This is a genomic window from Streptomyces sp. CA-288835 (assembly GCF_050936385.1).
Taxonomy (GTDB): domain Bacteria; phylum Actinomycetota; class Actinomycetes; order Streptomycetales; family Streptomycetaceae; genus Streptomyces.
In genome coordinates this window covers 4556864-4612036 of the sequence record NZ_JBNJMW010000001.1, presented here as the reverse complement: position 1 = coordinate 4612036, position 55173 = coordinate 4556864, and the positions used below count along the sequence as shown (strand labels likewise).

Here is a 55173-nt window from a genome sequence, read left to right as displayed (position 1 = left end):
GAGCGGGCAGAGTGGGCACCGGGCGAAGTCCAAGTCGCGGCGAGTCATGATCGGGGCCGGAGTGCTCGCCTCGGTGGGGGCGGTGACGGCGGCGGTGTCCGTGGCCAACGCCGGGCAGTACGCCCGCACCACGTCGGCCGGAGCCGATCAGGCCGTGTTCGTGCAGGGCAACGAGCTGAACGGGAACATGATCCATGTGTTCGCGCGGGCTGACGACGGAAAGCTGTCGCCGGCAGGGGAGTTCGCGACCGGCGGCAAGGGCGGCGACCAGGTCGACGCACCCACCGACTCGCTCGCCTCCCAGGGCTCGCTCGTCTACGACGACGCCTCCGGCATGCTCCTCGCCGTCAACGCGGGCAGCGGCACGGTGACCTCGTTCCGGGTCGAGGGGACCGAGCTGAAGGCCCCGAAGCAGGTGGACTCGGGCGGGGAGTTCCCGGCGAGCATCGCGGTGCGCGGGAAGGTGGCGTACGTGATGAATGCGGGCGGAGCGGGCAGCGTCCAGGGCTTCACGATCACCAAGAAGGGGCTCAAGCCGCTGAAGGGCTCGCATCGTTCGCTGGGGCTGGACAACGAGAATGTGCCGCGCTTCGACACCTCGCCCGGCGAGGTCGAGTTCACTCCGGATGGCCGCAACCTGGTGGTCACCACCAAGGCCGCCAACACGGTCGAGGTGTTCCCGATGAAGCGGAACGGGCTGCCCGCCGTCGACGAGCCGGTCGTCAACAAGTCCGCGGGCGGCGTCCCGTTCGCGATCAGCTTCGACAAGTCGGGGAAGCGGATGCTGGTCGCGGAGGCCGAAAAGTCGACGGTGACGGCATATCAGGTGAAGCGCAACGGCAAGCTGAAGGTCCTGCAGAAGCCGCTGGCCAACGGTCAGGAGACGCTGTGCTGGCTGGTGCGTGCCGGTAACTACTTCTACGGCGGCAACACCGGGAACTCGACGGTCAGCGGCTACCGCATGGCCAAGAGCGGCAAGCTCGCCCTCACCAACGACGTGGGCATCGCCACCCCGCCCTCCGCCAACTCCCAGGGCGTGATCGACCTCGCCGTGACCGAGGACGAGAAGTTCGTCTACGTGCAGAACGCGGTCTCCGGCACCGTCGACGGCTTCCGCGTCGAGAAGAACGGCGCCCTCACGAAGGTCACGACCGCCGAGGACCTGCCGGTCTTCGAGGAGGCGGGCATGGAGGGCATCGCAGCGAAGTGACGTCAAGTGACGTTAGGGGATGGGCCGTTGACGAACAGGTCACCGTCAGCTGTCAGCCGTTGACCTGGGCCCTTCTTCCACGGCTGTCGAGCTCGGGCACCTCCAGCCCCGCCGCCCGCGCGATCACGCGGGCGGTTCGCAGTCCCTCCTCGTACGGAATGCCGCCATGGACGGGCCGGCAGCGCCCCAACTCCGGGGCGTACTCGGCCATGACCGCGCCCGCGTGGTCCGTGGTCAGTTCGGTGAGCGGAGCCGGTCGGCCGCAGTCGGCGAGGACCGACTGGAACTCGAGGGCGTTGTTGAAGTCGCAGACCCTGTCGGCCGTTCCGTGGACCAGGTGGATCGGCAGCGGCGGCGCGCTGGCGCAGACGGCCATGGGGGAGGGGAGGCCGAGGAGGGGTTCGGGCTGGTTGTAGCGGGCGGCGATGCCAACGACCGCGGCCGGGCGCCATCCTTCCGGCGGGTCCGGCCGAAGTGCGGTGGCCATCGCCGCCCGGCCGCCGAGGGACCAGCCGACGAGCACGACACGGGCGGGATCCGGTACGTAATCCCAGGTGAAGCGGAGGGACGCCGCGAGGTGGGGCCGTCCCCCGTCCTCGGCGTCGGGCCGCCAGTCGGGAACGATCACGGTGGCGCCGAGCCGGGCGACAGTACCGGCGAGGGCGCCGAGGACGTCGCGTTCGGCGGGACCGCGTCCGTGCCAGAGCAGGACGGTCGGCGCGTCCGGGTCGGTGCCCTGGTGGATGTCGAGGAGCTGACCGTCGGCGGTGTACCGGATGGTGTCGACGATGCGGGTGTCCATGTCCATGTGTGTTGCCCCCTGCCTCAGCGACCTGCGACCCGGTCGGCGATACGTGCCAGCCGGGACGACTGCGCGGCCTGCGTGCCCCGTTCACGGCGATCGGCGGCTCGATACGTCGCGTACATGCCGTGTACCCCGATCCAGCGCAACGGCTCCGGTTCCCACTTGCGGACCTTGTGACCGACCCAGGGCAGGGCGATCAGCTCCGTCGCACCGGACTGCCCGGAATCCTGCTGGATCAGATCGCACAGCGTACGGGCGGCGAGGTTGGTGGCGGCGACTCCGGAGCCGACATAGCCACCGGCCCAGCCGAGGCCGGTGGAACGGTCGAGGGTGACGGTCGCGCACCAGTCGCGGGGCACGCCGAGGACGCCGGACCATGCGTGGGCCACTTCCACCCCGGTGAGCTGCGGAAAGAGACGGAAAAGCAGCTCCCGTAGCGCCTCGACGGTCGCCGGCTGCGTACGACCGTCGTTGTCCGTGCGCGATCCGAAGCGGTACGGGACGCCGCGGCCTCCGAGCGCGATACGGCCGTCGGCGGTGCGCTGGGCGTACATGTACGCGTGCGCCATGTCGCCAAGGGTTTCGCGGCCCTCCCAGCCCACCGACTCCCACTGCTCGGGGGTGAGCTGCTCGGTGGCGATCATCGACGAGTTCATGGGGAGCCAGGTGCGTCTCTGTCCCTTCAGCGAGGCGGTGAAGCCCTCGGTGCAGCGCAGGACGTAGGGCGCGCGGACGGTGCCGTACGGAGTGACCGCGTGCTTCGGCCGGATCTCGGTGACGGGCGTCGACTCGTGGATGGTGACGCCGAGCGCTTCGACGGCCTGCGCGAGTCCCTGGACGAGCTTGACGGGGTTCAGGCGGGCCCCGTGCGGCGTCCAGGTGGAGCCGACAGCGTCGGCGACGCGGACGCGCTCGGCGGTCTCACGGGCGCCGTACAACTCGCGGTCCTTCTCACCGAACGACAGCTCCGCCTCATGGAAGGCCCTCAGGCGCGCCAACTGAGCGGGCGTACAGGCGACTTCGAGTACGCCACCCTGATGGATGTCCGCGTCGATGCCCTCCGCCTCGGCGACCCGGACGACCTCCGCAACCGTCTCGTTCATCGCCCTCTGGAGGCGTACGGCGGCCTCGTGGCCATGCACGCGCGCGTGCCGGTCGCGTCCGGCGATGCCGTTGTAGAGCCAGCCGCCGTTGCGGCCGGAGGCGCCGTAGCCGCAGAACTTCTGCTCAAGGACGGTGATACGGAGGAAAGGGGCGGCCTTCTTCAGGTAGTACGCGGTCCACAGTCCGGTGAAGCCGCCGCCGACGATGACGACATCCGCGGCGGCGTCCGAGGGGAGGGGCTCGCGGGGCGCGGGGAGGCCCTGTTGTACGTACCAGAACGATATGCCGCCGTTGATGACGGTACGGGTGGTGTGTCCGGCTGTGCTGCCCGTGTGCTCCGTGCCGCCCACGCTCTCCGTGCTGCTCATGCGCGGGACGTTAGCTTCTGAGGGCCGTGGGTGTCTCCTCCGGAGACCGAAAGTGGGATCGGTTACTTCACGGCTCCAGGACCACCTTGCCGATCGTCCCCCGGTTCTCCAGGGCCCGGTGCGCGGCTGCCGCCTCGGCGAGGGGGAAACGCTGGACGGCCGGGGTGAGGCGGCCGGCGGCGGCCTCCGTGAGAGCGCGGAGTTCCAGAGTGCGTACGGGATTGGGGCCGCCCGCCTTCTGCATCATCACCGGCCCGAGGACCTGCTCGGACACGCCCTCGACGATGAGTGGACTGCCGTCGTGCAGGCCCTCGCCGGACCAGCCGAAGACGATGTGCTTGCCGCCGGGTCCGAGGAAGTCGACGGTGGTACGGGCCACTTCGCCTCCTACGCCGTCGAAGACGACCGTGGCCTTCCGGCCCCACAGGAAGTACTTGACCTCGTCGGGCCAGGCCGGGTCCGTGTAGTCGACGGCGAGATCGGCACCGTTCTTCGCCACGCGGGCCACCTTCTCCGGGCCGCCCGCGAGGCCGATCACGGTGGCGCCGGCGTGCTTGGCGTACTGCACGAGAAGGGTGCCGATACCGCCCGCGGCGGCCGGGATCACGGCCACGGAGCCGGGGCCGAGCTCGGCGAACTGGAGGATCCCCATCGTCGTACGTCCCGTGCCGATCATGGCAACGGCCTGCGCGAAGTCCAGGTTCTCAGGGATGTCGTGGAAGCGGTCGGCGTCGGTGACGGCCATCTCGGCGTACCCGCCCGGGGCGAAGCCCAGATGGGCCACGACCCGCTTGCCGAGCCAGAGTTGGGCGACTCCCTCGCCGAGGGACTCGACGGTGCCGGCGACTTCGCGGCCGGGAATGGTGGGCAGGGCGGGCAACTCGGGGAGCGGTCCCTGCACGCCCTCACGGATCGCGGTGTCGAGGAGGTGGACGCCGGCCGCGGCGACGGCGATACGAACCTGACCCGGGCCTGGCTCCGGGTCCTCGACCTGCTCGTACGTGAGATTCTCGGCCGGGCCGAAGGCGTGCAGGCGGATGGCGTGCATGAAGGGCTCCTCGTGTTCGTGAGCGTCGTGCTCGTGCCCTCACCCTCGTACCTCAAGCTTGCTTGAGGTCAAGTCCTGCCCTGCGCGGAATGTCGAAGGCGAGGGAAACGGCCGTCAGAGCGCTGTTGAAGGACACCTCGGAGAGCACGCCGGGCGCCGCGACCTGGTCGCCCGCGAGGTAGACGCCGTCGCCGCGGTCGACGGCGGGCCGGTCGCGCCAACTGGTGCCGGGGTAGTCCACGGCGCCGGTACGCCCGTCGGCGGTGGCCTCGCTGCGCCAGGTCACGCGCTCGCGCCAGCCCGGGAAGGCGAGGTCGAGCAGTTCCTCGGCGCGGGCGATGCCGACGGCCCGCGACTCGTGGGGCGCGATCGGGATCTGCCCCTGGATGAGCTGCTCGCCGGCCGGGGCGAGCGTACGGTCCTGGGCGGTGAACCGTTCGATCCAGCCCGGCGCATCCAGGTCGGACACGGCGAACGCGTCGCCCCGGCGGGTCCGTACGGCCAGATCGATCAGGGCCGTACGACCACTCGTCCAGGTCAGCGAGTCGTCGCGCAGGAGCCGGCGGGCGGCGGCGAGGGAGGTGGCGACGATGACGGGCCCGCGCCTGCCGTGCTCGTCAAGGCTGTCGAGGCTGTCGACCCGGGCGAGCGTCTCCATACGGACGCCCAGGTTCCAGGCGCGGGCCGCCATCCGGTCGATGACGCTCGCCCAGCCGCCGCGCGGGTAGTGCGCCTCCGGGGGCAACTTCGTGGCGCGCCGCAGCCGTTCCTGCACGAAGGCGGCGGAGAGGGCACCCGGGTCGTGATGGAAGAGGGCGACGGCGGAGTAGTATGCGGCCGCCTTCGCGCCCTCTTCCCCGGCGATGTCTGTGGCCCACGTCCTGAAGTCGATGTCCACGGGCGCCTGTTGGGCCGTACGGCGGAGAAGCTTGAGCATCGCGAAGGGCGGGGTGCGGCGGAGGGCGCCCTTGTGGCGGAGGCGCAGTCGGGCCGCTTCGAGGGGTGGGAGCGGGGCGAGTTCGCCGATCAGCCCGCGTTGTTTGAGCCAGGTCCAGTGGGGGCCGCCCTTGTAGAGGGCGTGCGGGCCTTCGTTCGTCTTGTACGGCCCCTCCGCGGTGCGGGCGCGCCCGCCGAGGGTGTGATGGGCCTCGTAGATGGTGACCTTGGCGCCCGCCTCGGCAGCGGTGATAGCCGCGGTCAGTCCGGCAAAGCCGCCGCCGACGACGGTGATGCGGTGCATGGCTGGGGGTCTCCCTCTGGTCTGGTGCGTGCGTGTGGTGCGTGCGCGTGGGTGGGTGCGCGGGTGTGCGTGACTCGTAGGTATGACTCTGTGAGGGGTCAGGAATGTGACATCGCGGGTGTTTGTGCAGGTCAGGGGGTTTGTCAGTGGTGGGGTGGAGGATGGGGGCATGGTGAGGAGAGCGGCGGGCCGCGCGGGCGGTGGTACGGGTGCGAGCGGTGGTACGGGTGTGAGTGGTGCTGGTGCGGGCGTGAAGGCGGCGCGGCGACCGGAGGTGCGACTGCCGCCACTGGAGCCGCACGGGGGCGGCGAGTTGGAACCCGACGGGGACTATGACGGCCTGGAGTTCCGGGACGCGGACTTCGCCGGCCAGGACGGCGCGGGCGCCCGCTTTATGGACTGCGCACTGACGAACTCCGCACTGGACGAGACCCGCCTGCGCCACGCCCGCGTAATGGACTCCGTCCTCACGGGGATACGGGGCGTAGGCACCGACCTGGCCGAGGTCACCCTCCGCGACGTAGAGCTGGTGGACGCGAGACTGGGCGGCGTCCAACTCCACGGCGCCGTACTGGAACGCGTCCTGATCCGCGGCGGCAAGATCGACTACCTGAACCTTCGCAAGGCCCGGCTCCGAGACGTCGTCTTCGAAGGCTGCGTACTGGTGGAGCCGGACTTCGGAGGCGCGCGGTTGGAACGGGTGGAGTTCGTCGACTGCGCCCTGAAGGGGGCGGACTTCAGCGCGGCCACACTGACGGACGTGGACCTTCGGAAGGCGGCCGAGGTAGACATCGCGCGAGGGGTGGACCGCTTGGCGGGGGCGGTGATCAGCCCGGCACAACTGCTGGATCTGGCGGCGGTGTTGGCGGCGGAGATGGGGGTTCGGGTGATCGCCGAAGACTGAGCGGGTGGGTTCGTCGTCGGCTGCGGCGCCGTTGTGGCTGGTCGCGCCCACGCGGCGGAGCCGCAAATTGACACGGCCCCGCGGGGTGCCTCCGGCGGTTGGGCGGGTGCGGGTTGAGTGTGGTTGCTCGCGCAGTTCCCCGCGCCCCTGGGTTCGCTGGGGTGCGGGCAGTCGCAGGCTGTTTAGGGGCGCGGGGAACTGCGCGACCAGCCACAACGCACCCGCAGCCGCGACACGACTGTCACCCCCACCCCAGTAGGCACCCACCCACCCGCGGGCAGGCGCCCACCCGCCGGAGGCAGCGGGGCCTGGGGGCGCAGCCCCCGGTTTCGGGAAAGGGCGGGGCTGGGGATAGGGGTGATCCGAGGGCTCAAGCCTCGTACCAGCCCCCGGCACCGGCTGCTTCGGGTGAGTCGTAGGACTGGTGCAGTCCGATGAGGGCTGTGGCCAGACGAGGATCAACGTCCCGCGTCAACACCTGGTAGTCCTCGTCCACCGCGCGGAAGACGATGTGGGCTCGGCGCGAAGGGTCCCGCCAGATGACCCGTCGAGGGGGACGGAGCCCACCGTCGCCGTCGCCCAGTATGGACGTGATCAGCCACAGCAGAGCGACGGGCAGGCCGAAGGGCCACCACAGCGCCCACCACACGAGACGGCCTTCATAGCCGTGGAGAACCGGTCTGGCGACCGGTTCCACCGTCCACCGCGTCCGGCCGATCCGGAACGCCCGGCGCCGCCGCCAGGTGATCCGCCCCAGCGGCGCGCCGAAGGGATCCAGGACGTGGTACACGGCAGGGCGTCCGCTCAGGCGCGACCCCAAGGGCTGCTCTGTGACCACGCGGGCAACCGGTGACCGGTCCTCGGCGAGGACATGGAAGGCGCGGAGCGAGCGGTACTGGTCCGGCGTGGGGGCGTCGGCGTCGCGGGAGAGCCGGACGACCATGTCCCCCTGTTGTGGTTCGCCGCCGCCGACGATGGCCGGCGGAGACACCCTGTAGTCCAACGTGTAGGTCACGCGCCCCCGGGTCACGCTCTCCCTCTCTCTCCGTGGCAGGTCACTTCAGGGGCGATGCTCTCACCGTGGTGATCGGGAGCCGTTACGGGACCCTGGGGAATCGGGCTTGGAGACTCCAGATAGCCGGATTCTCCGCCAGCTCGTCATGCAGATCGCACAGGTCAGCGATCAGATCGTGCAAGAAGTCTCGCGCCTCACGCCGAAGTTCGGCATGCGAGAAGGTCAGCGCAGGCTCCTCCACGGGCATCCAGTCGGCTTCGATGTCCACCCACCCGAAGCGCCGCTCGAAGAGCATCCGGTCGGTCGACTCGGTGAAGTCAAGCTCGGCCCGCTGCGGGCGTGAGGCCCGGGACCCCGCCGGATCCCGGTCGATCCGCTCCACGATGTCGCACAGCGCCCACGCGAAGTCGAGTACCGGCACCCATCCCCAGGCTGTGGACAGCTCCCGGTCCGCCTTGGTGTCGGCGAGATAGACGTCGCCGCAGAACAGGTCGTGCCGCAGAGCGCGGACGTCCGCCCGCCGGTAGTCGGTCTGCGGAGGATCCGGGAAGCGGGAGGAGAGGGCGTAGCCGATATCGAGCACGTACGTGATGGTGTCACGCTCGCGAGGGGCCCTGACGTGCCCCGATCCACCTAGTATCGCGAACGTGCCCCGCCGCGCCCGCCCCGTACTGGCCATCGCCTCCGCCCTGGCCCTCACCCTCACCGCGTGCGACGGCAGCAGCAGGCAGGACGCGACCGGCGCCCCGGGCACAAACGACCCGTACTTCCCGAAGGCGGGCAACGGCGGCTACGACGTAACCCACTACGCCCTCACCCTGACCTACGACCCCAACTCCCGCCGCCTGACAGGCACAGCGCAGATCGAGGCACGCGCGAAGCAGGACCTGAGCACCTTCAACCTCGACCTCAAGGGCCTGAAGGTAACCGCGGCCGAAGTGAACAACGCCCCCGCCCGCTTCCACCCCAACAGCGACCACGAACTGACCATCAGCCCGCCCAACCCCCTCAACAGAAACACCACCTTCCGCACCACCGTCCGTTACTCCGGCACCCCCGACCCGATCACCGACCCGGACGGTTCAGACGAGGGCTGGCTGAGGACCGCGGACGGCGCCCTCGCCCTCGGCGAGCCCACCGGCTCGATGGCCTGGTTCCCCGGCAACCACCACCCGAGCGACAAGGCCACGTACGACATCACGATCACCGTCCCCGAGGGCCTCAAGGCCGTGTCGAACGGCGAGTTGAGACGCGAGGAATCGAAGCGAGGCCGCACAACCTTCGCCTGGCACGTCGGCGAGCCGATGGCGTCGTACGTGACGACAGTGGCGATCGGCGAGTACGACGTACGCCGCTCGAAGACCGCGACCGGCCTGCCGCTGTACGTGGCCGTCGACCCCAACGAGTCGAAGGCAAGCGCCCAGGTCGTCGCCCGTATCCCCGAGATCATCCGCTGGGCGGAGCAGAACTTCGGCCCGTACCCCTTCTCCTCAACCGGCGCCATCGTCGACCGCGCGAACGACGCGGCCTACGCCCTGGAAACCCAGAACCGCCCCGTCTTCCCCGGCACCCCCGACACCGCCCTCCTCGTCCACGAACTGGCCCACCAGTGGTACGGCAACTCCGTCACCCCCGCGACTTGGCGCGACATGTGGCTCAACGAAGGCTTCGCGACATACGCGGAGTGGCTCTGGCAAGAGGACCACGGCGGCGACACGGCACAGGAGACCTTCGACGAGCTGTACGACCACGGAGAGGAAACCTACGAGGACCTGTGGTCCTTCCCACCCGCAAGCCCGACCAGCGCCGCGCACATCTCCGGCGCCCCCGTCTACCAACGCGGCGCCATGGTCCTCCACAAGATCCGCGAAACAACCGGCGACGCCACCTTCCGAGCCATCCTCCGAGGCTGGCCAACCACCCACCGCCACGGCAACGCGAACACCTCCGACTTCACGGCGTACGTGGAACAACAGGCACCGGACGAGGACTTCACCACGATCTGGGACGACTGGCTGTACGGGAACGGAAAGCCGGACCACGCCTGACCGCACCCGCGTCAGGGCTCGCCCCCTGCACCACCGTGCGTCATGCCTCACGCCCATCCAGCTCCGTGAGCAGCCACGGCAGTTCAGGCGGCCACACGGACTGCGCCGCGTCGGCCAACTCCTTCCGGGTCCACCACTTCCAGCCCAGCATGCCCTCCTCGCTGTGCAGGGCGCGGAGGTGGTCGCCGCCGCTCGGCTCGCGGCGCGGCCCGTACGCCACGTAGATGTGCTCGTGCTGGCGGACAGGGATGTCCATGCGCGTGAAGTCGTGCTCCCAGGTGCACAGGAGGGGCCCGGGGGTGAGGTCGGTCCAGCCGGTCTCCTCGCGGAGTTCGCGCAGGGCGCCTTCGCGTGGGCTCTCGCCGGGTTCGAGACCGCCGCCGGGCATGGCCCAGTGGATGCCGACCTCGTCGTTGTCGTACCGGAAGAGGAAGACCGCTCCCTCCGGGTCGAGTACGGCGATACGGGCGGCCGGGCGCGGGGTGCGCGGTTCGAGAGACATGTCCGCAGGCTAGGACCTGTCCGGGGCGATGGCGTCCGGGTAATTTCGTTGCTTCGGCCACGCCGTCCGGGATGGCATAGGCAGGTGAAGAACGCATCCCAACCTGACCTGCTGCGCTGGCAGTTCGAGCTGACCTGGTCGCTTTTCGAGTACCACCTGGAGCGACTGGAGCCCGAGGACTTCCTGTGGGAGCCCACGCCTTACTGCTGGACGGTGCGCCCGAACGAAGACGGCACATGGGTGCCGGACTGGGCGGAAACCGAGCCCGACCCCGTCCCGGTCCCCACCATCGGCTGGCTGAGCTGGCATATCGGCTGGTGGTGGAGCGTGACCATCGATCACGCGCAGGGACGTACGCCTCGGGAGCGCACCGAGATCACCTGGCCGGGCGACGGTACGGCGACCATCGAGTGGCTGCGCGGCCTCCGCACCGACTGGCTGGCGGTACTGGACCGCCTCCCCGACACCGACCTGGACGCCACAGCCCCCTTCCCCTGGCCGAACGACCCCGACCACACCCTCGCCCACATGCTCGCCTGGGTGAACGCAGAACTGATGAAGAACGCCACCGAAATCGGCCAACTCCGGCTGCTGCGCGCCGCGTCCGCGGCATGAGCCGCGAGCCGTCATCCGTCTAGCGGTACCCGTGGAGTGCCCCCTGGCCGCGTTAGCGGGAGGCGCACTCCACGGAGCGAGTCGTGCTGGGGCCCCTGCTGGGCCGGTGCTTGCTCCTCGCGACTACTTCTCCGCCGCGGGTGCACAACGGCTCCCAGGGCTGGGGAGGTTGAGTTCCGCCAGGTAGTCGTCCACGGCGTAGCGTGTGCAGTCGCTGCGGCCGTAGACGCTGTGTCCCGCGCCTTCGTACGGCAGCAGGACGGTCGTCTCGCGGGTCTGCCGGTGGATGTTGGTCGCCCAGGCGTAGTTGTTCGCCGGGTCGTGCAGTGAATGCAGCATGAGGATCTTGGGTGCGTCGGTGATGCGGAGACGGTGCTGTGGGTTGTTCACCTCCTCCGGCCAGCCGACGCAGCCGGCCACTGCAGCGTGTACGCGTGGGGTGCCTCGCATATGGGGTGCGGCCTGGAATTCGGCATCGGTGAGGGCGGCGTATTGCCGGTAGTCCTTCGGCCGGAATCGCCAGTCCTGGCAGAACACCGCGTGGAAGGGTTCCGCGGTTGTGGGCTGCTGCGCTCCCGGTGATGTGGCTGGCCGGGGTTGCTCGCCGCCGGTCTGCTGGGATTGCCGGGATTCCGCCAGTTCCTGGGCGTCCAGCTTTGCCAGGTAGGTGGCCAGCTCGTCCCAGTCCGGGCCGTAGAACGCCTTGAAGGCGAACAGGGTGATGTCGTTCGCGGTGAGAGTCTGATCCGGGCTCTCGGGGTCGCGTATCTCCCCTCGGTCCGCGCGGGCGAGGAGTCCGTCCCATACTGCCGTGACGTCCCGGCCGTGCAATGCGGAGGAGCTGGTGGACTCGCACCACTTCACGAACTGGTGGAAGGAGTCCTCCGCGGTGGCCGCCGAGGAGGTGATGAACTCCCGGGTGCCGAGGCTGTGGTCGATGTTCGCGGTGAGGGCCATCGCCCGGATGCGGTTACCGTACTCCTCCGCGTACTGCTGGCCGATCAGTGTGCCGTAGGAGTGGCCGAAGTAGTTGATCTTCTTCTCGCCCAGAGATCTGCGGAGGGCATCCATGTCCCGGACGACGCTCAAGGTGTCGGCGTGGTCGAAGACCGGGCCGGTGTGCCGACGGCAGTCCTCGCGTAACGTGCGGTTGTACTCGGCGAGTTGATCGAAGTCCGCCTGGTTGCGGGGGTATGCCGACGGGCGCTTGTCCAGCAACTCAGTCGAACACTTCACCGGCTGACTGCCGCCGACACCCCTCGGGTCGAACCCGACGATGTCGAACTTGGCCCGGGTGCCCGCGCTGAAGTGGGACGTGGCGCGCCGTACGGCGAAGTCCACACCCGAGTCGCCCGGCCCGCCCGGGTTGACCAGCAGCACGCCGACTCGGCGATCCGGATCGGTGGCCTTGCGGCGGGCCACCGCGAGATCGAACGTCTCCCCGGAGGGGCGAGCCCAGTCGACGGGCAGGCGCAGAGTCCCGCATTCCGCTGCGGCGTCCTGCGCACACGGCCGCCATTCGATGGCATCTGGCACCGCCGAGCCTCCGATGGGACGGCCGGCGTCTTTTGCTTCCACACCCGACGCTGATGCCCCGGCAGCTAACACACCGGCAGTGAGCGCTCCAGCCGCGAGCACTCCGGTGAGTGCTCTGAAGAGCCGTTGCATGAAGTTCCCTTCGACGGTCTTGCCGATTGACCACGGGGCGGAGCGCCCTTGATCGACCGTGGCAGCGCACCAATCGGGGCACAACCGTGTGGGACCGGAATCAGGGAAGAGGCAGGGAACATGATCGGGGTGGCCATCAGGGTGGTATCTAGGGGATTCCACCTGCGGCCCTGACAGCCCGCGGACTTGCGGGGGCGGTCATCGCTGCATGGAAGTCGACTGCACTCATCCACGCCGACAAGGATCTGCACCGCGAGCTCACCACTCCGGCAGGCGAGGATCTCGGTCCAGTTGAGCCTCCGGAGGTTCCCGGCGAGTGAGCCCGAAGAAGGGGGACCCGGTCGCACCGCGGCCAGGCAAGGACGAATACGAGATCCGGTACGGAGAGAATGACGAGAGAGGACAGCCCGTCCTCAGTTCACTGACCGCCTATGACCACTAACCCTTGGGACCGATCATCTAGTTGGACGGTGCCAGGGTGCGCATGACGTCGAACTCGTTGCCCTCCGGGTCGGTCATGACCACCCAACTCCGGCCGAGGCCCTGGCCCACGTCCACCTTGGCGGCGCCGAGGCCGAGCAGCCTGGCCACCTCGTCGTCGGTACTGCGGTCGATCGGGCTGACGTCCAGGTGGAGCCGGTTCTTCACGGTCTTGCCCTCGGGCACCCGGATGAACATCAGGGTGGGCGGCATCTGGCCGGCCCGGACCTCCTCGACGGTCGGCTCCCAGGAGCCGATCTCAACCTTGCCCTCGCTCCGGTCGATCACCTTGAAGTCCAGGACCTCGCACCAGAAGGCTGCGAGCCGCTCCGGATCGTGGCAGTCGACAACCAACTCGGTGAACCTACTGGTCATGGCTACCCCAGACAGTGCGGACGGAGGCTCAGTCTATGGAGCCGTGCCGCCCGTTCGGCAAGTCCGGGATCGCTACGACCACTAGCCCTTGGAATCGACCAATCTAGGGGACTCCACTTGGGGCCGCGACTGTCCGCGGACTTGCAGGGGGCCACGCGCAAGCCGTCATCCCTCCAGCGGCACGCTCGGGCTTTGAAGCTCGAACCAGACGTGTTTGCCGTTCCGGCCGGCGTTGTATCCCGGGCCAACGCCCCATGTGTGCGCGAGGGCTTCCACGAGCAGTAACCCGCGCCCGCTTTCGCTGTCCTGCGCGGCTTCGGATGGAAGCAACAGCCCCGCGGGCCCGTCGTCGTACACGGCCACGCGTACGCCGTCGGCCAGAACCGCCGTCTCCAGCTTGATGGTTGGCGTACCGGTGTGCCGTACGGCATTGGTGACGACCTCGGAGACGAGGGTGCGGGCGGTGTCGGCGAGGTGCGGGGCGTGGCCGTTCGCGGCGAGGAGTATGGCGACGGTGTCTCGGCAGATCTTCGGGCTGAGGGGTGAGTTGGGAGTGGTGAGGTGGTACGTCGGCGGGTCCGTGTTGGCGTTCATGGGTTTCAACACTCCGTTCGTGTAGAGGGGTTGCGCGGCGGGGCCACCGTGGCTCGGGCACTGGTAGGGGCCGGTGACTGCACTGCGGGTTTACTGGCGTGCCGCGCTGACGGGTTCGAAGGTAGGGGCAACCTTGCAGTGGAGCAAGATTGCCCCGGAAGGTTCACTCGAGTGAGTGGACCCTGCTCGTCGTGACACGGCAGACTCGGACGCCGAGAGGAACGGAACCCATGCCACTGAGAGAAAACCCCTCCGCTCGCCAGGTCCGACTGGGCACGGAACTGCGGAAGTTGAGGGAGTCCGCAGGCAGAACGGCCCGCGAAGCCGCAGGCCTGCTCTCGACCGATCAGGCCAAGATCAGCCACATCGAAGCGGGTCGGCTGGGCATCAGCGAGGAGCGGATCCGACGGCTGGCGGTGTTCTATGCGTGCGATGACGCCGAACTCGTCAACGCGTTGTGCGCGATCGCCCGGGAGTCTCGCGGGCAGGGCTGGTGGGATGCGTACCGCGGGATCCTCGCCCCGGGCTTCCTGGACATGGCTGAACTGGAGCACCACGCAACGTACTTGCGCGCCCTCCAGCCGATGACGCTCCCCGGCGCCTTCCAGACGGAGGACTACGCGCGGGCGATCTACGGCGGCAACATCCCGCCCCTCCCTCCCGAGGAGGTGGACGTCCGCGTGGAGTTCAGGCTGAAGCGCCGCCAGATCTTCGAGCGCGACGCTCCGCCGCCCTTCACCGTAGTGATCCACGAGGCGGCCCTGCGGATGCGTATCGGCGGGCGCAAGGTCGCGCAGGCGCAACTCGGCCACCTACTGGAGGTCTCGGAGTGGCCGACCGTCACGCTGAAGGTCATCCCCTTCACGAATGAAGAGTTCGTCGAGGCCACCCAGCCGGTCTTCTACGCCGGGGGAGTCGTCCCCCAACTGGACACGGTCCAGGTGGACAGCGCCGTGGGCGGCGTCTTCCTCAGCATCGCCACCCAGCTCAAGAAGTACGGCACCCTGCTCGACCTCGCGGAGCGAGCAGCGCTCGACGCCAAGCGCTCCAGACGGTTCGTCCATGACATCGCGCGAGAATTGTGAGAGCCCACACCATGCCTGTGAACTGGCAGAAGTCGTCCTTCTCCGGAGCCGGCGGCGAGAACTGCATCGAACTCGCCCACACCGCCCCCCACGCCCTCCTCCGCGAAAGCGACACCCCCGCCGACGTACTCGCCCTGCCCCCAAAAGGCTTGCTGGCCCTGATACGCAGCTTGAAGGGCGGCCCGTTCATGCCGGAACGGCAATAGCCCGAATCCGGGACCGACGCGACCGAGGTCGCCGGAGCGTGTCCTCAACGAGGACGGCGCGACGAGACCGTCAGTGCGTCTCCCGCAGCCGTCGCCGGCGCATCGCCACCGTGCCCAAGAGGAACGCGGCGGACAAGCAAGTGGCGGCCAGGTTTGAGCGGTTGGTCTCCATCCACTCGACCAGGTCGTCGCGTCGCCACACCATCAGGACCATCCCCCAGCCTCCGCAGACCATCCACAGCAGCGGGACCAGTTGGCTGTCGCGACTCGCCGCCAGCTCCGCGAGGAACAACAGTCCTCCCAAGAGCAACGCCATGGCGGCGAGAAGGATCTCGCCCTCCATGCCACCGACGAGCATCGCCTCACCGAGGAGCAGGGAGACGGTGGCCAGGAACGCCTTCAGCCCAGCCCGGCCGTCGGCGGGGAGGATCAGCACGGCCGTCGTCTGCGCCCCCATGACGACAGCGACCGCCCATGTGGCGTCCATGTCTTGTCCCCCTCGTTCGTGCGACGGCCAAACGGCCAAACGGCCAGGCACACAGCATCGGCGGAGGCGCCCGGGACGGGTCCCGGAGTGGCGCCCCGCCCACCCCGGACCCCGGGTTCGGCTCGTCAGGAAGCCGCGCGTAAAAGGGCGGAGCCCCCGGTCACCGAGTGACCGAGGGCTCCGAAAAAACAGGCGTGCCGAACCTCAGACGTTCACGCCGAAGTCCTGGGCGATGCCCACGAGGCCCGAGGCGTAGCCCTGGCCCACCGCGCGGAACTTCCACTCGGCGCCGTTGCGGTACAGCTCGCCGAAGACCATCGCCGTCTCGGTGGCGGCGTCCTCGGACAGGTCGTAGCGGGCGATCTCCGTGCCGCCGGCCTGGTTGACGATGCGGATGTAGGCGTTGCGGACCTGGCCGAAGTTCTGGGAGCGGGTCTCGGCGTCATAGATGGAGACCGGGAAGACGATCTTGTCGATGTCGGCGGGCAGGCCCGCGAGGTTGACGTTGATCGCCTCGTCGTCGCCCGCGCCCTCACCCGTGCGGTTGTCGCCGGTGTGGACGATGGTCTGGTCCGGGGTCTGCTTGTTGTTGAAGAAGATGAAGTGACCGTCCGAGTAGACCTTGCCCTCAGGGTTGACCGCGATGGCCGAGGCGTCCAGGTCGAAGTCGGTCCCCGTGGTGCTGCGGACGTCCCAGCCGAGGCCCACGGTGACAGCGGTCAGGCCCGGAGCCTCCTTGGTGAGCGAGACGTTGCCACCCTTGGACAGGCTTACAGCCATTGTTGGGAGTCCTTCCATCGTTGACGTACGTGCGACAAGTGCGGTGCGTTGAACTCAGTGCTTCGTACGGGGACGAAGCTACCGTCACCCCTATGAACGCCGCGGGGGGTCCCCCAGGTTCCGCTCGCTTTACTTTCTTTACCCGAGAGGCCCAGGGCCCTGGAAAAGCGCGTGACGTGGACCGGACATACACGCGACCATGGAGCCATGTCTGGTCCCTACGTCATCCGCGGCTCCGTCTCGCTTCCCGAGGCCGAGCTGGTGTGGCGTTTCTCGCGCTCCTCGGGGCCCGGTGGCCAGCATGTCAACACGAGCGACACCCAGGTGGAGGTCCGGTTCGACCTCGCGAAGACGGAAGCCCTGCCCGAGGTGTGGAAGGCCCGCGCCCTCGAACGGCTCGCCCCGAAGCTCGTCGACGGAGTCATCAGCGTACGAGCCTCCGAGCACCGTTCTCAGTGGCGCAACCGCGAGACCGCCGCCGTACGCCTCGCCGCCCTGCTCGCCGAAGCCACCGCCCCGCCGCCCAAGCCCCGCCGGGCCACCCGCATCCCCCGCGGTATCAACGAACGCCGGCTGAGGCAGAAGAAGCAGCGGTCCGAGACCAAGCGCGGGCGCTCCGGGCGCGATTGGTGACGACCGGCCCGTAAGCGTCGGCTTCCCGCTCGCCGCCCATCAGAGGGGCGGCCTACCCCAACTGCCGGTACCGCCCCTTGAAGTACGTCAGCGGCCCCCCGTCCGCACTCGGCACCGAAGCCGTCAGCACCCGCCCTATCACCAGCGTGTGATCACCCGCGGGCACCCGCTGCTCGGTCCTGCACTCCAGGGTCGCCAGGGCGCCGCGCACGAGCAGAGCCCCGGAGGCCTCTCCGCGTACGTACGGAATGTCCTCGAAGAGGAGGCGGTCGGAGATACGGCCCTTCATGGCGAAGCGGCCCGCGATGTGGCGCTGGCTCTCGGAGAGGACCGAGACCGCCCACAGGGGCTGCTCGTCGAGCAGGTCGTCCATGCGGGAGCCCTCGCGCAGGCTGACCAGGACCAGGGGCGGGTCCAGGGACACGGACATGAAGGCGGTCGCCGTCATCCCGACGTCCTCACCGCCCGGCCCCTCGGGATCCAGCGCGGCCTCATGCGCGGTCACCAGCACCACGCCCGCGGCCAGCCGGGACATGGCGGCGCGGAACTCGTCGTCACTCACCCCATCAGCATGCCCGTCAGCGGTGGGGTTGAGGGGCGCGCGTGGGGCAGGAGGAGTCGTCAGCACGTACCGGACGGTAGTCTCCCCGCTCCGGTCCGCGCATCGGACCAGCGCCCGAGACGGGTCCTAGGACCGACGCCCGACCCACCGTCCGGCCAGCGCGTCCGTCCCCGTCCGGCCAGCGTGTCCGTCCCCGTCCGGTCACCGGCGTCCGGCCGGCGATCGCCCTGTGTCCGGTAACCTCACAGGCTCCACATATTCGCGTTCAGTAAACGCACGGTGAAAACGCAGAAACTCCACTCAACTGCTCATCTTTAGCTGTGACTTGAGTCACAAGGGCCATATTTTGTTGACCCTGTGTACCGAGTGGGGAGCGCGCTGTGATTCAGTGGCGGGGAACGCTGCAATCGATAGGCGATCCAGAGCAGATCCGGGGATCGGCCCGCCGATCAGTAAGCGACCAGTCCACAATCGGTAGTCGATCAGTACAGAACGAGCAGACAGGCGAGAAGCCCGGACAACTCTGGAGTTGCTGTCGAGGTCTCGGGGAGAGCGAGCATGGAGACCGAGTCGGAGCCGTACGTCCGTCTTGCGACCCTGCGGCAGCTGCATCAGGTCATGGCCGACATGAACACGGCACGCAGCCTTGCTGACACGCTGCAGACCGTCGCCGACGGAGTCGTGACGGGTCTGGGTTACGAAATCGCCGCCGTGAATCTCGTACGCCCCGACGGGGACCTCGTCGTCGCCGCCTTCGCCGGGAACTCCGCCGCCGAGGCGCTCATCACCGGCCGCGTCGGCTCCCGCGCCTCCTGGGAACGCCGGCTCAGCATGGGCGAGGCCTGGGGCGACTTGCGTTTCATACCCCACACCGAGGGCTGGGTCCTCGACGAAGACGATGTCCCGCAGTGGTACACCGACGGCCCCCCGCCCCGCTTCGAGGACGAGTGGCACCCCTCCGACCGCCTCTTCGCGCCCATGTACACGCCGGGCGTGCCCGGCGGCGCCTGCGGTGAGCTGATCGGCGTGCTCTCCGTCGACCGCCCGCGCAACGGGCGGATTCCCGGCGCCTGGGGGCGCGAGGCCCTGCAGATGTACGCGTTCCAGGCGGCCATCGCGATCAGCAACGCCCGGCTCCGGGCCAACATGCAGCGCGCCCTCGTCCGCCTGGAGCGGGAGCAGCAGGCCCTGCGCGCCAGCGAGGAAAGCTTCCGCCAGGCCTTCGAGTACGCCCCCTCCGGCATGGCCATCGCCGAGATGGGCGGCGACCAGCACGGACGCATCCTGCGGACCAACGACGCGCTGTGCCGCCTGCTCGGCCGCCCCGCCTCCGCGATGCGCCGCTACTCCTTCTCCGACCTGGTCCACCCCGAGGACATCGGCACCCTGCTGCGTACGTCCGCGGAAGGCGGGCGCGCCGAACTGCGACTTGGGCGCCGGGACGGGACGTACGTCTGGGTCTCCCTGCGCAACAGCGTGGTCGCGGACGCCGCCGACGGGCCGCGCTTCCTGCTCACCCACGTCGAGGACATCGAGGAGCGCAAGCGCCGCGAGCTCCAGCTCGCCCACCGCGCCTCGCACGACTCGCTCACCGGACTGCCGAACTCCGCCGAACTCCGCGCCCGGCTGTCCGCCCGGCTGTGCAGCCGCCCCGCAGCCGTGGCACCGGGGCCGGTGGACACGCTGGACGCGGCCTATGCGCAGCACGGCGAGTACGGCGGGGATCAAGGGGAGCACGGCGGGGCGCCCGCGTACGACGCGGACGGGCACGGTTTCGACTTCCGGCCGGCCCTCGAGGCCTTCGACGCGTACGACCACCATGTGCACACCGTTGCGCCGCAGGGCGAGACGGACGACGGTACGAAGGGGCTCGCGGTGCTCTTCTGCGACCTCGACGGCTTCAAGTCGATCAACGACCGTTTCGGGCACAACTCCGGTGACGCCGTGCTGATCGAGGTCGCGCGCCGGCTGAGCAGCGGCGTACGGGACGGGGACACGGTCGCGCGGCTCGGCGGCGACGAGTTCGTGGTCCTCGCCGACGGGCTCGGCCGGGCCGATGCGCAGGACCTCGCGGTCCGGCTGCGCAACGAGATCATCCAGCCGATACGGGTCGACGGCCGCGCGATGCGGGTCGGCGCGAGCTTCGGCATCGGATGGGCACATTGCGGCATGACTGCGGACGAAGTGTTGAAGTCCGCTGACGAGCGGATGTACGTAGAGAAACGGTCTCGTCCCAAAGCACATCGCCGTGCGGGCTGAAGCGCAGGTCAGAGGTGTTGTGCGAGCTGAGTCACCCGTTTGGGGCCTGTGGACCGGGTAGGCTCGCCCCTCTACCCACCCATCGCATCTGCACCAAACCCGCTTAGGAGACCTAGGGATGACGCCCGGCAACAACGGCGCGAGCACGCCCGAGGACGACGACCCCTTCGGCTATCTCTACGCCGACGGTCAGGCCGCCGGAGCCACGCCGCCAGACGGAGGCGTGGGCTACGGCTACCCCGGTTCGGTCAACCGGGTGCGGGCGGTCGGCGAGCGCCAGTACGGCCAGCAGGCCCAGCAGGCTTCCCAGACGGCCCCGACCGCGCAGTACGCGCAGGCTCCGGCGCCGCAGGGGCAGGACACGTACGGGCAGTCGCACTACCAGGCCCCGGAGACGTTCGGCGGTGGCACGCCCACGACGCGCACGCCCCTGCCGGGCAGCGGTATGGGCGGCGGCGGTGGCGGCCGTGGCCGTGGTCCCAACACCAAGGGTCTCCTGATCGGCGCGATCGCCGTGGTCGCGGCCGTCGTGATCGGCATCGGGGTCGCGATGATGGGCGGCGACGAAGATCCCGGGGGCAACGAGGCGGGGGGTTCGACGCCGCCGGCGGGGCAGAACACCGAGCCGAGCGCGCCGGCTTCGAAGCCGGCGAAGGACGAGGCGGAGCTGCCGAAGATCGATGCGAAGACCCTGCGTCTGGAGGGCGGCACGACCGTCGACACCCAGTTCAAGGGCGCCGAGGCGGGCGGCGGTGTCTATGTGACGGGCTTCAACAAGGTCGGCGCCAAGGTCGTGTGGGCCGTCAAGGGCATCGAGAAGGCCGGCACCTACCGGCTGGACGTCCGCTATGGCATCCCCGGTGTCGACGCCAACGCGACGGTCGTGGTCAACGGCAAGCCGAACACCTCACCGCTGAACATGGAGAACTTCATCGGTGAGAAGCGGGCCCCGAAGGGCGACTGGGAGAAGGGCTGGCAGACGACCTGGGCCCCGGTCAACCTGACCAAGGGCTCCAACGTCATCGAGATCGCCTGCGCCGAGGGCAACCAGTGTGACGCGGTGCTCGACCAGCTGTCGCTGAGCAAGGGCTAGCAGCAGGCTCGAGGGCTTCTCAGACCGCGCTGGACTCGCCCGTCACCGTTACCTGCCCCAGCAGATCCTCGTACGCCCGCCCGTCGAACTCGCCCGCCGCAGGCGCCAGTACCGTCGCCGTCGACAACGCCACCGCGCGGGCCAGCCTCTCCGGCCAAGGCAACTCCTCCACCAGTCCCGACAGCAGCCCCGCGACCACCGAGTCGCCCGCCCCCGTCGGGTTGCCCTCCACCGGGGCCGGCGGGGTCGCTCGCCAGCGCCCCTCCGCGTTCAGGGCCAGGAGGCCCTCCGGGCCCAGGGAAGCGACCACCGCGTGGGCGCCGCGGCGGCGGGCGTCCCGCGTGGCCTGCAACGGCTCGTGGGAGCCGGTGAGTTCGGCCAGTTCGTCGGTGTTCGGTTTGACGAGGTCGGGGCGGGCGGCTACGCCTCGGCGGAGGGGTTCGCCGCTGGTGTCGAGGAGGACCGGGACCGACGCGGAGCGGGCCGTGCGGACGAGTTGGGCGTACGCGCCTACCGGGACGCCGGGTGGGAGGCTGCCGCACAGGGCCACCGCGGAGGCGGCGGGCAGCAGGTCCTCGTATGCGTCCTGGAACGCCCGCCACTCGGCGGGGGAGACGAGCGGGCCCGGCTCGTTGAGCTGAGTCGTGTCACCGGTCGTCGTGTCGACGACCGCGATCGTGCGGCGGGTCGGACCCGCCACCGGGACCAGTGCGTCCACGACGCCCGCTGTGGAAGCGAGTTGGTCCTGGAGGGCGCGCCCGGTCGCCCCGCCCACGAAACCCGTCACCGTCACCTCGTGGCCGAGCGCCGCCAGCACCCGGGCCACGTTCAGGCCCTTGCCGCCAGGGCGTTCGCTGACCTCCGTCACGCGGTGCGAGGCGTGCGGGCGTAAGGACGGTACGTGGTACGTGATGTCGAGAGCGGTGTTCAGCGTGACCGTGAGGATCATCCGGGCCGACCTCCCCCGAGTGCGCGCTTACCTTGTCCGGCCTTGTCCGGATGACCGATCATGCCAGCCGGACGGCGGTCGGCCCAGTTCCGCAGGCCAGCGGCCCGGCTCAACAAACGGCAGAATCAGCCCAGTTGGGGCTCAACCACCCATTCTCCGCGGCGCATCACGCCCTTCAGGGCGAAGTCGGCGTCCAGGATCACCAGGTCCGCGTCCTTGCCCGGTTCCAGCGAGCCCACCCGGTCGTACAGGCCCAGCAGCCTGGCCGGGGTGGCAGAGATGGCGGCGACCACGTCCTCGACGGCCAGCCCGTCCACGGTGACGGCCCGCTTGAAAGCACGGTCGAGCGTCAGCGTCGAGCCCGCGATGGAGCCGCCCTCCACCAGCCGCGCCACGCCCTCGCTGACCTCGACCTCCAGCGGGCCGAGCATGTAACGGCCGTCGCCGAAGCCCGCCGCGTCCATCGCGTCCGTGATGAACGCCACCCGCCTTGCGCCTGCGTGACGGAACGCCAGCTGAAGCGACGCCGGATGCAGATGCGTACCGTCGTTGATCAACTCGACCGTGATCCGCTCGTCCTCCAGGAGCGCGGCGATCGGGCCGGGAGCGCGGTGACCGAGGACGGGCATCGCGTTGTAGAGGTGCGTGGCCACGGTGGCGCCCGCCTCGATGGCCTCCACCGTCTGCTCGTACGTCGCGTCCGTGTGCCCGATCGCCGCGATCACCCCGTGCTCCGCGAGGAGGCGTACGGAGTCGATGCCGCCCGGCAGTTCCGTGGCGAGCGTCACCATCGTGGCCTGGCCGCGCGCCGCGTCGATCAGCTTGCGTACCTCGGCCGGGTCCGGGTGGCGCAGCAGTTCCTCGGAGTGCGCGCCTTTGCGGCACGGCGAGATGAACGGTCCCTCGAAGTGGATGCCCACGATGTCGCCCTGCTCGGCCAGTTCGGAGAGCAGGCCGGCGCGTTGGGCGAGCGCGTCCATGTCGCCGGTGACGGTCGACGCGACGGTCGTCGTGGTGCCGTGCAGGCGGTGCGTGTGGACGCCCTTGAGGATGTCCTCGACCGTGCCGGAGGTGAAGGAGGCGCCTCCGCCGCCGTGGTTGTGGACATCGACGAAGCCGGGCACCAGCCAGTGGCCTCGCAGGTCGATCATGCGCGCATCATCGGGTGCGCTCCCGGTGATCCGGGTGCCCTCTACGATTACGCGGCCACCTTCCACGATCCCAGTGGGCAGCACCACATGAGCGCCGGACAGGACGATGGGCGCTTTGCCGGTTGCGGGCTGCGGGCCGTATGTGGCTGGTCGCGCAGTTCCCCGCGCCCCTAGGTGGGGTGCCGTCACCGTAGGTTCCTCCGGCTTCGTAGGTGTGGTGTCTAGCAAGTCCCAGGCCATCAGCCCCGCGCCCAGGCATCCGGCCGAGTCCCCGAGCGCCGCCGGGACGATGCTGGGCAGCTTCTGGAACGTCACCCGGCGCTCGACCGCCGCCCGTAGCGGTGTGAACAAGGTTTCCCCGGCCTCGGCCAGGCCGCCACCGATGATCAGCGTGCGGGGGTCCAGCAGGGTGAAGGCCGTGACGAGGCCGTCCGCGAGGGCGTCCACCGCCTCCTGCCAGACCGCGAGCGCCCGGGGGTCTCCGGACCGCACGGCCTGCGCGCAGTCCGCCGCGTCCGCCGTCGGATCACCGGACGCCTCGGCCCAGGCCGCGCTCACCGCCGACGCGGACGCGTACCGCTCCAGACAGCCGCGCTGCCCGCACGGACACGGGGTGCCCCCGGGTCGTACGACGACGTGGCCGATCTCACCCGCGAAGCCGTGCGCGCCCTCCTCCACCCGGCCGTCGATGCCGATCGCGCCCGCGATCCCGGTGCCGAGCGGCACGAACAGGAAGCGGTCGGCTCCCTGCCCCGCCCCGAGCCGTCCCTCGGCGAGGCCGCCGGTGCGCACATCGTGGCCGAGGGCGACCGGGACGCCGTACAGGCGCTCGGCGAGGAGATTCCGCAGGGGTACGTTCCGCCAGCCGAGGTTGGCCGCGTACACCGCGAGGCCGCGCTCGGCGTCCACGATGCCGGGGACGGCGATGCCGGCGGCGGACGCGGGCTCGCCGAAGTGGCGCTCGCCGTGGGCGCGCAGCTCGGCGGCGAAGGCGAGGATCGCCTCCACGACGGCGTCCGGACCGCGGTCCCGGTTCGTGGCGCGGCGGGCCCGGTGCAGCACGGAGAGGCCGGGGTCCCGCAGGGGTAGCCGCTGATCGCTGCGTGTGCCGGTTCGGCTCCCGGAGGGCATGGCGCCGTCCGCCCCCAGGAGGGCGGCTTTCATCCCGGTGCCGCCCACATCGAGGGCGATGACGTGTTTCACGGGATACAGTCTCGCCCCTCACCCCACGAGAGGTCTAGTCCACTCGCGTACTGTAGACCTTGGCATTCCGGTTATCCGGACTTCAACTACCGTGATGAGTACGACAGATGGGGAAATCAGCGGTGCGGCGACGAGTGACAGGATTCATCTCGATGGTGTCCGCAATGGGCGTGACGGCGGCACTCGGCGGCTGCGCCGCCGACTCCTCCACCCCCCAGAACGCCACGCTCAAGCTGGTGGCCGCCGACTACGGCGACTCCGAGGCGAACAGCTCCCAGAAGTACTGGGACAAGCTGGTCAAGGAGTACGAGAAGAAGAATCCCGGCATCGAGGTCGACGTCAGCGTTTACTCGTGGAACGAGGTCGACGCCAAGGTCAAACAGATGGTCGCCGACGGGGAGGCACCCGACATGGCGCAGATCGGCGCGTACGCCGACTACGCCGCGAAGGGCCAGCTGTACGAGGTCGACGAACTGCTCTCCATACCCGTCCAGGCCGACTTCGTCCCGAGACTCGCCGAGGCGGGCGAGGTGGGCCTGGTGCCGTACGGCATGCCGTTCGCCGCCTCCACGCGGCTGCTGTTCTACAACAAGGAGCTCTTCGACGAGGCCGGCCTCACCCCGCCGCGGAGCTGGGACGAACTGGCCGCCGCCGCCCAGACCCTGAAGTCCCGCGGCGTCGAGACGCCGTACGCGCTGCCCCTCGGACCCGAGGAGGCCCAGGCCGAGACCATGATGTGGCTGCTCAGCGGCGGCGACGGCTACACCGGCACGGTCGGCTCGTACGGCATCGACTCCGACCAGAACATCGCGACCTTCAACTGGCTCAAGAACGACCTGGTGGGCAAGGGCCTCACCGGCCCGACGCCGCCCGGCAAGCTCAACCGCGCCGACGCCTTCGAGGCGTTCACCCGCGGCGAGGTCGGCATGCTGAACGGTCACCCGTCGCTGATGCAGGCCGCCGACAAGAAGGGCGTCGAGTACGGCATGGTGCCGATGCCCGGCGTCGACGGCAGGGCCAGGGCCACGATGGGCGTCGCCGACTGGATGATGGCGTTCAAGGAGAACGGCAACGGCGAGGAGATCGGCGACTTCCTCGACTTCGTCTACAGCGAGAAGAACGTGCTCGAGTTCTCCCACGAGTACAACCTGCTGCCCGTGACCATGTCCGCCTCCGAGGCGATGGCCGAGGACAAGAACGACAAGGATCTCGACCCGTTCCTGTCCGAGCTCGAGAACGCCGAGCTGTATCCGGTCGCCAAGACGTCCTGGGCGCAGGTCAGCGCGGACATCAAGCAGCAGATCGGGAAGGCGGTGGGGCCGAATGCGCGGCCCGCGGCGGTTCTGGGGTCGCTGCAGCGATCGGCTTTCACCGCAGAGACCTCGGAGTAGTTCTTACGGGGCGCGGTAGCGTCGACGCATGGCAGAAGAGCTCACCCCGCTGGAACGTGACGTGCTTGCACTGGAGCGGCGTGGCTGGGAGTCGCCCGGGGCCAAGGAGCGGGCCATACGGGAGGAGTTGGGGATGGTGCCGGTTCGGTACTACCAGTTGCTGAACGCCCTGCTCGACGCGCCGCGTGCTCTCGCCCACGACCCGGTGACCGTGAACCGGCTGCGTCGAATACGGGACGCCCGCCGGGCCGAGCGCTGACGGACCGGGCGGATAGGGTCGCCGTATGGGCAGCCAACCGGACTCATTGCCGACTCCCGCGACCCCGGCGGGACGTGACGGACTCGACGCCATCCTCGCGCGACCCGGCCGGGCCGTACTCGCCTTCGACTTCGACGGCACCCTCGCGCCGATCGTCCCCGACCCCGAGCAGGCCCGCGCCCACCCCGACGCGGTACCGACGCTCGCCGCCCTCGCCCCGAAGGTCGCCTCCGTCGCCGTCGTCACCGGCCGCCCGGCCGAGGTCGCGGTCCGCCACGGCGGCTTCGCGGACGTACCCGGCCTGGAACACCTCGTCGTCCTAGGCCACTACGGCGCCGAACGCTGGGACGCGCTCACCGGAACCGTCACGGCACCCCCGCCCCACCCCGGCGTCGCCGCCGTCCGCGCCGAACTGCCCGGCATCCTCGACGCTTCCGGCGCCGGACAGGGCACCTGGATCGAGGAAAAGGGCCGAGCCGTCGCGGTCCACACCCGCCGCGCCGAGGACCCCCAGGCCGCCTTCGAGGCCCTACGCGCCCCCCTCACGGACCTCGCCACCCGCCACGGCCTGGTGGTGGAGCCGGGCCGCATGGTCCTGGAACTCCGCCCCCCGGGCATGGACAAGGGCGTAGCACTCCGCGAGTACGTACGCGAGATCGACGCCGGTGCGGTGGCCTACGCCGGCGACGACTTGGGCGACCTCCCGGCGTTCGCCGCAGTCGAGGAACTCCGCGCGAACGGCGTCCCCGGCCTACTGATCTGCAGCGGCAGCAACGAGGTCAAGGAACTGGCGGACCGAGCGGACGTGGTGGTGGACGGCCCTGAGGGGGTCGTACGCCTACTGGCGGCACTGGCAACACAGTTGGCCTGACTGCGCCCTAGAAAGGGGGCCGCAGGCCCTCCTTTCTAGGGGCGCGGGGAACTGCGCGACCAGCCACAACGAACCGGCACCCGCCAACCGACATCAAGCCCCGAGCTATTAGGCACCCTGCAAACCAGCGGAGCTAACCCGCGGCGCGCAGCGCTTCAAGCTGGTCCAAGAACCACTGGGCCGGAGGAAGCGCAGTAGCCGCGGCGGCCAGCCGCTTGGTGCGCTCCGCCCGCTCGTCGCGCGGCATCGACAGCGCCTCATGCAGGGCGCGGGCGGTGCCCACAACGTCGTACGGGTTCACCACAATCGCATCCTCGCCCAACTCCTCGTACGCCCCCGCCTCCCGCGAAAGCACCAACGCGCACCCCTCGTCGGAGACGACCGGCACCTCCTTGGCGACGAGGTTCATCCCGTCGCGGATGGGGTTGACGAGGGCCACGTCGGCCAGCCGGTACGCGGCGAGCGAGCGGGCGAAGTCGTCCTTCAGGTGGAGCACGACCGGGGTCCAACCAGGCGTCCCGTACTGGGAGTTGATCTCGTCCGCGAGCCGCTGGACCTCGGTCATGTAGTCGCGGTACACGGCCAGGTCCTGCCGCGAGGGGTAGGCGAGGGCCACGTGCACGACCCGCTCACGCCACGACGGCTGGTCATCGAGGAGCTGTCGGTACGCCAGCAGCCCGCGCACGATGTTCTTCGACAGCTCCGTACGGTCCACCCGCACGATCGCCTTGCGGCCCTCGCCGATCTGCTCGCGCAGCGAAACCATGCGGTCGTCCACGTCGGCCTCGTGCGACCGCTTCCGCAGGAAGTCCGCGTCCGCGCCGAGCCCGTGCACACCGATCCGCGTACCCGACGGGATGTCGGGCCCCAGCACGGCGTGGCAGCAGTCGGTGAACGCGTCCGCCCACCGCTGGGTCAGGAACGCCGCCCGGTCGGCGCCGAGGATCCCGTCGAGCAACTGCGCGGCGATGTCGTCGGGCAGCATCCGGAAGTACTCCGGCGGCGCCCACGGCGTATGCGAGAAGTGCCCGATCCGCAGGTCGGGGCGCAGTTCGCGCAGCATGCGGGGGACCAGCGTCAGGTGGTAGTCCTGCACGAGCACGGCCGCGCCCTGCGCCGCTTCCTCGGCCAGGGCCTCGGCGAAGGCCCGGTTGTACGTCTCGAAGGACGCCCACTGCCTGCGGAACTCCGCGTCGAAGGCCGGCTCCAGTGGCGTCTGGTAGAGCATGTGGTTCACGAACCACAGCACGGAGTTGGCGATGCCGTTGTACGCGTCCTCGTGCACGTCCGCCGGGATGTCCAGCATCCGTACGCCCTCTTCGCCGACGCCGCGGCGTACGGCCTCGCGGTCGCCGTCGCCGAGTGCCGAGCAGACCCACAGCGCGCCGGCCTCCGGGCCGATCGCGGAGAGGCCGGAGACCAGGCCGCCGCCGCCGCGCTTGGCCTTGAGCGTGCCGCTCTCGTCCAGGGCGTACGAGATCGGGCCCCTGTTGGAGGCGACGAGAATCTGGGCTTGCGTTGATGCCATAGGGCTCAACTTAGCCCAGGGTCGACTCGCTCAAACGTACGCCTGCGCGCCGCTGGGTTCCGCAGGTGCCTAAGAGCTCGGGACAAGGTGTTGTGTGGCGGCCGCGGGTGCGTTGTGGCTGGTCGCGCAGTTCCCCGCGCCCCTGAGAGGAGGGCCTGCGGCCCCCTCTCAGGGGCGCGGTCGGCTACGCCGCCTTCCTCTCCGCGTACTCCTCGATCTCCGCCATAGGCGGCCGTTCCTCCGTGTCCACCGAATACGTACGTGGCGCGAATCCCGCCTCCACCCGCTCGAACTGCGTGATCCGCGGCCGTACGAGATGCCCGCGGGCCAACCGCAGCTGGGCCGTGCGGTAGATCGCGGCGGCCATGCGGCCCAGGGCCTGGCCGTCCTGGTGGCGGTGTTTGCGGACGCCCACGTCTACCTGGGCCAGGGCGTCGAGGCCCACGAGGTGCAGGGCGTCGATCAGCATGCCCAGTTCGACGCCGTACCCGACCGGGAACGGCAACTGCTCCAGCAGCGAGCGGCGGGCCGCGTACTCGCCGCCGAGCGGCTGCACGAAGCCGGCCAGCTGCGGCCAGTGCATGTTCAGCAGCGGGCGGGCCATGAGCTCCGTAACGCGGCCGCCCTGGCCTGCGGCGGTCCTGCCGGAGGTGGGGTCGCCCGGCAGGTTCAGCGGGCGGTCGTACATCGCCTTGACGAGGTCGACGCCCGGATCGGTGAGCAGCGGACCGACGATCCCCGAGACGAAGTCCGCGGAGAACTCCTTCAGGTCCGCGTCGACGAAGGCGACGATGTCCCCGCTCGTGACCAGCAGCGAGCGCCACAGGACCTCGCCCTTGCCGGGGACGGCGGGGATGCGCGGGAGTATGTCGTCGCGGTGCACGACGCGGGCGCCCGCGTCGGCGGCGACCTCGGAGGTACGGTCCGTCGAGCCCGAGTCGATCACCACGATCTCGTCGACGAGCGGCACCTTCTTGGTCATCAGCTCGCGGCGGATCACGGCGACGATCTCGCCGACGGTCTCCTCCTCGTTGAGCGCGGGCAGCACGACGCTCACCGTGGAGTTGGCCGCGCGCTTCGCGGCGATGAGCTTCTTCAGCGGGCGGTCGCCAACGGACCAGGAGCGCGTGTTCAGCCAGCGCTCGACGTCTTCCAGCACGTGCGGCTCTCCCTTGCATCGGACCGGGTCGCGAGTGCCCACTGAGGCAGAAGGCTGATGTGACTGTCATCTCGCGGTTCGGACTGGTCTCTCCACGATCCAGGCCTTCGGTTACAGTCTTGAACAACGCTGATGACCATCGCATGTCGCGGGTCGTCCAGCCGACAACCGCATTCTCACAATCGAATACCGCTCATCCAGAGGGGCAGAGGGATACGGCCCGTTGAAGCCCCGGCAACCCTCCAGCCGGTCTCGTACCGATCGAAGATGATCGATTCCGCGAGGCTCCCGGCTAGTGAAGGTGCCAAATCCGTCTCACGGCGAGATGCGTCGTGAGGAAGATGAGGAGAAAGGGCCTCGCCTCACATGGCTGCGCAGACAGTTGCAAGCACCACGAACGCTGACACTTCCGCCGACTCGGCGAACTCCACGGCCTCCACGGACTCTGTAGACCTCGGCCCCGCCGCCGCGCTCTCCTGCCGCGAATGCGGCCACCGCGTCCCGCTCGGCCCCGTCTTCGCCTGCGAGGAGTGTTTCGGCCCGCTGGAGATCGCGTACGACTTCTCGGCATACGACACCGAGGAACTCCGTAAGCGCATCGAAGCGGGCCCCGCGAACATCTGGCGGTACGCGCCTCTCCTGCCCGTCCCCGCGGACGTGGCCACCAAGCCGAACATCAACCCCGGCTGGACCAAGCTCGTCAAGGCCGACAACCTCGCGCGCGAGCTGGGCGTCGAGCCCGGCAAGCTCTTCGTCAAGGACGACTCCGGCAACCCGACGCACTCCTTCAAGGACCGCGTCGTCGCCCAGGCCATCGAGGCCGCCCGCGTCTTCGGCTTCACGACCCTCTCCTGCTCCTCCACGGGCAACCTGGCCGGTGCCGTCGGCGCCGCCGCCGCCCGCGCCGGCTTCCGTTCCTGCGTGTTCATCCCGCACGACCTGGAGCAGGGCAAGGTCGTCATGGCCGCGGTGTACGGCGGCGAGCTCGTCGGCATCGAGGGCAACTACGACGACGTGAACCGCTTCTGCTCCGAGCTGATCGGCGACCCGGCCGGCGAGGGCTGGGGCTTCGTCAACGTCAACCTGCGCCCGTACTACGCCGAGGGCTCCAAGACCCTCGCGTACGAGATCTGCGAGCAGCTCGGCTGGCAGCTCCCCGACCAGCTGGTGGTGCCCATCGCCTCCGGCTCGCAGCTCACGAAGATCGACAAGGGCCTGCAGGAGCTGATCAAGCTCGGGCTCGTCGAGGACAAGCCGTACAAGATCTTCGGCGCTCAGGCCGAGGGCTGCTCGCCGGTGTCCGTCGCCTACAAGGCGGGCCATGACGTCGTACGGCCGCAGAAGCCGGACACGATCGCGAAGTCGCTCGCGATCGGTAACCCCGCCGATGGTCCGTACGTGCTGGACATCGCGCGGCGTACCGGGGGCGCCGTCGAGGACGTCAACGACGAGCAGATCGTGGACGCGATCAAGTTGCTGGCGCGGACCGAGGGGATCTTCGCGGAGACCGCCGGTGGTGTGACGGTGGGGGTTGCACGCAAGCTGATCGAGAACGGTGTTCTGGATCCGGCGCTGACCACGGTCGTCCTGAACACGGGTGACGGTCTGAAGACCCTCGACGCCGTGGCCGGGACCGGGCTCACGGCCACGATCCGGCCCAGCCTCGACTCGTTCCGTGAAGCCGGGCTTGCCTAAAGCCTGTTAGTAGTTCGTTCGTCTGCGGGCCGGTGGGGGCTGGTCGCTCCCCCACTCTCGGCTTCGCTCGAGCGGGGGGACCCCCATCGCGGCGCAGCTGCAAATGTCACCGCCCCGCGCCCCTGACGGGGCGCTCTACTCGACCGGAGGTCATAACCCCATGAGCGTCAACGTTCGCATCCCCACCATCCTTCGCACCTACACCGGCGGCAAGGCCGAGGTCGCCGCCGAAGGATCGACCCTCGCCGAGGTCATCGCCGACCTGGAGAAGAACCACACCGGTATCGCGGCGCGCGTCCTGGACGATCAGGGCAAGCTGCGGCGGTTCGTCAACGTGTACGTGAACGATGACGATGTGCGGTTCGAGCAGGGGCTGGAGACGGCGACGCCCGACGGGGCCGGCGTCTCGATCATTCCGGCCGTTGCCGGAGGCTGATCGTTACCGTCGGTAATTCAGGTAACTCAGGGTTCATCGAATTGCCCTCTCCGTGAGTTAAACGGAGGGGGCAATTCTATATGGTTGAGCACGGTACAGTTGGGGAACGTGGTGCTCCTCGGGGCCGAATGCATGTGCATTCCGGATTGACCCCCGATAAGAAGTAGCCAAAGTGTGCAGGTCTTTTGCGTCATTCGCTCCTTTTATGGAGCCCGACTTGCCCCCCTCTAGGGTGAATTCTCCGTACATTCCGGATCGGCGATGGCCAAGATTTCTCGTCCGACTGACCTGTTGCAGACGGCAGTTGGGCAGATACATTCAGCCGCGGTCGACGCGTTCCGGCGCACACCCCCAACCGTTGGGGGGTGAGGTCTGACCCGGATCCGCGAAGTGCGGATCTGTGCAAGGGCCAGTAATAGGGGAGTTAGGCATGGCTCAGGGCACCGTCAAGTGGTTCAACGCGGAGAAGGGGTACGGCTTCATCGCGGTCGACGGTGGTGCGGATGTATTCGTCCACTACAGCGCGATTCAGATGGACGGCTACCGCACCCTGGAGGAAGGTCAGCGAGTGGAGTTCGAAATCTCGCAGGGCCAGAAGGGGCCGCAGGCGGACATGGTCCGACTGGCGACCGGCTGAAGCACGCGCCGACTGATCTGCAGCGACACGTTCTTCTTCCGAAGGGCTCGTACCTCAAGGGGTACGGGCCCTTCGGCATGTCTGTCGGCACCCCGCCCGCACTGTGGTAGCCGCTTGCACTCGACCACCCCGAGTGCTAATCATTGGCGTTAGCACTCTGAAGGTGAGAGTGACAACGAGGACCGGGTCGGTGAGGCCCGCAGGCCAAGTGGGGCAAGGAACCACGGGGCAGGCAGGCCGTCCGTCGCGGGCGCCAGCGCGGTCCGGAGCAATCCACCCCAGTCCGGGAGGACCACTTCACATGGCCAAGATCATCGCGTTCGACGAGGAGGCGCGGCGAGGCCTCGAGCGCGGCATGAACCAGCTCGCGGACGCCGTAAAGGTGACACTCGGCCCCAAGGGCCGCAACGTCGTCCTCGAGAAGAAGTGGGGCGCCCCCACGATCACCAACGACGGTGTCTCCATCGCCAAGGAGATCGAGCTCGAGGACCCGTACGAGAAGATCGGCGCCGAGCTGGTCAAGGAGGTCGCGAAGAAGACGGACGACGTCGCCGGTGACGGCACGACGACCGCGACCGTTCTGGCCCAGGCGCTGGTCAAGGAAGGCCTCCGCAACGTCGCCGCCGGTGCCAACCCCATGGCTCTGAAGCGCGGTATCGAGAAGGCCGTCGAGGCGGTCTCCGGTGCCCTGCTCGACCAGGCCAAGGACGTGGAGACCAAGGAGCAGATCGCTTCGACCGCCTCCATCTCCGCCGCCGACACCCAGATCGGCGAGCTCATCGCCGAGGCCATGGACAAGGTCGGCAAGGAAGGCGTCATCACCGTCGAGGAGTCCCAGACCTTCGGTCTGGAGCTGGAGCTCACCGAGGGTATGCGCTTCGACAAGGGCTACATCTCGGCGTACTTCGCCACCGACATGGAGCGTATGGAGGCCGTCCTCGACGACCCGTACATTCTTATTGCCAACTCGAAGATTTCCGCGGTCAAGGACCTGCTGCCGCTCCTCGAGAAGGTCATGCAGTCCGGCAAGCCGCTGCTGATCATCGCTGAGGACGTCGAGGGCGAGGCCCTGTCGACCCTGGTCGTCAACAAGATCCGCGGCACCTTCAAGTCCGTCGCCGTCAAGGCTCCGGGCTTCGGTGACCGCCGTAAGGCCATGCTCGGCGACATCGCCATCCTCACGGGCGGCGAGGTCATCTCCGAGGAGGTCGGCCTCAAGCTGGAGAACGCGACCCTGGACCTCCTGGGCCGCGCCCGCAAGGTCGTCATCACCAAGGACGAGACCACGATCGTCGACGGTGCCGGCGACACCGAGCAGGTCGGCGGCCGGGTCAACCAGATCCGCGCCGAGATCGAGAACTCCGACTCGGACTACGACCGCGAGAAGCTCCAGGAGCGCCTGGCGAAGCTGGCCGGCGGCGTGGCCGTCATCAAGGCCGGTGCCGCCACCGAGGTCGAGCTCAAGGAGCGCAAGCACCGCATCGAGGACGCCGTTCGCAACGCGAAGGCCGCCGTCGAGGAGGGCATCGTCGCCGGTGGTGGCGTGGCCCTGCTGCAGGCCGCCACGGTGTTCGAGAAGCTGGAGCTCGAGGGTGACGAGGCGACCGGCGCCAACGCCGTGAAGCTCGCCCTGGAGGCCCCGCTCAAGCAGATCGCCGTCAACGGTGGTCTCGAGGGTGGCGTCGTCGTGGAGAAGGTCCGCAACCTTCAGGTCGGTCACGGTCTGAACGCCGCGACCGGTGAGTACGTCGACATGATCGCCGAGGGCATCATCGACCCGGCGAAGGTCACGCGTTCCGCCCTGCAGAACGCCGCGTCCATCGCCGCGCTGTTCCTCACCACCGAGGCCGTCATCGCCGACAAGCCGGAGAAGGCCTCGGCCGGCGCCGGCGCCGGCGGCGGCATGCCGGGCGGTGACATGGACTTCTGATCCGGCTTCTTTCGCCGGGTCGGACTTCGTCCGTCCAGTACCGAGGGCGGCATCCCTGTTCGCAGGGGTGCCGCCCTCGGGCGTGTACGTGGACGGTGATGGCGTGGTGTTCCCACACCACTGCGTATGTCACGAAGCGGCCTCCTGGCGATTTTCCGCCTCCAGTTGGGCCATGAACTCGTCGTGGGACATGGCCGGGCCGGACGGAGTGGCCTCGCGGGCTTGCGCTTCGGCGATGTCCGCCTCGTCCCGCGTCATACGCGAGGCCTTTCTCGTCGGTCGACCATCGCCGCGCGGGCTGCGGCGGCGTGGGCGTGGACTGCGGTGGACGTCAGGGGCATGGAGGGGCACGGTGGTGCGGCCTCGCCCCGGCATGGGCCGCAGATGCCACCTGGCAGGGCCTCCGGGCGGCCGGGTGTGCCGCACTTCGCGCACTCCAGTACGCGGAGGGGTGGGCGTGCGGCGGCCGGTGTGGGCTCCGGTGGGAGCTTGGTGGTCAGGCGGTTGCGGACGAGGGCGGCTGGGCTGTGGACCAGGGCCGGGAGGCCTGCGGTCAGGGCCTGGAGTACGTGCTCGTCGGTGGCGCCCCTCGCGAACCACTCCGTAAGGAGCGGGGCGAGGTCCGCGCAAGCCTTGGCCGACAGAGACAGGACCGGGGTCGCACGGCCGAGGGCCGCGAGGAGGATGTACGCGCGGGAGCGGGTGGGGCCTCGCCGGTCCGCTGAAGGCTCCTGCTCCTGCGGTACGTCGCCCCGCGTGAACGCCGCCCACCACTCGTCGTCCCGTGCCGTCCGTGAGAACCACGTTCGGGTGATCCAGCGCGGGCTTCCCGAGCCGGCCAGGTGTTCGCGGCCCCGGCGCAAGTGGCCTGCCTGTTGGAGGTTGTTGAGGGCCGTTCGGAGGGCGCACTGGCCGTACGGGAGCGTCTTGGCCAGCGTCTTTACGGAGATGTCGGCGCCGTTGGGAAGCCGGTCGATGTACGCGGCGATGGCGGCTTCGCGGGGTGGGAGGTGGGCGAAGTCGTGGGCCGTACGGGGGAGTTGGTCCGGGGCGCTGAGTTTTCCGTAACCCGGATTGGCCATCGGGTGCGGGGACGCGTGCGCGGGCAGGAAGGTGCCACTAAGGTTGGCGTCAGCCATGGGATCGAGTCCGTTTCGATCTCGTAGGTCAAACCCCCGCAGGTGTTCCAGCACCTGGCGGGGGTTGTTCGTTATGCGGGCACGCTAAGCCTATGTGACTGTCCGTGGCAAGTCGGTCGCGTCACGTCAACTCGCGGGGAGGGTGGGCGGGTTGAAGCCCGCCTCCCAATCCTCAGAAGCAGGGCTCGGAGCTCGACGCTTGAGCTTCGGGCAGAGCCGCTGCGGCTGGCCCCGGTTCAGCCCCGCCGGCCCGTACCCGCCCTGATCGCTTCGGAGTTGCACCGGTGCGTCCAGTCGCCCCGCGCCTCGGTACCGATCGCGGGAAAATGTGACACTCGGGCCCGGGACTGTCACATTCCCGCGACCCACCTACCCCGCTACGGGCTGTCGGCTGCTGAGCCGCACCGGCGTGCAGGCGAGGCACTGACGCGCACCCGTCCACCGGTCGGCCCTCTGCTAGTCGTGCTTGAGGTTTGCGACGAAGGCGGACCAAGCTTCGGTCCGGAACGCGAGCTTCGGGCCGTGGGGGTTCTTGGAGTCGCGTACGGGGACGAGGGCGGGGAAGTCTGGCGAGACTTCGAGGCAGTCGGCGCCACTGCCGCCGCTGTGGCTGGACGAAAGTGCTGTGGCCTGGAGGAGGTTGAACAGCAGAGTGTGGCGGGCGACCGTGGCCGAGTCGTCGTGCAGCTTTCCCGTGTCCGGGCCCTCGACGAAGGAGAGCGGGGGTGCGTCGTCGAACTCCATGAGCTTCAGAGAGCTGTGCATCGATGCGTGCGCCCCGGCGCCGAACGGCAGTATCTGCACGATGATGCGGTGCCTGCGCGCGAGGTCCGCGACGTGACGTAGCACCTCCGCCATCACCGCGCCGCCGCCGACGGCCTGGGGAACCCCAAGAGCGGGGCGGAGCGGAGCGCTAGAGGTTGCCCATCGGCTCGATGTCGATTTTCCGGGGTTCGCCCCAGATGCGTAGGACCTCGTAGTCGGTGAACTCGTGGACCAGGCGGTAGGCCATGCCGGGGTGGGGGCTGCGGCGCTGGGCGGCGAGGAACAGCTCGGCTTCCTGTTTGTCGCGGCGGGGGGTGCCGCAGAGTTGCCAGACCTGGCCCGTCCACATCTCGGGGAGCCAGCGCTGCTGGGGTTGGGGGCGGTCGCCCCGTACGCCGTAACGGGACTTCGTGCGCTCGAGCGTCTCGTCCGGAGCGGTCGTACGGCCCTGGGTGAACGAGTCGTTGACCTTCGAGCGGCGGGCGATTCTGCGGCGGGTCTCGCAGAGCAGGCACAGGTCGGGGGCGTCCTCGTCGACCGGGCCTGTGGGGTGCTCGGCGCAGCGGGTGGTGGGGGCCGCCGTGGTGACCGTTTCCTCCAGGAGGTCCAGGGCCCGCTTCAGGTCTGCTTTGACCTCGTGCAGCTTCGCGTCGGGTGTGTCCGCGCCCAGGGCCTCGCCGTGCTCGCCGAGCAGCCGCAGGGCGCGGCCCAGAGCGGTCAGCTGTGCGTGGTTCATGGTTGGTCGTCCCCTCCCGGGAGCCTTGCTGCCGACGTCCCCAAGAATCACATGCGCCACTGACAGTCCGCCCCGGAAGCCCGGACTCGAGCGGGACTGTCGCCCCCGGGAGCCGGCTCGGGCCGCTGCTCGGCCGCCCCTCGGGTCCTGCTCAGCCGCTCGCCAGGGCCGCCTGCAAAGCCGCCCGGAGGTGACCGTTCGCCTCGGTGAGCAGGCGGGCGGCGGTGGCGGCGTCGACGTCGGCGAGGATGACGAGGATCGCGTTCTTCGTCTCGCCGTCGGCCGCGCTCAGGGCCGCCTCGATCTGGTCGTCCGGCGCCCCCGTGGCCAGCGCGACGATACGGCGCGAACGGGCCCGGAGCTTGTCGTTCGAGGCCCGTACGTCGACCATCAGGTTCCCGTACGTCTTGCCCAGGCGGATCATCGTGATCGTAGACAGCATGTTGAGGACCAGCTTCTGGGCCGTGCCCGCCTTCAGGCGCGTCGAGCCGGTCAGCAGCTCGGGGCCCACGACGACCTCGATGCCGTGGTCGGCCGCCGCCGCGAGCGCGCTGTCCGCGTTGCAGGACAGGCCGATGGTCAGGGCGCCGAGGGCGCGCGCGTGTTCCACCGCGCCGATCGCGTACGGGGTCCGGCCCGAGGCCGAGACACCGACCACCGTGTCGGCGGCGGTGATGCCCAGCGCGTCCAGGTCCTCGGCCGCCAGCTCCTTGGAGTCCTCGGCGCCCTCGATCGAGTTGACCGTGGCGTCCGGGCCGCCCGCGATCAGGCCGACGACCTCGGAGGGGTCCGTGTTGAACGTGGGCGGGCACTCAGACGCGTCGAGCACGCCGAGGCGGCCGGCGGTGCCCGCGCCCGCGTAGACGAGACGTCCACCGCGCGCCATACGGTCCGCGATGGCGTCGATCGCGGCGGCGATCCGCGGGAGCTGCGCGGCGACGGCGGTGGGTACGGTCGCGTCCTCGCCGTTCATGATCTTCGCGATCTCAAGGGTGGGCAACTGATCGATCCGAGCAAGCTCGGGACGAAACGCCTCGGTGGTCAGGGTCTCCAACTCGTCCCGTACGTCACGGAAGGCGGAGGAGGCGTCGGCGGGGGAGGTCATGTGGGGCGGCTCTTTCCGGGGGTGGTTCCGGGGGCTTGTTCGGTGATTCTCTGGGTGGCTGAACGATCCTCCGGGCGGGCTGAGCGCCCCGTAAGGGGCGCGGGGAACTGCGCGATCAGCCACGGCCGGCCTGCGGCCAACACACGGCCTGTGTTACCGCGATCCACGCGGAGCGTGCCTGTGCGCCAGTGCCTCATACGAAGCGGACAGCGCCGGCGCCGCCGTCTCGTACGTCCGCTGCGCCACCCCTATGAACAGGCAGTCCACGACCAGCAGTTGGCTCGTACGGGACGACATGGCGGCCGGCCGCAACTCGCTCTCGCGGGCCGTCGACGTGGTGAGGACGTGGTCGGCGTACTGCGAGACCGGGCCATCCGGTCGGCCGGTGATCGCGACCGTCGTGGCGCCCCGCTCGAAGGCGACCCGTAGCGGCTCGATGACGTCGCCGGTCGAACCGGAGTGCGTGATCGCTATCGCCACGTCCTTGGCGCGCAGCTGCACGGCGTTGGTGACCGCGAGGTGCGGGTCGCTGAACGCATGGGCTATGAGCCCGATCCGCAGGAGCTTCTGGTGGAGATCCTGGGCGACCAGGCCGGAGGCGCCGACGCCATAGACGTCGATACGACCGGCCGCCGCGAGCGCGGAAACGGCCGCACCGAGCTGGACCGTGTCCAGCCCGGCCGCGGTGTCGGCGAGGGTCTGCTGCTCGTCGTACGCCAACTTCGCCACCACGTCCGCGATCGGGTCGTCGACCGCGATGTCAGCCGTGACCGCGGGCGCACGGCCCGACTGCTGATGGGCGGCAAGCCCGGCGAGCGCCAGGCGCAGGTCACGGTAACCGGGGTAGCCGAGCAGCCGGGCGGTCCGGACGACGGTGGCCTCGCTGGTGCCGGTTCGCTCCGCCAGTCCGGTAACCGTGAGAGCCGCACAGCCTGCGGGGTCCCCGGCCACGGTCTCGGCGACCCGCTGCATGGAGCGGGTCATCGACGGGGCGAGCGTACGAACCTTGGCGGCGAGGGCCGCCGGGGCGGGCGGCGCCTCGCCTGCGAAAATTTCCTTCACGTTGGGGGTCACCTTTGAAAGATATTTTCGGCGGACGGGAGGGGTCAAGGGGTGGCTCGGAGGGTTTTCGTCTGCGGCCGCGTGCCTGACGGCCGCGCCGTCCTCACGCCCGCGCTGCCGCTTGGGCCGTAGGCGCACAATGGGCGTATGGAACAGCCCGAACCGCCCGAACAGCCCGCTTTCCCACACCCCATCAGCCCCCTGGAACAGGCGCTGCACGCCGCCCGTGCGCTCGTGATCGCCGATCTCGTCGCGGGCGATGTCGCCGAGGCCGATGTCGTCTCCCTCGTCGAGGCTTCGGTGGTGCAGCGGCGATGGTGGGTGGAGCAGTGGCCGGAGGGGGTGGAGTACGTGGCGGGGCTGGTTGCCCAGGACGTGCAGGACGCGTTGCTCGAGCGGTACGGGCGCTGGCCGCTGTGCCCCGTCTGCGGTGCCGGTGACCCGCACGCCCTCGATGTCGAACCGGAACTCGGGGCCGATCCGCACTGGGTGTGCCACAAGGCGGGCGTGAAGGTCTCGGCGGTGGGCTCGCTCGGCTCGGCGACGGGAGGGCCCGGCGGCGGTCCCGGTGGCTCTGGCGGTTCCGGCGGGGCGTCCTCCTCGTGACGGTCTACATCGATCCGCCCGTCTGGCCGGGCCACGGGCACCTCTGGTCGCATCTGATCAGCGACGTGTCGTTCGACGAACTGCACCTGTTCGCCGCGGAGTTGGGCGTCCCGAGCCGGGCCTTCGAGCGGGATCACTACGACATTCCGTCGCATCGTTACGCGGAGTGCGTGCGCGCCGGAGCGGTAGAGGTCAGCAGCCGCGAGGTGGTGCGGCTGCTCCACGAGTCGGGGCTGCGCAGACCCAAGGGACGTACGCAGCCACGCACGTAGGGCCCCTCAGGTCAGCTCGCCGGCCCGCAACTCGTACACGTACTCGTTCTCCTCCTCGTTCTCCCGCACCCGCGTGAAGCCCACACGGGACACCACGCCCTGGGAAGGGATGTTGGCGCGGTCGACCTTCGCGCACAGCAGCTTCACGTCGTCGCGTGCCAGGGCCCAGGCGGACAGCGCGCGCAGCGCTTCCGTGGCGTAGCCGTTGCCGCGGGCCGGTTCCGACAGGTCGTAGCCGACTTCGGCGCGGCCCTCGTCGTCGGGCGTGCCGTGGAAACCCATGCCGCCGATGGCCAGGCCGTCCGACCTGCGCACCAGGACGAACACGCCCCACTCCGGGCGATGCCTCCCCCTCTCGTACGCCTTCACCACCAGCCCGGAGGACACGTCCGTACCCTCTTGAGGCTTGCCCTCGATCCACTCGAAGCCGCCCGTGCCGCCGATCCGCAGATCGGTGGCGGCAGCGGGCGTGACCCCTTGCAGGGTGAGCCGCTCGGTGGGGATGACCAGGTTGTTCATCCAGCGCCACTCGGTGACCGGCGCGCGGCCGGGCAGCTCGCCGCGGCCGGTGGCCCACAGGAGGGTGCGCCAGTGGTCGGGTCCTGGCTGGACGTGCGGGAAGATCCGGGTGAGTACGTCCTCGCAGAGGTCGGCCGGAGGCTCGTACGCGATGCCCAGTCCCTCGGCGATGTCATGCGTGTGCAGGAGCACCTCGGCGATGCCCATCGCGGCGAAGCCCTCGCGGTTCGCGCTGCGGAAGGGGTACGGGTGGAAGCCCCGCGCCTCGCGCGGTGCGGTGCGGACGGCTGCGGCGAGCAGGGCGCCGGTCGTCTCGATGACCTCCAGCAGGTCGTCGGGGCCCTCGCACAGGGCGCAGTCGATGCGGAACGGTACGTAGCGGTCGGTGGGGCGGCCCGCTATCTGCCCCGCGTACGCGATGAGATCCGACGCGATGTGCTCCGCTGTTCTGCGGCAACTCCAGTCGAGGCGGCCTGCCTTGACGCTCCAGTCCCGCTCGCCGGCCGCTGTCCGCAGCGCCGCCACGGCGCCCGCGACGGCTTTCTGTATCTGATCCCCACCCATGTCTCGCATGGGGGCGACGATAGGTGGTCAGTTCGCGGAACGGGACTGAATAACCGCCTCATCGGTGCCGGACAACCGCCTCGTCGGTGTCGGCGGGTGCGGCTTTGATGACGACTCGGGAAGCCGGACGCCGATGGAGCCGCAGCGAGACGGCGCTCGCTGCCCCCGCCGTGACCGTCATGGCCGCACCGGCCCACGCCGTCGAGGCGTACCCGAACCCCGCGTCGATGACCACGCCGCCCAGCCAGGGACCGCCGGTGTTGCCGAGGTTGAAGGCGGCCGTGGTCGTGGCGCCGGCGAGAGTCGGGGCGGCGCCCGCGACATTGAACATACGGGCGTTCAGCGCGGGAGCCGTATAGAAGGCCGAGACGCCGAGGAGGAAGGAGAGGGCGACGGCGGCGAGCGCGTACTGGCCGAGGAGGGCCAGGGCGATGAGGAGAACGGTCGAGGCCGCGATGCCGGACAGCAGTACCCCGAAGAGGTGCGCGTCCGCGATCCGGCCGCCGATCGTCGTGCCGACGAGCGCGCCGATCCCGAAGAGCGCGAGGACGGTGGGCACCCAGCCTTCCGCCAGGCCCGCCACGTCCGTCAGCAGCGGCGCGAGATAGCTGAACGTGCAGAAGACGCCGCCCGCGGCGAGGGCGACGATCGAGATGGTGAGCCAGGTCTGGTGGTCCCGGTAGATCAGCAGCTCACGCTTGAGCCGGGGCTTCTCGGCCGGGAGGGGAATGGCCGGGATGAGGGTGACGACCCCGACGAGGGCGATCGCGGACGCGGCGGCGACCGCCCAGAAGGCGGAGCGCCAGCCGAGGTGATCACCGAGGAAGGCGCCCGCCGGGACGCCGAGTACGTTCGCGATCGACAGACCGCCGATCATCACGGCGAGCGCGCGGGCACGGGAGTTCGCCGGCACCATCGCGACGGCGACCGCGGCACCGACCGCCCAGAACCCGGCACACGCCAGCGCACTGATCACCCGGGACGCGAACAGCACGGCGTAGTTCGGCGCGAGGGCACCCGCGATCTGGCCAAGGCCGAAGACCGTGATGAGGGTGATCAGGGTCGTACGGCGGGGGAGGCGGATGGTTGCCACGGCGAGGAGGGGCGCGCCGACGACCATCCCGATCGCGAAGGCCGATATCAGCAGGCCCGCACGTGGAATCGACACGCTCATGTCGTCCGCGATGGCCGGCAGGAGGCCGGACAGCATGAACTCGCTGGTGCCCAGGGCGAAGACGGAGAGCCCGAGGATGTAGACGGCGAGGGGCATGCGGGCGGGAGTGCGGGCGGCGGAGGGCATCTTCGTGCACAACCAAGGGGGATGGAGTGGCATTCCCGGATGCGGTCACTGATCCGGATGCGGTCACTGAGCGGTGTCGAGTAGCTCCAGCTCGGCGCCGATGTTGTAGCGCGCCGTCGCCTCCCATTCCTTTGATCCGTACGGCGTGCGGAACAGGTGGGGGAGGGCGAGGAGTTGGCGCAGGACCGTGGCTCGGCCCTCGCGGAAGGCCTCGGAGGGGACGAAGGCGTACTCCTCGCGGATGGCGGCGGTGTAGACGGCGTACGTCTTCGGGGGCGCCGCCAGGATCGCCAGGTCGGCGTCGCAGAGGACCTGGCCGTTGGGGTCGTCGGGGGACGGGTCGTGGGTGACCGTGAGGCGGACCAGGCGGGCGACCTCGGCCGTCTTCTCCGGCGGGACGCCGGCTTCGGTGAGGGCGCGTTCGGCCAGGCGGGCCGAGCGTTCCTCGTTCTCGGAACGGTCGGGGAGGTAGACCGCGTCGTGGAACCACGCGGCGAGGCGGACCAGGTCGGGGTCGTCCGCGTACTGCTCCAGTACGTCGATGTGGTCCAGGACCGCTGTGAGGTGGTCGAGGGTGTGGTAGCGGCGTTGGGGTTCGGACCAGCGGGTCAGGAGGTCGTCGGCGTACGGGGCGGGGTCGGGGGTGGGAGTGGGGGTGCTTGTCGTCGTGCGGGCCCTTTGCAGGGTGTGGAGCCAGCGGGTGCGTAGGGCTTCGGGGTCGGCCATGGGGGCATTGTTCCCCTTCACCGCGTACGCTGAATTGGACTAGACCTGTGTCCGTCCAGGCCGTCTAAGGAAAGAGGGCGTATGAGCAAGCGTGCAGTCCTGGAGGTGATCGCCCTCGATGCCGAGGACGCTGTCGCCGCCCAGGCCGGAGGCGCGGATCGCCTCGAAGTCGTCTCCGACATGGCGGCCGACGGGCTCACTCCGTCGGTCGGGACGTTCGCGGAGATCCGGGCCGCCGTTGATATCTCGCTGCGCGTGATGCTGCGGTTGGGGGACGGGTTCGCCGCCGGGGATATTGGTGAACTGGTGCGCCGCGCACGGGAGTTGCGGGGCGCGGGCGCCGATGAGTTCGTGCTCGGGTTTCTGGACGAGGGCCGTGGTGTGGACGTGGCCGCGGTGGAGCGGATCGTCGCTGAACTGGACGGCTGCCGCTGGACGTTCCACCGTGCGATCGACCGGGCGGCGGATCGCGATGCCCTGCGCAAGCAGCTCGCGGATGTGCCCGGGCTGGACACGTACCTCTCGGCGGGCTCGGCGGCCGGTGTGGACGGCGGGCTCCCCACGCTGCTCGCCGAGGCGGCGCGGCGCGGGGAGCCGGGGTATGAGCAGCGGCTCATGGTGGGCGGAGGGCTTCGGCTCGAGCATCTGCTGCGGCTGCGGGCGGCTGGAGTGGACGCGTTCCATATCGGCGGGGCGGCGCGGCCTGGTGGGTGGGCGCAGCCTGTCTCGGCTGCCGCTGTCCGCGAGTGGCGGGCGGCGCTTAGCGCTCCGCTGGGTGCGGTTTGAATCTGCGGGTGAGTTGTGGCTGGTGGTTCCTTTCCCCAGCCCCGCGGGTTGCCTCCGGCGGTGGTGCGGTTGGGTTTGTTGTCGGCTGCGGCGCCGTTGTGGCTGCTCGCGCCCACGCGGCGGAGCCGCATATGTGACAGCCTCGCGCCCCTGGGGTGGGTGGTGGGTGCGGGGCCGCGTCGGGGGTGTCCGTCCTCGGACCGGCGCGCGTTGCTGTTGGCTGGTAGAGGGTGCCGGTGTTGGCGCGCCGGCCGCTGCGGGCGCACACCCCCGCCCCGTCCCCTTGCCGCCGTGAGCGGCCGCGGGGCCATGGGGGTCCGGGCTCCCCCCCCGGGCGGGCTTTCCGGACCGCGGGCTTGCCCGGGGCTCGGGCGCCTTCCGGGGCGGGGCTTTTTCGGTTCGCTTGCTCGTCGGGGTGCGGCCAGTCGCAGGCATTTCAGGGGCGCGGGGAACTGCGCGACCAGCCCCAACGCACCCGCAGCCGCGACACGCAGTGTCACCCACCACCCCCTGGCGGGGGCTGGGGGCGCAGCCCCCCGTTTCGGGAAGGGGCGGGGCTGGGGAACAGTACGACGGCGCAGAGCTACGGCACCGCATACCAAAGTGGCACCGCCATAGACCATCGGCTGATGACCGGAGGTCCGCCGCTCGCCACACTGAGGGCTGCGCAGCAGGAAAACGGGTGGAGGGCGCATGAGTGTGGATATGCAGAAGGAGCCGGACGCACGGGCGGGCCAGGAGGGGCGGCCCGACGAGCCCACCGTGCTCGCCGAGTCGACCTGGGGCGTCGTGGCCCTCTGCGTCGCAGCCGGAGCCGTGGTCGGCGAGCTGGTCAGGCTGATCGCCGGGTGGTTCGTCACCCTGCGATGGGCGCCGTTCAAGGGCCCGGCGGAGCTGTTGGACTCGGCCCCCGAGCCGTGGGTGACCATCGGCGCGGTGACTTTCGGCGCGCTGCTGGGCCTCTTCGCGGCGCTCATCCTGCTGCACGAGTCGCTGGCCGTCCGCGTCTCCGGCAGCCACGTGGTGCTCACCATCCGCGACGAGTCCGAGGAGTTCACGCGGGACAAGATCCGCCTCGTCTTCCCGGACGGCAAACAACTCGTACTGCTCGGCCACCACAGCGAGGAACTCGCCCGCGAGGACTGCGGCCTGCCCAAGCGACGCCTCGCCGAGGCCTTCACCGAGCACGGCTACCCGTGGGCGGACGCCGACCCGTACGCGGCCGAATTCCGGCGCTGGGTCCCGGACACCCCAGGCCTCCCCGAGGGGGCGAACGCCCTGCTCAAGGCCCGCGAGAAGGCGCTCAAGAAGCAGGACGACGCCGAGGACGCCCGGGAGCTGCGCAAGGAACTGGCACGGCTCGGCGTCGTCGTCCGCGAGAAGGACAAGCGGCAGTACTGGCGACTCCCGTCCCAGTGAAGCCGTTCCAGTGAACTGACCCGTGGATCAGGCCAGTTGGGGCGGCAGCGGCGCCGCATGCGTCACGATCAGCCCCGACACGGCTCGCGTCAGGGCGACGTACAGGCGCCGCAGCCCGGTGCGTTCGTCCGGCTCCGCGTCGACGACGGCCCGGGGCTCGTCCAGGACCACGTAGTCGTACTCCAGGCCCTTGGCGAGCGAGGCCGGCACCAGCGTGAGGCGGGTCTCGTGCGTCGTCTCCTCGCCCGGGCCGAGATACGTGATCCCCGCCGCCGTCAGCGCGTCGGCCAGCGCCGGGATACGAGCATCGGCCGCGATCAGCCCGACCGAGCCCTCCTGCCGCAGCAACTCCCCGCAAGCGCCCACCACTTCGGAGTCGCCCGCAGTCGTACGTACCTCGAAGAAGCCCGGATTCTCACGGACCGACGTCACCGGAGCGAGCCCAGGCGCGATGTGCGGGAGGAGCCGGGACGCGTACGTGATCACGTCCGTCGGGACGCGGAAGCCCGCCGTCAGCTCCTCGACGACGGCGTCCCGCTTGCCCAGGTGCGCCAGGGCCTCGTCCCAACTCCGCGTCGCCCAGGGCGTGGTGCCCTGCGCCAGATCGCCGAGCACGGTCGCCGAACCCGTCGAGCAGCGCCGGCCCACCGCCCGGTACTGCATCGGGGAGAGGTCCTGCGCCTCGTCGAGCACCACATGCCCGAGCGAGTGCGTGCGCTGGACGAGATCCGTCGCCTCGTCGATCAGTACGGCGTCCGCGGCGGACCACTTGGCGGACTTCGTCGACCGTACGGGCCTGGCCCACAGGATGGTCTTCTGCTCGTCCTCGCTGAGGATTCCGTCGGCGTGTACGGCAAGGAAGTCGGCGTCGGAGAGCAGCCGCAGCACGAGCTTCGCGGGGTCGACCGGCGGCCAGATCGCCTTCACCGCCGCCTTCACGGCGGCGTTTCGGGCCACCGCGTCCTGTACGCGGTCGTCCGGGGCCTCGCCCGACCGCTCCATCTGTACGAGCACGGCATGCGCGATGCGCTGCGGGAGGGCCTCGCGGGCGGCGCCGTAGCGGATGTCGCGGTCGAGCAACTCCTGGACGATCTCCTTCAGTTCGTACGCCGGGACGCGCCAGCGTCGTGAGCCGCGGACCACCACGACGGGCTCGGCCGGCATGCTCACATGCGAGCGGACGGCCCGGCGCAGCACCTCGGCCATCCGTGCGTTGCCCTTGATGATCGCGGCCGCCGCCTCGTCCGTGCCCCGCACCTCCACATGCGCGACCAGGTCGTCCACCGTCGCCTGCTTGACCTCCAACTCGCCCAGCGCGGGCAGCACTTGCTCGATGTAGTGGAGGAAGGAGGTGTTCGGGCCGATGACGAGGGTGCCGGTACGGGCGAGCCGATCGCGGTGGGCGTAGAGGAGATACGCGACCCGGTGGAGACCGACGGCCGTCTTCCCGGTGCCCGGACCACCCTGCACACACACCGTGCCGCCCAGACCGGACCGTACGATCTCGTCCTGCTCCGGCTGGATCGTCGCCACGATGTCGCGCATCGGGCCGACGCGCGGGCGCTCGATCTCCTGCTGGAGGAGTCTGCTGGTTGCGGCGGCCTCGTTCGGGTCGGAGAGGTGCTCGTCCTCGTACGCGGTGAGGTCGCCGCCCGTGTATCCGAAGCGGCGGCGCAGCGCGATGTCCATCGGGTCCTTCTTGGAGGCCCGGTAGAAGGGCTGGGACACCGGGGCGCGCCAGTCGATGACCATGGGGTCGCCGTCGGAGTCGTGCACGTGCCGGCGCCCGATGTGCAGTGTTTGATAAGCGGCCTCCGGCCGCGGGCGCTCGCCTTCCGCTCCCTCGGCCTGCTCGGCGCCCGGTTCGTGCAGGTAGTCGAGGCGGCCGAAGAACAGGGGGGTGTGGGCGAGGTCCGCGAGGGCCTTGATGCGCTCGTCGATCTGGTGGGTGAGGGCTTCCTTGTTGACCCAGTTCGCGGTGACGTCCCGGATGTCGAGGGACTCGACGTCCTCGCGCATGGCGCGGAGGGCCGCGCGGGAACGGGCGAGGTGGGCGCGCTCGCGGGAGAGCGGGTCCTGAGGGTCGAGGGGGTCGTCGACGGGCGGGGTGGACACGGCGGCTGCCTCCGGGGCGTGGTCATGCAGCGTGGAGCCTGCTGCGTGGATTCCTGCTACGTGGGTGTGCCTCGTCGCCGTATGTGCCTACGTACGTGTCTGTACGTGTCGTACGGCGGGGCTGGAGCCGGCCGGTTTCCGTCCGGTCGGCGGCACTCCACGAGGGAGGCGGGCAAGAGCGGGGATTTTAGGTCAGGGGCGGATGACGGGGCCAGCGATTTATTGCGCGGCCCCTCCTCCTGGGGTACTCCCTGGCGGGTACTGCCCCTAGTGGGTCCCTAGGGGGACGGGTAGGCCCAGAGGTGTATACGGAGGTCGCGGAGGTTGGACCCGTAGACCGATGTCACCCGGATGGCCGAATCGCATCATGGAAACATGAGTGCAGCGACCTTCACCCCAGCTTCCGGGCCCGCCCGGCACGGTCCGCCTGCCGGTGCGACCGCCCTCGACGACCGTCACCACCGCCATCTCCTCGGCGACGCCCTGCGCGCCGTCAAAGTCTTCGCGACCGCCGCCTTCGATGTGATCGTGCTCGGGGAGTACGGCGAGGAAGCGGGCGTCGTACGCCGCCGACGCTGAGCCGCTCCGCGGGCACTCCCCGCGCTCAGCTCTCCGTCAGCAACTCGTCCGCGTCCACGATCCGGTACGCATACCCCTGCTCCGCCAGGAACCGCTGCCGATGAGCCGCGAAGTCCTGGTCGAGGGTGTCGCGGGCGACCACCGAGTAGAAGTGCGCCTGGTGACCGTCCGCCTTCGGACGCAGCACGCGACCGAGGCGCTGCGCCTCCTCCTGACGGGAGCCGAAGGTCCCCGAGACCTGGATCGCGACCGTCGCCTCCGGCAGATCGATCGAGAAGTTCGCGACCTTCGACACGACCAGCACGCCGATCTCACCCTGCCGGAACGCCTCGAAGAGCTTCTCCCGCTGCGCGTTGCTGGTCTCGCCCTTGATGACCGGCGCGTCCAGATGCTCGCCCAACTCGTCGAGCTGGTCGATGTACTGGCCGATGACCAGCGTCTGCTGCCCCTTGAACCGCCGCACCAGCGCCTCCGTGACCTTCCGCTTGGTCTCGGTGGTCGCGCAGAAGCGGTATTTCTCCTCGGTCTCGGCCGTCGCGTACGCCAGCCGCTCGGCGTCCGTCAGATTCACCCGGACCTCGACACAGTCCGCGGGCGCGATATAGCCCTGCGCCTCGATCTCTTTCCAGGGCGCGTCGAATCGCTTCGGGCCGATGAGCGAGAACACGTCCGACTCGCGCCCGTCCTCCCGTACGAGCGTCGCCGTCAGGCCGAGCCGCCGGCGCGCCTGCAGATCCGCCGTGAACTTGAAGACCGGAGCCGGCAGCAGGTGCACCTCGTCGTAGATGATCAGCCCCCAGTCACGGGAGTCGAACAGCTCCAGATGCGGATAGACGCCCTTCCGCCTCGTCGTCAGCACCTGGTACGTGGCGATGGTGACCGGCCGGATCTCCTTCCGCGTACCGCTGTACTCCCCGATCTCGTCCTCCGTCAGCGACGTACGCCGCACCAGCTCGTGCTTCCACTGCCGGGCGGAGACGGTGTTGGTGACGAGGATGAGGGTGGTGGCTTTCGCCTGGGCCATGGACCCGGCGCCGACCAGCGTCTTCCCGGCCCCACAGGGGAGTACGACAACCCCCGACCCGCCATGCCAGAAGTTCTCCACCGCCTGCTTCTGGTACGGCCGCAGCGCCCAGCCGTCCTCGGCGAGCTCGATCGGATGGGCCTCGCCGTCCACGTATCCGGCAAGGTCCTCGGCCGGCCAGCCCAGCTTCAGCAGCGTCTGCTTGATCTGCCCGCGCTCGGAGGGGTGCACGGCCACGGTGTCCGGGTCGATCCGGGCGCCCACGAGCGGCATGATCCGCTTCGAGCGCAGGATCTCCTCGAGTACGGGCCGGTCGGTGGTCGTCAGCACCAGACCGTGGGCCGGGTGCTTGGACAGGGTCAGCCGCCCGTACCGGTCCATCGTCTCCGCGATGTCGACCAGCAGCGCATGCGGCACCGGATACCGGCTGAACTGCACCAACGCGTCCACGACCTGCTCGGCGTCATGCCCGGCGGCCCGCGCGTTCCACAGCCCCAGCGGCGTCACCCGATACGTGTGGATGTGCTCGGGCGCCCGCTCCAGCTCCGCGAACGGCGCGATGGCCCGACGACAGTCGTCCGCCTGCTCATGATCGACCTCGAGCAGCAGAGTCTTGTCACTCTGGACAATCAGTGGACCATTCACACGAGGACCCTTTCGGTCGGCCAAACGTCCAGTGTGCCTGATCATCGGCGTGTGCGGTCGTGGACCGGTGGGCGCATGCGTCCCCGTGCTCCCTGGCCGCGTCCGGCCGCGGACGTCAGCGGAGCGCGCCGTGTCCCGTCCTATTGGATGTCTTTTCATTCCAATGAGTGGTGGGAATTCTGATTTGCGGCTTCGGTTACGAACAATGGCGGACCGTGCAGGTAACTCGCAGGCGGCCGCTGAGGCCCAACGCATCCCCGCCCACCACGACGCTCGGCTACGCCCTGTTCGCCACCAGATGGCTTCAAGCGCCGTTGTACTTCGGCCTGGTAGCCGCCCAGGCCGTGTACGTCTACAAGTTCTTCAACGAGCTGTGGAGCTTAATCCTCCGGATCCTGAGCGGGCACGCGACCGAGACGTACGTCATGCTCGCCGTGCTCAAGCTCGTCGATGTCGTGATGATCGCCAACCTGCTGATCATGGTGATCATCGGCGGCTACGAGACCTTCGTCTCGCGTATCGGACTCGAGGGCCACCGCGACCAGCCCGAGTGGCTCTCGCACGTCAACGCCAACGTGCTGAAGGTGAAGCTCGCCACCGCCATCGTCGGCATCTCCTCCGTCCACCTGCTCCAGATGTTCGTGGACGTCCACCACACCTCACGCCACTCGCTGATGTGGGGGACGGTGATCCATATGGCGTTCATCCTCTCGGCGGCGATCCTCTGGTACATGTCCGGGGCGGGAGGAGCGGCCGGGGCGGTGGCCGGGCATACGGGGCATGATGCGACGCCCACGGACCCTGCTGGCCAGGACCACGCGGCTGCCCAGGCCCACGCGTCACAGGAGCCTGAGCCGAAGCCCAAGCCGGAGCCGGGGCCCGCGCCTCATCCGATGCCCACGCCCGTCTCGACCCCTGCCGTCCCGGCTTCCGGCGTCTCGGTTCCGACCGTCCTGGTTCCGACGGTCTCGCTTCCGGCTCAGTCGGCTGCCACGTCCCCGTCGGCCGCCCGCCCGGCGGTCCACTCGGCGTTCCCCTCCACCGCCGAGCCTCCCGCGCCGTACGCACGCACTGTGACCAGCCCTCTGGCCAGCTCTATGACCCTCCCCGGGATCGAGACCCGTATCCGGGACGCTGGTTTCCCCTCCCTGAAACTGCTGGAGGACTTCGACGACAGTCACCCCCGTTCCTTCGACCGGGAGACCGTCGCCCGCCTCGGCAAGCTGGACTTCGTCGCCGCCCGCGGGAACGTGGTGTTCGTCGGGCCGCCCGGCACCGGCAAGACGCATCTCGCCGTCGGGCTCGGCGTACGGGCCTGCCAGGCGGGGTACGGGGTGCTGTTCGCGACCGCCGCGGAGTGGGCGTACCGGCTCACCGAGGCGCGGGACAGGGGGCGGCTCGCCGAGGAACTCGCCATCCTCGACTCGTACCCCCTGCTGATCATCGACGAGGTCGGCTACGCCCCCTTCGACGCGGCCACCTCCCACCTGCTCTTCCAACTCGTCGCGCACCGCTACGAGCGGGCCTCGCTGATCGTGACCAGCGACCGTCCCCTCGGCCGCTGGGAGGAGATCTTCGGCGGCGCCGCCCCCGCCCTGGTCGACCGTCTCGCGCACCACGCGGAGATCGTCCGGCTCGACGGGGACAGCTACCGCATGCGGCGGGCTATTTCATCGTGGGCAGACTGAGGTTGTTGATCAGCGGCCCTTCGACGTTGCCGACCTCCGTGACGAGGGACTCGGTCGCGGGGGTCGGCAGGGGCAGGGGCAAGGCGGGCGCGGCCTGGGCCTGAGAGGCGAGGGCGCCGACGAGGGCGACCGCGGCGAGCAGGGTGGTGGTGGCGACAACACGAGAACGCATGACGGGTTTCAGGCCTTTCGGAAACACGGTCGGAAGCTCAGCGGGCAACTCAGGCGGGGACGGGCCGGACTCGGGACACCGAGTCCGGCCCGCGGGGTATGCGGGGTCGGGTCAGATCGGCGGAGTTTCGAGGTACAGCCCGAGGAGATCGATGCCGGCGGCGGCAGCTTGTGTGGCGAAAGCGCCGACCATCACGGCGGAGGCGGTGAGAACGGTGGCGATACGACGGGCAACGAGCATGTACGGACTTCCTTTCTGCCGCACCAGCCCGAACTCCAGCCGGGCGGTGCGCTCTTGATCAGGACAACCCGTGGCTGCCCGCCGACTCACGCCGCGATGCGAAAGGTCTCCGGATGTCCCTCAAGGGAGCGAAGCTCACGGCGTGGCGCGCATGATCCAGCGCATACGCCCGTACGGGTGAGGACTCGCTTGGGGGCCCTGGTGAAGTCCGCCCCGCTGTAGCGCCCCTTCAGGGGCGCGGGGAACTGCGCGACCAGCCCCCACCGGCCCGCAGGTTCAAACTGCGCCGACAGCGGAGCGCCTACGCGCTGTCGCTGTCGTCGGCCAGCTCCGCGACGCCCGTGATCCTGTGCAGCGGATACGTACGGACCTCATCCGCAGTGTGGTCGTACGCCGTAACGAACCCGCCCTCGACGCGAATCGGAGCGATGACGCGCTGGCTGGCGGAACCCTCCGCATTGACGTAGCCGATCCACAGCGGCTCGCCGGTGAGGACCGCGGCCTGCACGGTGGCGAGGGTCTCGGCGGAGGTGGTGCGCGGCAGGGAGCCATTCGGCGCCGGGGCGGCGGCTTTGCGGGGAGCCGTGGACGCCAGGTCGCCCGCGCGGATGGCGCGGATCGCGGCGGTCAGCAGGGTGGCGTCGGGAACCGGCGGGCCGTCGGGTACCGGCTCGGGGGCGGTACGCGGCGGCGTCCGGTGCGCATGGGCGCGCGCGATCAGTACGTCGCCCTCCGCCGACTCGGCGGCGGGCGCGAAGCCCATGGCGCGCAGCCCGTCGAGGAGCGTGGCCGGGTCGGCCTGCGCGGCCAGCACGGTGGGGGCGAGCCTGCGCAGCCGCAGGTCGGCGGAGCGCTTGTCGGCGAGGATCTCGTTCAGCAGGGCGTCGTCGTCGCAGCGGACGTACGCCGACGCGGCGCCGATCCGCAGATGGCCGTGCCTGCGGGCGACATCGTCGATCAGGTACGTGAGGGGCTGCGGCACCGGCGTACTCGAGTGCGCGGCGAGGAAAGCGTGCAGGTCGGAGGCGGATTGACCCGCGTCAAGGGCCCGCCGTACGGACCCCGGCGTGAACCGGTACACCGTCGCCCCGCCCTTCGACTCCACGTCCGCGAGCACCCCGAGCATGTCCGCAAGCGGGCGCTCCAGCGGGCCCGGCGCGACGGCGGTGAGGTCGGCCTGCAGCAGGACGTGGTCGAGGGGTGTGGGCAGGTGGGGGGCGAGGAGGCGGCCGGCGCGGGAGGCGGCCGCGGCGAGTTCGGCTCCCGTGAGGGGCGTCTCGGGCGGCGTCGCGAGCAGGGCCCGGCCGTGCGTGGACAGGGCTCCACGGCCAGTGATCCCGAGCAACTCCGCCTCGGACAGGGCCCATCGGGCGAGCCGCGTACGCAGACCGTCGGGCCCGGTCGGGGACTGGGGGCCGCGCAGGGGGCGTTCCCAGTGGAGGCGGGCGATCAGGGAGTCGGCGGAGGGCGCGGCGCCCTCGGGGAGCGCGGCGAGCAGCGCCAGTACGCGGTGGCGGACCTCGGGCGCGGCGGAGCGGTCGAGGCCCGGGCCCAGCGCCGAGAGCGTACGGTCCTTGGCGTCCCGGCCGCCGACCAGGCCCGGCGTGCGGGTCGCGGTCAGCCAGACGGTGGCGAGTCGCGTCCAGCGCTCGGCAGCGGGCAGCTCCCGCCAGACGTCGTACTCGGGGGTCGCGGCGTAGCGCTCGTCGGTCTCGCCGTCCGAGGCCAACAGTCCTGCCGCATAAGCGAGTTCGACCCAGAAGGCCGCGATCGGCTCCGATACGTCCAGGGCCACCGCGGTGCGCTTGAGGTCCCGTACGCTCAGGCCGCCCGCACGCAGAACCGTCGGGCCGCCCTCGTCCCAGTCTTTGAGCAGCTCCTCGACGGTCGCGAGCGCGGTGTACGCCTGGCTTGCCGCCGCCGCGTCCACAACCTGTGGACGATGCGTGACGCCGGGCTCGACGGCCGGCGGGAGCGGTTCGGTCTTCTGGTGCGCGCGGCCCGCCCTCAGATGCAGGGCGACCTCGCGGGGGAGTACGACCGTGCCGGGCGCCGTCGGCAGCAGCAGTCCGCGGTCGATGAGCCAGCGCAGGCGGGGGGCCGGGTCGGCCGTGACCTGCCCGTACGGCGGGCCCCACACCAGCCGCGACAGCACCTCCAACGACTCGGCCGGGGCTCCGTCGAGCAGGGCCCGCATTCGAGGGCGGTCGGTGAACAGTTCGGTCAGCGACGCCACCGCTGACACCGCGTCATGCGTCGTGGGCAACCCGGCCGCCGCGAGGATCTCCTGGATACGGCCCGGCGACATGCCGGCCGTCGCCTCCGCGACCGTGGGGCCGAGGCCGGTCGGGGACGGGTGCTGCGGCGAGGGGGCGAGCAGTTCGCGGGCCGTACGCACCAGGCGCAGGCGGTCGTCCGCGCCCCACACCAGCGCCTGCTCGCGCAGGGTCGCGAGCGCGCGGGGGAGGGCGGCGGTGACCTCCGGGTCGCGCTCGTCGCCTGCCAGCAGTGCCAGGAGCGTGTCGTACGTTGCCGGGTCCGGGGCCACGGCCAGGGCCTCTGCCGTCTGCAGGGCGAAACGGTCCAGGCGTTCCAGGGCGCGGACCACGGAGGCGCGGGTGCCTGCGCGGGTGGCCAGCTGGGTGAGGTCGGTGGGGACGGGGGTGATGAGGTCGGGGCGGGCCTGGAGGAGCGCGGCGAGGGAGGCGTCGTCGCGGGCCCGCAGTTGCTCGGCGAGTGAGCGAGGCGCTGCGCTGGGCTGGGGCGGTTCCTCGGGGGGCCGGTGGTTGACGCTCATCCTGCCCACGGTAGCGGGTTGCCTCCGGCGGTTGGGCGGGTTGGGTTCGCGGGGGCTGGGCGCCTCCTGACCGCCGGGGTCCGTTGGCGGAGGGTTTCCTTTCCCCAGCCCCGCCCCTTCCCGAAACTTGGGGCTGCGCCCCCAGGCCCCCCGCCGGGGGAGGTGGCGCCTCCGGCGGTTGGGCGGGTTGGGTTCGTGGGGTGGGTGGGGTGCCTATTGGGTGGGTGGGTTCGGTTCGTTGGCGGCTGCGGGTGCGTTGTGGCTGGTCGCGCAGTTCCCCGCGCCCCTAAAAAGCCTGCGGCTGCCCGCGCCCAGACGAGCAAGCGAACCGGAAAAGCCCGCACCGGGAAGAGCAGCGAACCGGAAAGCCCGCGCCACGGAAGGGGGCCGCGCCCCGAACCCGCCCGCGCGGAAAAGCCCGGACCCCCTACTACCCGCGGCTTCCCTCCGGTGGGAGGGGACGTGGGCCGGTGCGTCCTATGCCCGTCGCTTAGCTTCGGTCTGGGCATACCTGCGCCCTGTGGGAGCAAGGGGTCGTATGCCCTGTTGGCGACGGGCTGACGCACCGGACCGCGGCCCCGCACCCACCACGCACCTAGGGGCGCGGGGAACTGCGCGACCAGC

The 55173-nt window shown here is 69.9% G+C and carries 52 protein-coding genes, 2 pseudogenes and 1 riboswitch (1 of these 55 running past the window's edge); of the genes and pseudogenes, 22 read left to right on the top strand and 32 right to left on the bottom strand.

Translation table 11 applies throughout. The features are described 5' to 3' along the window. Positions 1–1210, top strand: partial view of a lactonase family protein gene (locus tag ACQEVY_RS20625; RefSeq protein WP_432950597.1) — the 3' portion only. 41 nt of this gene lie to the left of the window's left edge; only the last 1210 of its 1251 coding nucleotides appear in the window; its start codon lies beyond the left edge, outside the window; its stop codon occupies positions 1208–1210. 52 nt (positions 1211–1262) lie between these two features. On the opposite strand, the gene ACQEVY_RS20620 is transcribed toward ACQEVY_RS20625, so the two are convergent. The 4 genes from ACQEVY_RS20620 to ACQEVY_RS20605 form a co-directional block, all read right to left on the bottom strand. Continuing rightward, positions 1263–2018: an alpha/beta hydrolase gene (locus ACQEVY_RS20620; RefSeq protein ID WP_432950595.1), complete on the bottom strand. Its 756-nt coding sequence runs from the start codon at positions 2016–2018 to the stop codon at positions 1263–1265. A gap of 17 nt (positions 2019–2035) precedes the next feature. Next, entirely contained in the window at positions 2036–3487 is a 1452-nt protein-coding gene (locus tag ACQEVY_RS20615; RefSeq protein WP_432950593.1) for an NAD(P)/FAD-dependent oxidoreductase, read from the bottom strand. Between the two features lie 67 nt (positions 3488–3554). After that, positions 3555–4535, bottom strand: a complete 981-nt coding sequence (locus tag ACQEVY_RS20610; protein ID WP_432950591.1) for a zinc-binding dehydrogenase — start codon at positions 4533–4535, stop codon at positions 3555–3557. A 52-nt stretch (positions 4536–4587) separates the two neighbouring features. After that, complete coding sequence (locus ACQEVY_RS20605; protein ID WP_432950589.1) at positions 4588–5775, bottom strand: NAD(P)-binding protein; 1188 nt, start codon at positions 5773–5775, stop codon at positions 4588–4590. Positions 5776–5944: 169 nt separating this feature from the next. Here ACQEVY_RS20605 and ACQEVY_RS20600 point away from each other — a divergent pair, with 169 nt between their 5' ends. After that, complete coding sequence (locus ACQEVY_RS20600) at positions 5945–6679, top strand: pentapeptide repeat-containing protein (protein WP_432950587.1); 735 nt, start codon at positions 5945–5947, stop codon at positions 6677–6679. A 370-nt stretch (positions 6680–7049) separates the two neighbouring features. On the opposite strand, the gene ACQEVY_RS20595 is transcribed toward ACQEVY_RS20600, so the two are convergent. Both ACQEVY_RS20595 and ACQEVY_RS20590 read right to left on the bottom strand, forming a co-directional pair. Then, positions 7050–7694 carry a hypothetical protein gene (locus tag ACQEVY_RS20595; protein ID WP_432950585.1) on the bottom strand — a complete coding sequence of 215 codons (645 nt, stop codon included), beginning with the start codon at positions 7692–7694 and terminating at the stop codon, positions 7050–7052. Positions 7695–7776: 82 nt separating this feature from the next. Beyond that, positions 7777–8277 carry a hypothetical protein gene (locus tag ACQEVY_RS20590; RefSeq protein WP_432950583.1) on the bottom strand — a complete coding sequence of 167 codons (501 nt, stop codon included), beginning with the start codon at positions 8275–8277 and terminating at the stop codon, positions 7777–7779. Between the two features lie 64 nt (positions 8278–8341). Here ACQEVY_RS20590 and ACQEVY_RS20585 point away from each other — a divergent pair, with 64 nt between their 5' ends. After that, positions 8342–9742: a M1 family metallopeptidase gene (locus ACQEVY_RS20585; RefSeq protein WP_432950581.1), complete on the top strand. Its 1401-nt coding sequence runs from the start codon at positions 8342–8344 to the stop codon at positions 9740–9742. A 40-nt stretch (positions 9743–9782) separates the two neighbouring features. Here the strand turns inward: ACQEVY_RS20585 and ACQEVY_RS20580 are convergent, their stop codons facing one another. Continuing rightward, complete coding sequence (locus ACQEVY_RS20580) at positions 9783–10244, bottom strand: NUDIX hydrolase (RefSeq protein ID WP_432950579.1); 462 nt, start codon at positions 10242–10244, stop codon at positions 9783–9785. An 84-nt stretch (positions 10245–10328) separates the two neighbouring features. Between ACQEVY_RS20580 and ACQEVY_RS20575 the strand changes: the two genes are divergently transcribed. Next, entirely contained in the window at positions 10329–10859 is a 531-nt protein-coding gene (locus ACQEVY_RS20575; RefSeq protein ID WP_432950577.1) for a DinB family protein, read from the top strand. A gap of 123 nt (positions 10860–10982) precedes the next feature. Here the strand turns inward: ACQEVY_RS20575 and ACQEVY_RS20570 are convergent, their stop codons facing one another. From ACQEVY_RS20570 to ACQEVY_RS20560, 3 genes are all read right to left on the bottom strand, one after another. After that, a complete protein-coding gene (locus tag ACQEVY_RS20570) occupies positions 10983–12395 on the bottom strand; it encodes an alpha/beta fold hydrolase (protein WP_432950576.1) in 1413 nt (470 codons plus the stop codon). A gap of 591 nt (positions 12396–12986) precedes the next feature. Then, entirely contained in the window at positions 12987–13382 is a 396-nt protein-coding gene (locus ACQEVY_RS20565) for a VOC family protein (protein WP_432950575.1), read from the bottom strand. A 165-nt stretch (positions 13383–13547) separates the two neighbouring features. After that, complete coding sequence (locus tag ACQEVY_RS20560; protein WP_432950573.1) at positions 13548–13976, bottom strand: ATP-binding protein; 429 nt, start codon at positions 13974–13976, stop codon at positions 13548–13550. Between the two features lie 230 nt (positions 13977–14206). On the opposite strand from ACQEVY_RS20560, the gene ACQEVY_RS20555 reads away from it, so the two are divergent. Continuing rightward, on the top strand, positions 14207–15061 hold the full coding sequence (locus ACQEVY_RS20555; protein WP_432950571.1) for a helix-turn-helix domain-containing protein: 855 nt from the start codon (positions 14207–14209) through the stop codon (positions 15059–15061). Between the two features lie 11 nt (positions 15062–15072). Next, the gene (locus tag ACQEVY_RS20550) at positions 15073–15267 is read left to right on the top strand and encodes a DUF397 domain-containing protein (RefSeq protein WP_432950569.1); all 195 of its coding nucleotides are present in this window, start codon (positions 15073–15075) and stop codon (positions 15265–15267) included. Between the two features lie 70 nt (positions 15268–15337). On the opposite strand, the gene ACQEVY_RS20545 is transcribed toward ACQEVY_RS20550, so the two are convergent. Further along, positions 15338–15754 carry a hypothetical protein gene (locus ACQEVY_RS20545; protein ID WP_432950567.1) on the bottom strand — a complete coding sequence of 139 codons (417 nt, stop codon included), beginning with the start codon at positions 15752–15754 and terminating at the stop codon, positions 15338–15340. Positions 15755–15958: 204 nt separating this feature from the next. Further along, positions 15959–16534 carry a TerD family protein gene (locus ACQEVY_RS20540; protein ID WP_165339486.1) on the bottom strand — a complete coding sequence of 192 codons (576 nt, stop codon included), beginning with the start codon at positions 16532–16534 and terminating at the stop codon, positions 15959–15961. A gap of 207 nt (positions 16535–16741) precedes the next feature. Here ACQEVY_RS20540 and arfB point away from each other — a divergent pair, with 207 nt between their 5' ends. Then, positions 16742–17167, top strand: coding sequence for an alternative ribosome rescue aminoacyl-tRNA hydrolase ArfB (gene arfB / locus ACQEVY_RS20535; protein WP_432950564.1), 426 nt, complete (start codon positions 16742–16744; stop codon positions 17165–17167). 52 nt (positions 17168–17219) lie between these two features. Here the strand turns inward: arfB and ACQEVY_RS20530 are convergent, their stop codons facing one another. Then, complete coding sequence (locus tag ACQEVY_RS20530) at positions 17220–17795, bottom strand: flavin reductase family protein (protein WP_432950562.1); 576 nt, start codon at positions 17793–17795, stop codon at positions 17220–17222. Between the two features lie 492 nt (positions 17796–18287). Here ACQEVY_RS20530 and cdgB point away from each other — a divergent pair, with 492 nt between their 5' ends. Beyond that, on the top strand, positions 18288–19988 hold the full coding sequence (cdgB, locus tag ACQEVY_RS20525) for a diguanylate cyclase CdgB (protein ID WP_432950560.1): 1701 nt from the start codon (positions 18288–18290) through the stop codon (positions 19986–19988). 118 nt (positions 19989–20106) lie between these two features. Further along, positions 20107–21081: a CBM35 domain-containing protein gene (locus tag ACQEVY_RS20520; RefSeq protein WP_432950558.1), complete on the top strand. Its 975-nt coding sequence runs from the start codon at positions 20107–20109 to the stop codon at positions 21079–21081. A 19-nt stretch (positions 21082–21100) separates the two neighbouring features. Here the strand turns inward: ACQEVY_RS20520 and ACQEVY_RS20515 are convergent, their stop codons facing one another. The 3 genes and pseudogenes from ACQEVY_RS20515 to ACQEVY_RS20505 all read right to left on the bottom strand — a co-directional run. Beyond that, a complete protein-coding gene (locus ACQEVY_RS20515) occupies positions 21101–22030 on the bottom strand; it encodes a 1-phosphofructokinase family hexose kinase (protein ID WP_432950556.1) in 930 nt (309 codons plus the stop codon). Between the two features lie 125 nt (positions 22031–22155). Continuing rightward, positions 22156–23289: an N-acetylglucosamine-6-phosphate deacetylase gene (gene nagA, locus ACQEVY_RS20510; protein ID WP_432955316.1), complete on the bottom strand. Its 1134-nt coding sequence runs from the start codon at positions 23287–23289 to the stop codon at positions 22156–22158. Between the two features lie 138 nt (positions 23290–23427). Next, a pseudogene (locus ACQEVY_RS20505) lies at positions 23428–24312 on the bottom strand (ROK family protein); the annotation flags it as partial. Between the two features lie 224 nt (positions 24313–24536). On the opposite strand from ACQEVY_RS20505, the gene ACQEVY_RS20500 reads away from it, so the two are divergent. Genes ACQEVY_RS20500 through otsB form a run of 3 tightly spaced genes read left to right on the top strand, consistent with a single transcriptional unit; the run spans position 24537 to position 26905 of the window. Then, on the top strand, positions 24537–25775 hold the full coding sequence (locus ACQEVY_RS20500; RefSeq protein ID WP_432950554.1) for an ABC transporter substrate-binding protein: 1239 nt from the start codon (positions 24537–24539) through the stop codon (positions 25773–25775). A gap of 28 nt (positions 25776–25803) precedes the next feature. Then, positions 25804–26034, top strand: coding sequence for a DUF3263 domain-containing protein (locus tag ACQEVY_RS20495; RefSeq protein ID WP_432950552.1), 231 nt, complete (start codon positions 25804–25806; stop codon positions 26032–26034). A gap of 25 nt (positions 26035–26059) precedes the next feature. Further along, on the top strand, positions 26060–26905 hold the full coding sequence (gene otsB / locus ACQEVY_RS20490) for a trehalose-phosphatase (RefSeq protein WP_432950550.1): 846 nt from the start codon (positions 26060–26062) through the stop codon (positions 26903–26905). Between the two features lie 133 nt (positions 26906–27038). Here the strand turns inward: otsB and ACQEVY_RS20485 are convergent, their stop codons facing one another. Then, positions 27039–28433 carry an alpha,alpha-trehalose-phosphate synthase (UDP-forming) gene (locus ACQEVY_RS20485; RefSeq protein ID WP_432950548.1) on the bottom strand — a complete coding sequence of 465 codons (1395 nt, stop codon included), beginning with the start codon at positions 28431–28433 and terminating at the stop codon, positions 27039–27041. A 184-nt stretch (positions 28434–28617) separates the two neighbouring features. Further along, entirely contained in the window at positions 28618–29592 is a 975-nt protein-coding gene (locus ACQEVY_RS20480) for a glucosyl-3-phosphoglycerate synthase (protein WP_432950546.1), read from the bottom strand. Positions 29593–29782: 190 nt separating this feature from the next. Then, a riboswitch (SAM riboswitch) is annotated at positions 29783–29940 on the top strand. A gap of 18 nt (positions 29941–29958) precedes the next feature. Between ACQEVY_RS20480 and thrC the strand changes: the two genes are divergently transcribed. The 4 genes from thrC to groL all read left to right on the top strand — a co-directional run bounded on the left by thrC (position 29959) and on the right by groL (position 34290). Beyond that, positions 29959–31287 carry a threonine synthase gene (gene thrC, locus ACQEVY_RS20475; protein ID WP_432950544.1) on the top strand — a complete coding sequence of 443 codons (1329 nt, stop codon included), beginning with the start codon at positions 29959–29961 and terminating at the stop codon, positions 31285–31287. 160 nt (positions 31288–31447) lie between these two features. Beyond that, a complete protein-coding gene (locus tag ACQEVY_RS20470; protein WP_033322392.1) occupies positions 31448–31723 on the top strand; it encodes a MoaD/ThiS family protein in 276 nt (91 codons plus the stop codon). Positions 31724–32153: 430 nt separating this feature from the next. Next, positions 32154–32360 carry a cold-shock protein gene (locus tag ACQEVY_RS20465; RefSeq protein ID WP_007382895.1) on the top strand — a complete coding sequence of 69 codons (207 nt, stop codon included), beginning with the start codon at positions 32154–32156 and terminating at the stop codon, positions 32358–32360. Positions 32361–32661: 301 nt separating this feature from the next. Continuing rightward, positions 32662–34290 (top strand): chaperonin GroEL, encoded by a 1629-nt coding sequence (groL, locus tag ACQEVY_RS20460; RefSeq protein WP_432950541.1) that lies wholly within the window; start codon positions 32662–32664, stop codon positions 34288–34290. A 129-nt stretch (positions 34291–34419) separates the two neighbouring features. Here groL and ACQEVY_RS20455 read toward each other — a convergent pair whose 3' ends face one another. The 6 genes and pseudogenes from ACQEVY_RS20455 to ACQEVY_RS20430 form a co-directional block, all read right to left on the bottom strand. Continuing rightward, the gene (locus tag ACQEVY_RS20455) at positions 34420–34548 is read right to left on the bottom strand and encodes a hypothetical protein (protein WP_432950539.1); all 129 of its coding nucleotides are present in this window, start codon (positions 34546–34548) and stop codon (positions 34420–34422) included. Then, positions 34545–35429 carry a hypothetical protein gene (locus ACQEVY_RS20450; protein ID WP_432950537.1) on the bottom strand — a complete coding sequence of 295 codons (885 nt, stop codon included), beginning with the start codon at positions 35427–35429 and terminating at the stop codon, positions 34545–34547. Before ACQEVY_RS20450 ends, ACQEVY_RS20455 begins: the two co-directional genes overlap by 4 nt. Positions 35430–35885: 456 nt before the next feature. Next, positions 35886–36299, bottom strand: a pseudogene (locus ACQEVY_RS20445) (Scr1 family TA system antitoxin-like transcriptional regulator); the annotation flags it as partial. 43 nt (positions 36300–36342) lie between these two features. Then, entirely contained in the window at positions 36343–36930 is a 588-nt protein-coding gene (locus ACQEVY_RS20440) for a hypothetical protein (RefSeq protein ID WP_432950535.1), read from the bottom strand. Positions 36931–37081: 151 nt separating this feature from the next. Then, on the bottom strand, positions 37082–38035 hold the full coding sequence (gene murQ, locus ACQEVY_RS20435; protein WP_432950533.1) for an N-acetylmuramic acid 6-phosphate etherase: 954 nt from the start codon (positions 38033–38035) through the stop codon (positions 37082–37084). Positions 38036–38188: 153 nt separating this feature from the next. Further along, entirely contained in the window at positions 38189–39109 is a 921-nt protein-coding gene (locus ACQEVY_RS20430; RefSeq protein WP_432950531.1) for a MurR/RpiR family transcriptional regulator, read from the bottom strand. Positions 39110–39244: 135 nt separating this feature from the next. On the opposite strand from ACQEVY_RS20430, the gene ACQEVY_RS20425 reads away from it, so the two are divergent. Both ACQEVY_RS20425 and ACQEVY_RS20420 read left to right on the top strand, forming a co-directional pair. After that, positions 39245–39703, top strand: coding sequence for a hypothetical protein (locus ACQEVY_RS20425; RefSeq protein WP_432950529.1), 459 nt, complete (start codon positions 39245–39247; stop codon positions 39701–39703). Then, positions 39700–39975: a DUF4031 domain-containing protein gene (locus tag ACQEVY_RS20420; protein ID WP_432950527.1), complete on the top strand. Its 276-nt coding sequence runs from the start codon at positions 39700–39702 to the stop codon at positions 39973–39975. The genes ACQEVY_RS20425 and ACQEVY_RS20420 overlap by 4 nt, the downstream gene beginning before the upstream one ends. Before the next feature lie 6 nt (positions 39976–39981). On the opposite strand, the gene ACQEVY_RS20415 is transcribed toward ACQEVY_RS20420, so the two are convergent. From ACQEVY_RS20415 to ACQEVY_RS20405, 3 genes are all read right to left on the bottom strand, one after another. Further along, positions 39982–41067, bottom strand: a complete 1086-nt coding sequence (locus tag ACQEVY_RS20415; RefSeq protein ID WP_432950525.1) for a GNAT family N-acetyltransferase — start codon at positions 41065–41067, stop codon at positions 39982–39984. 49 nt (positions 41068–41116) lie between these two features. After that, a complete protein-coding gene (locus ACQEVY_RS20410; RefSeq protein WP_432955315.1) occupies positions 41117–42328 on the bottom strand; it encodes a Cmx/CmrA family chloramphenicol efflux MFS transporter in 1212 nt (403 codons plus the stop codon). A gap of 93 nt (positions 42329–42421) precedes the next feature. Then, a complete protein-coding gene (locus ACQEVY_RS20405) occupies positions 42422–43084 on the bottom strand; it encodes an HD domain-containing protein (protein WP_432950523.1) in 663 nt (220 codons plus the stop codon). A gap of 81 nt (positions 43085–43165) precedes the next feature. Here ACQEVY_RS20405 and ACQEVY_RS20400 point away from each other — a divergent pair, with 81 nt between their 5' ends. Further along, positions 43166–43870 (top strand): copper homeostasis protein CutC, encoded by a 705-nt coding sequence (locus tag ACQEVY_RS20400; protein ID WP_432950521.1) that lies wholly within the window; start codon positions 43166–43168, stop codon positions 43868–43870. A 693-nt stretch (positions 43871–44563) separates the two neighbouring features. Further along, on the top strand, positions 44564–45289 hold the full coding sequence (locus tag ACQEVY_RS20395) for a YqeB family protein (RefSeq protein ID WP_432950519.1): 726 nt from the start codon (positions 44564–44566) through the stop codon (positions 45287–45289). 27 nt (positions 45290–45316) lie between these two features. Here the strand turns inward: ACQEVY_RS20395 and ACQEVY_RS20390 are convergent, their stop codons facing one another. After that, positions 45317–47404 carry a HelD family protein gene (locus ACQEVY_RS20390; protein WP_432950517.1) on the bottom strand — a complete coding sequence of 696 codons (2088 nt, stop codon included), beginning with the start codon at positions 47402–47404 and terminating at the stop codon, positions 45317–45319. Between the two features lie 375 nt (positions 47405–47779). Between ACQEVY_RS20390 and ACQEVY_RS20385 the strand changes: the two genes are divergently transcribed. After that, complete coding sequence (locus ACQEVY_RS20385) at positions 47780–47983, top strand: hypothetical protein (protein ID WP_432950515.1); 204 nt, start codon at positions 47780–47782, stop codon at positions 47981–47983. A gap of 25 nt (positions 47984–48008) precedes the next feature. Here ACQEVY_RS20385 and ACQEVY_RS20380 read toward each other — a convergent pair whose 3' ends face one another. After that, on the bottom strand, positions 48009–49652 hold the full coding sequence (locus ACQEVY_RS20380; RefSeq protein WP_328769729.1) for a DNA repair helicase XPB: 1644 nt from the start codon (positions 49650–49652) through the stop codon (positions 48009–48011). A gap of 215 nt (positions 49653–49867) precedes the next feature. Between ACQEVY_RS20380 and istB the strand changes: the two genes are divergently transcribed. Beyond that, positions 49868–51340: an IS21-like element helper ATPase IstB gene (istB, locus tag ACQEVY_RS20375; RefSeq protein ID WP_432950513.1), complete on the top strand. Its 1473-nt coding sequence runs from the start codon at positions 49868–49870 to the stop codon at positions 51338–51340. Here the strand turns inward: istB and ACQEVY_RS20370 are convergent. The 3 genes from ACQEVY_RS20370 to ACQEVY_RS20360 all read right to left on the bottom strand — a co-directional run bounded on the left by ACQEVY_RS20370 (position 51318) and on the right by ACQEVY_RS20360 (position 54549). After that, positions 51318–51512: a hypothetical protein gene (locus tag ACQEVY_RS20370; RefSeq protein ID WP_432950512.1), complete on the bottom strand. Its 195-nt coding sequence runs from the start codon at positions 51510–51512 to the stop codon at positions 51318–51320. The genes istB and ACQEVY_RS20370 overlap by 23 nt on opposite strands. A 111-nt stretch (positions 51513–51623) precedes the next feature. Then, positions 51624–51752, bottom strand: coding sequence for a hypothetical protein (locus ACQEVY_RS20365; RefSeq protein WP_432950510.1), 129 nt, complete (start codon positions 51750–51752; stop codon positions 51624–51626). A 301-nt stretch (positions 51753–52053) separates the two neighbouring features. After that, positions 52054–54549 (bottom strand): helicase C-terminal domain-containing protein, encoded by a 2496-nt coding sequence (locus tag ACQEVY_RS20360; RefSeq protein ID WP_432950507.1) that lies wholly within the window; start codon positions 54547–54549, stop codon positions 52054–52056. Between the last annotated feature and the right edge of the window lie 624 nt (positions 54550–55173).

Bases quoted from the DNA above. Each gene is read 5' to 3' on its own strand.
- ACQEVY_RS20620 (WP_432950595.1), bottom strand. From the start codon at position 2,018: ATGGACATGGACACCCGCATCGTCGACACCATCCGGTACACCGCCGAC.
- ACQEVY_RS20615 (WP_432950593.1), bottom strand. From the start codon at position 3,487: ATGAGCAGCACGGAGAGCGTGGGCGGCACGGAGCACACGGGCAGCACA.
- ACQEVY_RS20610 (WP_432950591.1), bottom strand. From the start codon at position 4,535: ATGCACGCCATCCGCCTGCACGCCTTCGGCCCGGCCGAGAATCTCACG.
- ACQEVY_RS20605 (WP_432950589.1), bottom strand. From the start codon at position 5,775: ATGCACCGCATCACCGTCGTCGGCGGCGGCTTTGCCGGACTGACCGCG.
- ACQEVY_RS20600 (WP_432950587.1), top strand. From the start codon at position 5,945: ATGGTGAGGAGAGCGGCGGGCCGCGCGGGCGGTGGTACGGGTGCGAGC.
- ACQEVY_RS20580 (WP_432950579.1), bottom strand. From the start codon at position 10,244: ATGTCTCTCGAACCGCGCACCCCGCGCCCGGCCGCCCGTATCGCCGTA.
- ACQEVY_RS20565 (WP_432950575.1), bottom strand. From the start codon at position 13,382: ATGACCAGTAGGTTCACCGAGTTGGTTGTCGACTGCCACGATCCGGAG.
- ACQEVY_RS20560 (WP_432950573.1), bottom strand. From the start codon at position 13,976: ATGAACGCCAACACGGACCCGCCGACGTACCACCTCACCACTCCCAAC.
- ACQEVY_RS20555 (WP_432950571.1), top strand. From the start codon at position 14,207: ATGCCACTGAGAGAAAACCCCTCCGCTCGCCAGGTCCGACTGGGCACG.
- ACQEVY_RS20550 (WP_432950569.1), top strand. From the start codon at position 15,073: ATGCCTGTGAACTGGCAGAAGTCGTCCTTCTCCGGAGCCGGCGGCGAG.
- ACQEVY_RS20545 (WP_432950567.1), bottom strand. From the start codon at position 15,754: ATGGACGCCACATGGGCGGTCGCTGTCGTCATGGGGGCGCAGACGACG.
- ACQEVY_RS20540 (WP_165339486.1), bottom strand. From the start codon at position 16,534: ATGGCTGTAAGCCTGTCCAAGGGTGGCAACGTCTCGCTCACCAAGGAG.
- arfB (WP_432950564.1), top strand. From the start codon at position 16,742: ATGTCTGGTCCCTACGTCATCCGCGGCTCCGTCTCGCTTCCCGAGGCC.
- cdgB (WP_432950560.1), top strand. From the start codon at position 18,288: ATGGAGACCGAGTCGGAGCCGTACGTCCGTCTTGCGACCCTGCGGCAG.
- ACQEVY_RS20520 (WP_432950558.1), top strand. From the start codon at position 20,107: ATGACGCCCGGCAACAACGGCGCGAGCACGCCCGAGGACGACGACCCC.
- ACQEVY_RS20515 (WP_432950556.1), bottom strand. From the start codon at position 22,030: ATGATCCTCACGGTCACGCTGAACACCGCTCTCGACATCACGTACCAC.
- ACQEVY_RS20500 (WP_432950554.1), top strand. From the start codon at position 24,537: ATGGTGTCCGCAATGGGCGTGACGGCGGCACTCGGCGGCTGCGCCGCC.
- ACQEVY_RS20495 (WP_432950552.1), top strand. From the start codon at position 25,804: ATGGCAGAAGAGCTCACCCCGCTGGAACGTGACGTGCTTGCACTGGAG.
- otsB (WP_432950550.1), top strand. From the start codon at position 26,060: ATGGGCAGCCAACCGGACTCATTGCCGACTCCCGCGACCCCGGCGGGA.
- ACQEVY_RS20485 (WP_432950548.1), bottom strand. From the start codon at position 28,433: ATGGCATCAACGCAAGCCCAGATTCTCGTCGCCTCCAACAGGGGCCCG.
- thrC (WP_432950544.1), top strand. From the start codon at position 29,959: ATGGCTGCGCAGACAGTTGCAAGCACCACGAACGCTGACACTTCCGCC.
- ACQEVY_RS20470 (WP_033322392.1), top strand. From the start codon at position 31,448: ATGAGCGTCAACGTTCGCATCCCCACCATCCTTCGCACCTACACCGGC.
- ACQEVY_RS20465 (WP_007382895.1), top strand. From the start codon at position 32,154: ATGGCTCAGGGCACCGTCAAGTGGTTCAACGCGGAGAAGGGGTACGGC.
- groL (WP_432950541.1), top strand. From the start codon at position 32,662: ATGGCCAAGATCATCGCGTTCGACGAGGAGGCGCGGCGAGGCCTCGAG.
- ACQEVY_RS20455 (WP_432950539.1), bottom strand. From the start codon at position 34,548: ATGACGCGGGACGAGGCGGACATCGCCGAAGCGCAAGCCCGCGAGGCC.
- ACQEVY_RS20450 (WP_432950537.1), bottom strand. From the start codon at position 35,429: ATGGCTGACGCCAACCTTAGTGGCACCTTCCTGCCCGCGCACGCGTCC.
- ACQEVY_RS20440 (WP_432950535.1), bottom strand. From the start codon at position 36,930: ATGAACCACGCACAGCTGACCGCTCTGGGCCGCGCCCTGCGGCTGCTC.
- murQ (WP_432950533.1), bottom strand. From the start codon at position 38,035: ATGACCTCCCCCGCCGACGCCTCCTCCGCCTTCCGTGACGTACGGGAC.
- ACQEVY_RS20425 (WP_432950529.1), top strand. From the start codon at position 39,245: ATGGAACAGCCCGAACCGCCCGAACAGCCCGCTTTCCCACACCCCATC.
- ACQEVY_RS20415 (WP_432950525.1), bottom strand. From the start codon at position 41,067: ATGCGAGACATGGGTGGGGATCAGATACAGAAAGCCGTCGCGGGCGCC.
- ACQEVY_RS20410 (WP_432955315.1), bottom strand. From the start codon at position 42,328: ATGCCCCTCGCCGTCTACATCCTCGGGCTCTCCGTCTTCGCCCTGGGC.
- ACQEVY_RS20405 (WP_432950523.1), bottom strand. From the start codon at position 43,084: ATGGCCGACCCCGAAGCCCTACGCACCCGCTGGCTCCACACCCTGCAA.
- ACQEVY_RS20400 (WP_432950521.1), top strand. From the start codon at position 43,166: ATGAGCAAGCGTGCAGTCCTGGAGGTGATCGCCCTCGATGCCGAGGAC.
- ACQEVY_RS20395 (WP_432950519.1), top strand. From the start codon at position 44,564: ATGAGTGTGGATATGCAGAAGGAGCCGGACGCACGGGCGGGCCAGGAG.
- ACQEVY_RS20385 (WP_432950515.1), top strand. From the start codon at position 47,780: ATGAGTGCAGCGACCTTCACCCCAGCTTCCGGGCCCGCCCGGCACGGT.
- ACQEVY_RS20370 (WP_432950512.1), bottom strand. From the start codon at position 51,512: ATGCGTTCTCGTGTTGTCGCCACCACCACCCTGCTCGCCGCGGTCGCC.
- ACQEVY_RS20365 (WP_432950510.1), bottom strand. From the start codon at position 51,752: ATGCTCGTTGCCCGTCGTATCGCCACCGTTCTCACCGCCTCCGCCGTG.
- ACQEVY_RS20360 (WP_432950507.1), bottom strand. From the start codon at position 54,549: ATGAGCGTCAACCACCGGCCCCCCGAGGAACCGCCCCAGCCCAGCGCA.